Annotated in this window: 44 protein-coding genes; 40 read left to right on the plus strand and 4 right to left on the minus strand. The window is 45.6% G+C overall.

The genetic code is table 11. The features are described 5' to 3' along the window. The coding region (locus tag AB4Z17_RS03915; protein WP_441958246.1) for a response regulator transcription factor at positions 1–469 on the plus strand (469 nt) is incomplete at its 5' end. A gap of 186 nt (positions 470–655) precedes the next feature. Here AB4Z17_RS03915 and AB4Z17_RS03920 read toward each other — a convergent pair. Continuing rightward, positions 656–1,222: a TetR/AcrR family transcriptional regulator gene (locus tag AB4Z17_RS03920; RefSeq protein WP_441912782.1), complete on the minus strand. Its 567-nt coding sequence runs from the start codon at positions 1,220–1,222 to the stop codon at positions 656–658. Positions 1,223–1,417: 195 nt separating this feature from the next. Between AB4Z17_RS03920 and lpdA the strand changes: the two genes are divergently transcribed. Genes lpdA through AB4Z17_RS03935 form a run of 3 tightly spaced genes read left to right on the plus strand, consistent with a single transcriptional unit; the run spans position 1,418 to position 4,649 of the window. After that, on the plus strand, positions 1,418–2,818 hold the full coding sequence (gene lpdA, locus AB4Z17_RS03925; protein ID WP_441958248.1) for a dihydrolipoyl dehydrogenase: 1,401 nt from the start codon (positions 1,418–1,420) through the stop codon (positions 2,816–2,818). 30 nt (positions 2,819–2,848) lie between these two features. Beyond that, entirely contained in the window at positions 2,849–3,481 is a 633-nt protein-coding gene (locus AB4Z17_RS03930) for an HlyD family efflux transporter periplasmic adaptor subunit (protein ID WP_441958250.1), read from the plus strand. Next, complete coding sequence (locus tag AB4Z17_RS03935; RefSeq protein WP_441958252.1) at positions 3,465–4,649, plus strand: ABC transporter permease; 1,185 nt, start codon at positions 3,465–3,467, stop codon at positions 4,647–4,649. Before AB4Z17_RS03930 ends, AB4Z17_RS03935 begins: the two co-directional genes overlap by 17 nt. 109 nt (positions 4,650–4,758) lie before the next feature. On the opposite strand, the gene AB4Z17_RS03940 is transcribed toward AB4Z17_RS03935, so the two are convergent. Then, positions 4,759–5,466, minus strand: a complete 708-nt coding sequence (locus AB4Z17_RS03940; RefSeq protein WP_441912777.1) for a GntR family transcriptional regulator — start codon at positions 5,464–5,466, stop codon at positions 4,759–4,761. Positions 5,467–5,813: 347 nt separating this feature from the next. On the opposite strand from AB4Z17_RS03940, the gene AB4Z17_RS03945 reads away from it, so the two are divergent. The 29 genes from AB4Z17_RS03945 to AB4Z17_RS04085 all read left to right on the plus strand — a co-directional run bounded on the left by AB4Z17_RS03945 (position 5,814) and on the right by AB4Z17_RS04085 (position 45,898). Next, positions 5,814–7,148, plus strand: coding sequence for a hypothetical protein (locus AB4Z17_RS03945; protein ID WP_441958253.1), 1,335 nt, complete (start codon positions 5,814–5,816; stop codon positions 7,146–7,148). A gap of 49 nt (positions 7,149–7,197) precedes the next feature. Then, a complete protein-coding gene (locus AB4Z17_RS03950) occupies positions 7,198–8,313 on the plus strand; it encodes an ABC transporter substrate-binding protein (protein ID WP_441958255.1) in 1,116 nt (371 codons plus the stop codon). A gap of 86 nt (positions 8,314–8,399) precedes the next feature. Next, positions 8,400–10,046: an ABC transporter permease gene (locus AB4Z17_RS03955; protein ID WP_441958257.1), complete on the plus strand. Its 1,647-nt coding sequence runs from the start codon at positions 8,400–8,402 to the stop codon at positions 10,044–10,046. Between the two features lie 12 nt (positions 10,047–10,058). Next, positions 10,059–11,141, plus strand: coding sequence for an ABC transporter ATP-binding protein (locus AB4Z17_RS03960; protein WP_441958259.1), 1,083 nt, complete (start codon positions 10,059–10,061; stop codon positions 11,139–11,141). Between the two features lie 32 nt (positions 11,142–11,173). Then, on the plus strand, positions 11,174–12,121 hold the full coding sequence (locus tag AB4Z17_RS03965) for a ComEC/Rec2 family competence protein (protein WP_441958261.1): 948 nt from the start codon (positions 11,174–11,176) through the stop codon (positions 12,119–12,121). 53 nt (positions 12,122–12,174) lie between these two features. Continuing rightward, positions 12,175–12,993, plus strand: coding sequence for an inositol monophosphatase family protein (locus AB4Z17_RS03970; protein WP_441958263.1), 819 nt, complete (start codon positions 12,175–12,177; stop codon positions 12,991–12,993). A gap of 288 nt (positions 12,994–13,281) precedes the next feature. Further along, entirely contained in the window at positions 13,282–14,043 is a 762-nt protein-coding gene (locus tag AB4Z17_RS03975; protein WP_441958265.1) for an IclR family transcriptional regulator, read from the plus strand. 120 nt (positions 14,044–14,163) lie between these two features. Further along, positions 14,164–15,039 (plus strand): fumarylacetoacetate hydrolase family protein, encoded by an 876-nt coding sequence (locus AB4Z17_RS03980; protein WP_441912769.1) that lies wholly within the window; start codon positions 14,164–14,166, stop codon positions 15,037–15,039. A gap of 31 nt (positions 15,040–15,070) precedes the next feature. Continuing rightward, a complete protein-coding gene (gene gucD, locus AB4Z17_RS03985) occupies positions 15,071–16,534 on the plus strand; it encodes an alpha-ketoglutaric semialdehyde dehydrogenase GucD (RefSeq protein ID WP_441958267.1) in 1,464 nt (487 codons plus the stop codon). 28 nt (positions 16,535–16,562) lie between these two features. Beyond that, entirely contained in the window at positions 16,563–18,554 is a 1,992-nt protein-coding gene (locus AB4Z17_RS03990) for a YjhG/YagF family D-xylonate dehydratase (RefSeq protein WP_441958269.1), read from the plus strand. Between the two features lie 27 nt (positions 18,555–18,581). Further along, positions 18,582–20,168: a glycoside hydrolase family 43 protein gene (locus AB4Z17_RS03995; RefSeq protein ID WP_441958270.1), complete on the plus strand. Its 1,587-nt coding sequence runs from the start codon at positions 18,582–18,584 to the stop codon at positions 20,166–20,168. Positions 20,169–20,417: 249 nt separating this feature from the next. Next, positions 20,418–22,226: a sensor histidine kinase gene (locus tag AB4Z17_RS04000; RefSeq protein ID WP_441958272.1), complete on the plus strand. Its 1,809-nt coding sequence runs from the start codon at positions 20,418–20,420 to the stop codon at positions 22,224–22,226. A gap of 22 nt (positions 22,227–22,248) precedes the next feature. Then, on the plus strand, positions 22,249–23,394 hold the full coding sequence (locus tag AB4Z17_RS04005; RefSeq protein ID WP_441958274.1) for a response regulator transcription factor: 1,146 nt from the start codon (positions 22,249–22,251) through the stop codon (positions 23,392–23,394). A 145-nt stretch (positions 23,395–23,539) separates the two neighbouring features. Continuing rightward, a complete protein-coding gene (locus tag AB4Z17_RS04010; RefSeq protein WP_441958275.1) occupies positions 23,540–24,850 on the plus strand; it encodes an ABC transporter substrate-binding protein in 1,311 nt (436 codons plus the stop codon). A 146-nt stretch (positions 24,851–24,996) separates the two neighbouring features. Next, entirely contained in the window at positions 24,997–25,881 is an 885-nt protein-coding gene (locus tag AB4Z17_RS04015; protein ID WP_430063207.1) for a carbohydrate ABC transporter permease, read from the plus strand. After that, the gene (locus AB4Z17_RS04020) at positions 25,878–26,705 is read left to right on the plus strand and encodes a carbohydrate ABC transporter permease (protein ID WP_441958277.1); all 828 of its coding nucleotides are present in this window, start codon (positions 25,878–25,880) and stop codon (positions 26,703–26,705) included. Before AB4Z17_RS04015 ends, AB4Z17_RS04020 begins: the two co-directional genes overlap by 4 nt. 217 nt (positions 26,706–26,922) lie before the next feature. Then, positions 26,923–27,867, plus strand: coding sequence for an EamA family transporter (locus tag AB4Z17_RS04025; RefSeq protein ID WP_441880621.1), 945 nt, complete (start codon positions 26,923–26,925; stop codon positions 27,865–27,867). Between the two features lie 494 nt (positions 27,868–28,361). Next, on the plus strand, positions 28,362–29,348 hold the full coding sequence (locus AB4Z17_RS04030; RefSeq protein ID WP_441958279.1) for an N-acetylglucosamine kinase: 987 nt from the start codon (positions 28,362–28,364) through the stop codon (positions 29,346–29,348). Then, positions 29,341–30,648 (plus strand): 6-phospho-beta-glucosidase, encoded by a 1,308-nt coding sequence (locus tag AB4Z17_RS04035; protein WP_441958281.1) that lies wholly within the window; start codon positions 29,341–29,343, stop codon positions 30,646–30,648. Before AB4Z17_RS04030 ends, AB4Z17_RS04035 begins: the two co-directional genes overlap by 8 nt. Positions 30,649–30,668: 20 nt before the next feature. Further along, complete coding sequence (locus tag AB4Z17_RS04040) at positions 30,669–31,580, plus strand: ABC transporter permease (protein WP_441912759.1); 912 nt, start codon at positions 30,669–30,671, stop codon at positions 31,578–31,580. A 46-nt stretch (positions 31,581–31,626) separates the two neighbouring features. Beyond that, positions 31,627–32,523, plus strand: a complete 897-nt coding sequence (locus tag AB4Z17_RS04045; RefSeq protein WP_441958283.1) for a carbohydrate ABC transporter permease — start codon at positions 31,627–31,629, stop codon at positions 32,521–32,523. A 73-nt stretch (positions 32,524–32,596) separates the two neighbouring features. Beyond that, positions 32,597–34,240, plus strand: coding sequence for an extracellular solute-binding protein (locus tag AB4Z17_RS04050; protein WP_441912757.1), 1,644 nt, complete (start codon positions 32,597–32,599; stop codon positions 34,238–34,240). A 184-nt stretch (positions 34,241–34,424) separates the two neighbouring features. Then, positions 34,425–35,399, plus strand: a complete 975-nt coding sequence (locus AB4Z17_RS04055; RefSeq protein WP_441958285.1) for a peptidylprolyl isomerase — start codon at positions 34,425–34,427, stop codon at positions 35,397–35,399. Between the two features lie 81 nt (positions 35,400–35,480). After that, positions 35,481–39,905, plus strand: a complete 4,425-nt coding sequence (locus AB4Z17_RS04060) for a carbohydrate binding domain-containing protein (protein ID WP_441958287.1) — start codon at positions 35,481–35,483, stop codon at positions 39,903–39,905. A 13-nt stretch (positions 39,906–39,918) separates the two neighbouring features. After that, positions 39,919–41,478, plus strand: coding sequence for an S-layer homology domain-containing protein (locus tag AB4Z17_RS04065; protein WP_441958288.1), 1,560 nt, complete (start codon positions 39,919–39,921; stop codon positions 41,476–41,478). Between the two features lie 266 nt (positions 41,479–41,744). Then, on the plus strand, positions 41,745–42,743 hold the full coding sequence (locus tag AB4Z17_RS04070; RefSeq protein ID WP_441958290.1) for a LacI family DNA-binding transcriptional regulator: 999 nt from the start codon (positions 41,745–41,747) through the stop codon (positions 42,741–42,743). 360 nt (positions 42,744–43,103) lie between these two features. After that, complete coding sequence (locus AB4Z17_RS04075; protein ID WP_441958292.1) at positions 43,104–44,126, plus strand: ArsR/SmtB family transcription factor; 1,023 nt, start codon at positions 43,104–43,106, stop codon at positions 44,124–44,126. Positions 44,127–44,141: 15 nt separating this feature from the next. Further along, entirely contained in the window at positions 44,142–45,107 is a 966-nt protein-coding gene (locus AB4Z17_RS04080; RefSeq protein ID WP_441958294.1) for an ABC transporter ATP-binding protein, read from the plus strand. Next, the gene (locus AB4Z17_RS04085; RefSeq protein ID WP_441912751.1) at positions 45,104–45,898 is read left to right on the plus strand and encodes an ABC transporter permease; all 795 of its coding nucleotides are present in this window, start codon (positions 45,104–45,106) and stop codon (positions 45,896–45,898) included. The genes AB4Z17_RS04080 and AB4Z17_RS04085 overlap by 4 nt, the downstream gene beginning before the upstream one ends. A gap of 68 nt (positions 45,899–45,966) precedes the next feature. Here the strand turns inward: AB4Z17_RS04085 and AB4Z17_RS04090 are convergent, their stop codons facing one another. Beyond that, a complete protein-coding gene (locus AB4Z17_RS04090) occupies positions 45,967–46,827 on the minus strand; it encodes a helix-turn-helix domain-containing protein (RefSeq protein WP_441958295.1) in 861 nt (286 codons plus the stop codon). Continuing rightward, on the minus strand, positions 46,824–47,078 hold the full coding sequence (locus AB4Z17_RS04095) for a hypothetical protein (RefSeq protein WP_441958297.1): 255 nt from the start codon (positions 47,076–47,078) through the stop codon (positions 46,824–46,826). Before AB4Z17_RS04095 ends, AB4Z17_RS04090 begins: the two co-directional genes overlap by 4 nt. A 177-nt stretch (positions 47,079–47,255) precedes the next feature. Here AB4Z17_RS04095 and AB4Z17_RS04100 point away from each other — a divergent pair, with 177 nt between their 5' ends. The 7 genes from AB4Z17_RS04100 (at position 47,256) to AB4Z17_RS04130 (ending at position 56,894) form a co-directional block, all read left to right on the plus strand. Continuing rightward, positions 47,256–48,086 carry an amidohydrolase family protein gene (locus AB4Z17_RS04100; protein ID WP_441958299.1) on the plus strand — a complete coding sequence of 277 codons (831 nt, stop codon included), beginning with the start codon at positions 47,256–47,258 and terminating at the stop codon, positions 48,084–48,086. After that, positions 48,083–49,579, plus strand: a complete 1,497-nt coding sequence (locus AB4Z17_RS04105; RefSeq protein ID WP_441958301.1) for a tagaturonate reductase — start codon at positions 48,083–48,085, stop codon at positions 49,577–49,579. Before AB4Z17_RS04100 ends, AB4Z17_RS04105 begins: the two co-directional genes overlap by 4 nt. After that, positions 49,572–51,074 (plus strand): UxaA family hydrolase, encoded by a 1,503-nt coding sequence (locus AB4Z17_RS04110; RefSeq protein WP_441912746.1) that lies wholly within the window; start codon positions 49,572–49,574, stop codon positions 51,072–51,074. Before AB4Z17_RS04105 ends, AB4Z17_RS04110 begins: the two co-directional genes overlap by 8 nt. A gap of 64 nt (positions 51,075–51,138) precedes the next feature. Next, the gene (locus AB4Z17_RS04115) at positions 51,139–52,083 is read left to right on the plus strand and encodes an aldo/keto reductase (protein WP_441958303.1); all 945 of its coding nucleotides are present in this window, start codon (positions 51,139–51,141) and stop codon (positions 52,081–52,083) included. A gap of 14 nt (positions 52,084–52,097) precedes the next feature. Then, positions 52,098–53,111: a zinc-binding alcohol dehydrogenase family protein gene (locus tag AB4Z17_RS04120; protein ID WP_441958305.1), complete on the plus strand. Its 1,014-nt coding sequence runs from the start codon at positions 52,098–52,100 to the stop codon at positions 53,109–53,111. Between the two features lie 224 nt (positions 53,112–53,335). After that, positions 53,336–55,198: an ABC transporter ATP-binding protein gene (locus tag AB4Z17_RS04125; protein ID WP_441958307.1), complete on the plus strand. Its 1,863-nt coding sequence runs from the start codon at positions 53,336–53,338 to the stop codon at positions 55,196–55,198. Further along, entirely contained in the window at positions 55,185–56,894 is a 1,710-nt protein-coding gene (locus tag AB4Z17_RS04130) for an ABC transporter ATP-binding protein (protein ID WP_441958309.1), read from the plus strand. Before AB4Z17_RS04125 ends, AB4Z17_RS04130 begins: the two co-directional genes overlap by 14 nt. The last annotated feature ends 777 nt before the right edge of the window (positions 56,895–57,671 follow it).

A 57,671-nucleotide genomic window follows, 5' to 3' on the forward strand; every position in this document is an offset into this window, starting at 1 on the left:
TCCCTATATCACTCGCAGTAAGTCTCAGTCTGTTCTTTGTATGCCGGTTTCCTTTCCGGGAACATCATCGCAATCTGTTCTTTATTTGGAGAATAATCTGATCTCCGATGTATTTACGAAGGAGAGGCTGGAAGTGCTGGATCTTATGATTGCACGGATGGTTTATTTGAAATCGTCAGAGGAATTTCTAATGCAAAGCAGTGCGTCTAGTAGCGATTCGGAGTATAGTCCACTAGATATCGCTGCCAATGCTGCACAGCCGCAGCCGCTAGTTGAACTGCTGACAAACCGTGAAGCAGAGATTTTGTATGCTTTAACCGATGGATTGTCAAATAAGGAAATCGCCTATCGTTTTGGATTAAAGGAAAGCACAGTGAAAAGTTATGTATTCCATCTATACGGAAAATTAGGCGTGAAACGGCGCAGTCAGGCCATTGCGCGTGCAAAAGAATTAGAGCTGGTTAATTAGTTGTATAGGATAGGCATTTATATGTGTCGGGAATACAGAAGAGAATATCTCAAAGATAACTCAATCTGCTTAAAAAATCATGTAAATATTGAATAAAAAGGCGTTACAGAGATTTATTTCTGTGACGCCTTTTTTATATTTTAGCCTGATTATTATGGATCAAAATTGGACATTCAACGGATAATACTAGGCTCTAACCAGCTCTTTGGCATACTGCTTGCCTGCCGAAAGAAGAGTGCCGCTCAGTTCTGGATCGTGAACAGACCGTGCAAGAACAAGAGTGCCGACCATTGTACTGATCAGTGCGCTGCCCTTGGTTGTGTCAATTTCCGCTAGATTGGAGATAAAAGCAATCATCCGCTCTAGTTCGTGGGTGAATACTTGCCTAACCTCTTCGGAAGAACGGGAAATTTCGCCAGAAAGAGCAGGAAGAATGCAGCCCATCTCAGTTTTGTCGCGGTGATACGGACTTAAATAATAATCGATGACACTATTGATTTTGGGATTCTGCTTCTCCTGATCAGCAGCATTCTGCAAAATCGCAATGGTATCGCTGATAGCATACCGGCAGGCTTCGGCGACCAGCTGTTCTTTGTTGTCAAAGTGTGAATAAAACCCTCCATGCGTAAGTCCTGCCCCCTTCATAATGAACGGAACACTTACATCGAGTATACCCTTCGTGCGAAAAGCTTGGGCAGCACTTTCAACGATCTTATTCCGCACTTTCAACTTATGACCTTTGGGATACGGTATTGTAATCACTCCACAGCTTCATAATTGTATCTTCAAAATATTATAGTCGTCATAATATAGGGTGTCAATTGAGTGAATTCAGCAACGGGTAGCTTGGGAAGGGCTTAATACAGCTGTTGACGATTTTAAAATATGATGGTTATAATATATTATGGTCATCATATTTTAAATGGTTTCAACAGGAGGGATCAGGATATGAGTACGCTTGAATCTGTAGAAACATTGGTCATTGGATCAGGTCCGGGAGGTTATGTGGCGGCGCTTCGTTCTTCACAGCTTGGAATGAAGACGGCGATTGTGGAACGCAGTCAGCTCGGCGGGGTCTGCACGCATGTTGGCTGTATTCCATCCAAAGCATTAATTGCAGAATCGCATCGCTATGATTTGCTTAGGCAGTTCAATCATACGGATTCGGCAGCAGCATTTAATATTGCGCAGCATTTCAAGCAGGGAATTGTGAAAAAGCAGGCAGGAGGAGTTAGCTATTTATTAAAGACTGCTGGTGTGAGCATTTTGGAGGGAGAGGCCAGTTTGGTTGATGAACATACAGCAATTATTCAGCAAAGCGGCCGGGAGCAAACGATTTCTTTTAGAAACGCCATATTGGCAACGGGATCTCGTCCGATCGAGCTGCAAGCATTTCCGGTTGGAGGACGTATACTATCTTCCACAGAAGCGCTATCGCTCCCTGAAGTTCCGACCAGTTTGGTCGTTATTGGCGGCGGTTATATCGGAATCGAACTCGGCCAAATGTATGCCAAATTTGGAACAAAGGTATCGATTCTAGAAGGAGGAGAACAAGTACTGCCGGGCTTCGAGGCAGACCTCGCGATCCCTGTGGTTCGGCAGTTGAAAGCCGATGGTATTCAAATGATTACTGGGGCGACAGCACAGAAAGTGGTGCAGCATGCTGATTCAGTTACACTGCAGTATTTAAAAAACAAGGAGCAACATGAGGTTACAGCGGAGTATGTGTTAGTCACTATCGGCAGAAAACCTAATACAGATGGTCATTTAGGGCTTGCGAACATAGGCTTGCCCGTGACGGGCAGGGGACTGATTGAGACAGACGAACAGTGCAGAACGGTTATTCCAAATATTTTTGCCATTGGAGATATTACGGCTGGTCCGGCACTCGCCCACAAGGCTTCTTACGAAGCGAAAATTGCGGCAGAAGCCATTGCTGGTCATGCCTCTGAGGTTAATTATAAAGCCATTCCGCTCGTCGTTTTTTCTCATCCAGAGCTGGCCAGCGTTGGTTTAAATGAAACGGAAGCAAAAGCTAAATTCATCCCGATTGTTATTGGCAAAGCTTCTTTTGCAATCAACGGAAGAGCTTTGGCATTGAGGGAGACTGAAGGGTTTGTGAAAATTTTGGCGGATCCATCCTCAGGAATCGTGATCGGTGCGCAAATCGTTGGCGTGGAGGCTTCAACACTCGTATCAGAGCTTGGCCTTGCTATTGAGATGGGAGCAACCGTGGAGGATTTGGCTTTGACCATTCATCCCCATCCGACATTGGGTGAAGTAATTATGGAAGCTGCAGAAAACGCGGTTAGAAAAATGATGAAGATAAAAAAAGAGCAGCAGATTTAACTGCAAATAGAGAATGGGAGAGATTGAGGAATGAAAATAAAAGCAGGTTTTTATATTGGGATTGCGGTTGCGCTGATCGTTGGAGGTTCACTTCTTGTTGTTAAAGGAAAGGATGCAGTCAGTCAGGCTGAGATGAGGAAACAAGGCGTGCTTGAGGCGGAGCAAACGACCCTGTTTTATCAGAAAAGTCCAGGTTCGATTGTAGAGGTGGATGTGGCTGCGGGTGACTGGGTAAAACGGGGTGATGTGTTGTTCAAGGTTAAATCAGCTGAAGAAGGAGAAGCAGATATGCTTGCACTAGATGACGGGTTGATCAGCAGAATTGCGGTTAAGCCGGGGGATCAAGTAAAGCAAGGAGCGCCGATGGCGGTTTTGCAAAAAAACAACTATTATACAGACCTCTACATACAGGAAAGTGAGATCCAAAAGCTTCAGGTTGATCAAAGCATTGGTATTCATTTTCCATACTTGGATGATCCCGCACAGGTGAATGGTGTTGTGACTTCGATTTCAGCGGCCCCTCAATTTGCGAACTTGCGCATGTCACGTGAAAAGGGGCAAGCAGATTTAAGTATGTTTCTTGTCCGAATAGCTGTGGATTCAAATGCTGATTTGCTTCCGGGAATGACGGCGGAGGTGAGACTTGATGAAATCGCTGATTGACGAATGGAGGTACGTATCGGGCAGTAAGTATTTGCGTTTAATCTTTATTGGTCCGCTTGTTGCGGCCCTATTTTTTGGATTAATGTTCTCGCATAACCAAATTAGCGAATCGCCTGTCGTAGTCATTGATGAGGATCACAGCTCGTATTCGCGGCAGCTGATCTCGAAAATAAATGCTTCCCCCTACATGAAAGTTACAAATGTGTACGCGAGCCGCCTGAGCCCGGAAACATTGCTTGCAAATGAGCAGGCTGTAGCGGTCATCATGCTGCCTAAGCAGCTTCAGCAGCTTCAGCAGCAGGGCATATCAACGAATATCGGCATTTTAATGGATAACACGATGCCCTCTGGGTTAACCGGCATTCGGACAGCGATTCAGGAAGTCATCGTAACGGAAAATATGACCCTCTCTATGTCCCGCCTGGTTCAAAAAGGGATGGACGCCGAAACCGCTAGAGGCGTTGTTTCTCCGTTGTCTCTTCAGCAGCGGATGCTGTTTAATCCAACCACAAGTTATGTCGGCTTTATGGTGCTTGGTTTTGTAAATATTGTGGTTCTCATGATTACAACAAGCGCAGCGGGCTCTATTGCGCCTCGTTTGCGTCAGGAAGGGAAGCTCTTTGCAAACGGAAAGTCGCCCTTGCAGCTTTGGATTCGCAGTGTACCTTACGCGGTCATGACCGCCCTTTCGCTGCTCTTATGTTATGGATTACTGAAGCAGGTGGGGGGAATGCGGTTTGAAGCGGAGCCTTATCTTTTTATTATCCCATTGCTTGTTTATGCCTTTGCGTTGTCACTTATGGGGCTGTTGATCGGATACTCTGCCAAAGATTTGTCTAAAGTCAATTTGCGAACCAGCTTCGTATTGTATCCGTCATTTCTTGCAACTGGAATTCAACTGACTCCGCTTGCTTTTCCAGAGCCATTTCAAATTTTTGCATGGGTATTGCCGATGAACTGGCTTAACCGCCTCATACGCGGGATGGCGTTTCGGGATGGAGCGCTAACAGCCTACAGTCAGGAGCTCGGAGCACTGCTGATCATTATAGGCGGGGTATCCTTATTCATTGGATTACTGGTACTGCGGGAAGCAGGGAAAACATATTCCAGCCGGGAACGAGTCGTGAGTGCGGACATTCTGCCGAGCAGCGGTTCGTTAAATAGTTAAGTTCCTTACCCGTTCGAATAACGCCCTTGACTAAGATAGATACCCTATTTCAGTCAAGGGAACACGGGGGAATACGAGAGTTCATATTCTCGACTGTTCGAAGGTTTGTTTATTCGCGTTTAATAAATAGTTTAAAGACACTATTTTTCAAATAATCAAGGGAGTAAAAAACAGGTTTATCGTTATCGTCATAGTGGAGCTGCTTTAATAAAATAATTTCATTGCCGAGTACATCGATAGCATTCTGGTCGAGCAGCTTGGAGCTGTTTAACGCGCAGATTTCAGTAATGGCATAAGCAATATGAATCCCCATCTTGTTTTTCAAAAAATCAAAGATAGCCCCCGTAAATTCCCCATCGATATGCCCTGTGACCAAGCTTTGCGGGAAAATATTATAATAAAAAGCTACCTTGTTCCCATTCGCAGTTCTAGACCGCTCCAATACGACAACGGGTTCATCAATTTGCAGTTGTTTTTTCCAATCATCCTCCGGCTCACGCGAATAAATCTTGATGTCTAACTCGCTTTCGGTATAGCCCCCGTTTTTAATCATTTGCCCCACGCTTTGAAGCTTGCTGAGTGGATTGATTATAAAATCAGAGCGGTTGTTAACGTAAGTGCCGACCCCGTTCTTGCTTATAAGAATCCTTTCCCGCTGAAGCATCTTGAGCGCTTCCCGAAGAGTAGGACGACTCACTTCATATTTTTTTGCTAGTTCAGGCTCGGAAGGAAGTTTATCCCCAGGCTGCAGTTCGCCTTCGTTAATGCTTCTTTCAATTTCCTCTTTGACTTTGAGGTAAAGCAGTTTCTTCTCCAAATTGCGCTTTTCCTCTCCGTAAGTTGATTATATCGTTCTTCAGATCTATGCTGTCTGACAACATGATTGTAGCATATTTTTGTTTTTTTGATCAACTATACAGCTTATATGGCACTAATCATCTATACAATTATTTAACATTGGATGGATTGACACTGCGAAGATATTTTCCCTATAATTTGAGATGTCAGACAGCATGAGCTTGCATAAAACGAAGAATGGAGGGGTTCTCGAATGAGGCTGCAATGATTCTGTGCTGCTGCTCTGGGCTGCAGAATTTTTAGCTCGTAAGCTTATACCGATCTTCAATTGAAATTCATTTCATTTACCGGAGGGGAAGTTCGTATATGAAGAAAACCATTTTAAGTCTTGTGACTGCATGTGCATTGGTCATTCCTTTCTTCAGCGGAGCTGCTGTAACGCATGCAGCAAGTCATTCGGAATTAGCCGCTCACTGGGCGCCTCAGATTTATCAAGATGTGAATGCTGATCTAGACGTTAGAGCCGATTTTATAACCAATTTCAATTATGATGGCGACTTTATTGCACGTAATAATTGGGATAATCTTAACAACTTCAATCAAAATGCTTATGTCTACTATAAGGTATCAGAAACGCTCACTCATTATTTCATCGAGTACGATCTCTTCCACGCTAGGGACGATGCTTATACGAGACCTCTTGATGCGCATGAGAATGACCTCGAAGGTTTGTTCTTAGTCATCAGAAAAGATGGATCTACATATGGATCTTTTCAGCTAATGGAGACCATGGGCCATAATCAGTGGTATGACTATACGAATGATCCTAACATTACTTCAGGCTCAGACGATGTCGATGGCGGGGTTCTATTCAATGGTAGCCATCCTAAAGTATTCAGCCAGGCGAATGGCCAAAGCCCTAGCGGAGGACATGGCGTCAAAGCCTATGACGGTTCAAGCGCTCCAGGCGGAGATGGGATTGTTTACAATTATACGGGTACAGCCGAGTTCCCAACGAATACTTCCGGAAGCTACACTAACCAATACGGCTACGATTTAATTGAATGGGGCGATCTTTGGAGCAAAAGAACCGATCCTAACATTTTCTCCTCATTCGGTACATTTGCAGGCGATAATCATACGGCCAACTCAGCAAAAGCGCCTTGGGGCTGGGATGATAGTGACGATGGCCCTGCCCTTCAGGGGATGAACTGGTCAGATCCGGCTCATCAAGTAGACGTACATCTGAATGGTCTTGGTCAATTCTCGCATACGTATGTCTCTAATCCGTATTATTCTCATAAGATTACCTTGCTTAATATGCAGAGTCTAGAGGATCGTGATCCGTTTGGCGGAAAAAGCGATATCTACATTAAAGCTTTTGTAAATGGTCAAGGCCAGACGGACGCTAGGTTCTGGAAAAAAAATGATGCTCCGAAATTCCAAAATTTCAACATCGCTTTCGGCGCAAATGATGCGGAATTTGGACCTAACTTCTCTGAGAGCTACAACACCGTTTATGTTGCCAAACCATCCAATACGAATGTGGAAATCCATGCTTATGATTCAGATGGAACCTCGGGTGACGATGACATGGGATATGTATCGGCAGTTGTTGCTCCTGGAAATACGGTGACATGGAACAATGCTGTAACAAGTAATGGACAAGCCATCATATCAGCGATTGTGTCAGCGAAGTAATTGAAGGATAGAGAATGGGCATAGCCCTATAAAAAATAGGAGGATGGAAATGTTTAAGAAACCAACAGCAAAATTATGGGGTACGGCCGTACTGGCAGCTTTTATGGCAACAAGCCTTTTATCGGGATGCGGTGCAAACAAAAATAATCAAGAATCTGCAAATAAAGCAACCAATGCACCAACGAATGCACCGGTAGTGGAAACGGAAAAACCAGCACCAGCATCGAAGAAATTGGTTGTATATGCAGCGCTGAATGAGGATGACATTGTCCAAATTCAGAAGAAATTTAAAGAGGATACAGGGATTGAGCTGGACTATCTGCGTGTAGGAAATGCTGGAGAGACCAGCACGCGAATTCAAGCGGAGAAGGATGCGCCGCAAGCAGATATTTTTGTGGGAGGCTCGGTTGAATTTCATCAGACACTTGCTGATCAAGGGCTGCTTGAGGCCTACACATCTCCAAATGCCAAAGAGATTGAAGAGCGCTTCAACGATCCGAAAGGCTTCTGGCAGGGTTGGTATATGGGTGTTCTAGGTATTGTTCTAAATACGGAAAGATTCAAAAAAGAGCTGGAGCCTAAAGGGATTAAAGAACCGGCTACGTGGGACGACTTGCTTGATCCTGCTTATAAAGGTCAATTTGTAACATCGAACCCTGCGACAGCGGGCGGCGGCTACATCTTTGTTGCGGATCAATTATTCCGCTTGGGTGAAGAGCAAGGCTGGGATTATCTCTCTAAGCTAAATAAAAACGTCCATCACTATACAAAAGCTGCTGGAGACGGAATCAACCTTACAGCAACAGGCGAATTCATTGCCGGTATGTCTTGGGCGCATGATATCGTCAAATCCGCCAAGTCCGGTTACCCGATCAAAGTTATCGTTCCAGAGCAAACCGCATTTGAAATTGGCGGTGTAAGTATCGTAAAAGGCGGAGCGGATCTAGAAAATGCGAAGATATTTGTAGATTGGCTGTTAACGAAGCCAGTTGGAGAAATGAATACTCAGCTCTCCAACCGCTACTCTGTAAGAAAAGATGTAGCTGCTCCAGAAGGCATGATCAAGATTGAAGATGTGAAGCTTGTTGATTATGACAGAACCAAGGCTTCCGAAATGAAAGCAGACGTTGTAGCAAAATTTACGGAAATGATCGACAAGAAATAATTAACAGATAAACGAATGCACTCCGCCTGCGGCCATGCGTTAGCAAGCGGAGTGTATACACGTTTAACCGAAAGGTGTGAAAGGTTTTGTTTTCAACTACTGTCAAAGACACCTGGGCGGAATTGAAAAGGTTAAAAAATGATCCTGTATTAGCGGCAGCTATTATTGTGATCATGCTTATTACAAGTTATTTTGTTGTGTGGCCAATTCTTAAAGTGATCAGCTTCTCTCAATTAGGGGATTATCTGAAGCTATTTACATATCCCAGATGGTATCATGCGGCATTGAACAGCTTGTTCATGATGGTGATTTCCAGCATCTCGTGTATGGTCGTCGCATTCATATTTGCCTATACGATGACAAGATTGAACGTTCCATTTAAGGGACTGTTCCGATTTATAACGATCCTGCCTATCGTTTCACCGCCGTTTATTGTGGCGTTATCGTATATCCTCCTCTTTGGCAGACAAGGGATGATTACGAAATATGTGCTGCATGTAAATTTTGATATCTATGGCTGGCACGGCTTATGGCTGGTTCAGACCATTACTTTTTTTCCATACGCTTATGCCGTCATATATGGCGTTATGAAGTCAACCTCAACGAATTTGGAGTATGCGGCTTACAATCTTGGAGCAACGCATTGGCAAGTATTTAAGAACGTACTGCTGCCTCTTTGCAGACCGGGTATAGCGGGTGGGGTACTAATTGCAGCGATGAGTGTTTTAGCGGATTTTGGCAATCCCATCGTTATAGGCGGAAACTTTAATGTACTGCCGACAGAGGCTTATATGCAGATGTCAGGTATGTTTGATTTGAAATCGGCTTCTGTGCTGTCAACAGCTATTCTGCTTCCTGCACTTGGTTTATTTGTATGGAATAGAGTCTGGGTTGGCAAAAAATCATATGTTACTGTCACAGGCAAAGAAACATCGCTTGAATATTTCCCTCTGCCTCCTGCTGTGAAATGGACATTGTTTGGATTCTGCATGTTCGTTACAGTCTTTATCCTTGCGGTATATGGCGTTTTGGTATACGGCGCTTTTACTAAAACTTGGGGGTACGATTGGTCGTTCACTCTCGAAAATTTGACGTATGTTGCCGCAAAGGGCCGTGAGATGGTTAACAGTATCAAGTTTGCGGCGATTGCTTCGCTGGCTTCAGGCGTTCTGGCTTTGCCGCTCGCTTTTATCGTGCAAAGAAAACGAGTAGGCATTAATCGGCTGCTTGATTTCTTGGCCATATTGCCAGGGGCTGTTCCGGGCGTGTTCCTAGGGCTGGGCTTTGCAATGGCTTTTAATGGTCAGCCGCTTCATCTTGCAGGGACTTCTCTTATCATGGTTCTAGCGCTCATGGTTTGGAATTTGCCAACCTGCTATAGTGCGTGCCTTGCTGGACTGCAGCAGATCAGCGGAGCGCTTGAGGAGGCATCGCTTAATCTGGGGGCAAGTAACATAACGACCTTCAGGAAGGTGCTTCTGCCGTTATTGAGAGGAGCGTTTATCTCAGGCATTGTCGTATCTTTCCTGCGGTCCGTCACTTGCCTCAGCGTCATCATTTTTATTTACTCAGCAAAAACTTCCGTAGGTACGGTGTCGATTCTCGGGCTTGTACAAAATGGGGAATGGGGAAGTGCATCAGCCTTTACGATCGTACTCATCTCTATTGCTTTTATTGTACTGGCAGCCGCTCAGCTGTTTCTAAAGAAACAAGGCAGATCGATAGAACTTTAAGTGGAGGATAACATGAAGACAGAGGAACAGATGATTCAAATTACGAATATGTCGAAAAGATTTGGAGATTTCGAGGCGATCAGTCACGTTTCCCTCGATATTCCGGCGGGCAGCTTTACGACGCTGCTCGGGCCAAGCGGCTGCGGCAAAACGACGCTGATGCGGCTGATTGCAGGATTTTATGAACCGGATGCCGGTGAAATATATATTCAAGGCAAAAAAGCGAACGGGCTTCCGGCATTCAAGCGCAATACGCCGCTAGTCTTTCAGGAATATGCGCTTTTCCCGCATATGACCGTGTATGAAAATATTGCATACGGCTTAAAGCTTATGAAGCTTCCTCGGCAAGAAGCGAGGGAGAAAGTGGATGCGATGCTGAATATGTTTGGACTTCAAGGGATGCAGGATCGTCTTCCTAGAGCGCTTAGCGGCGGACAGCAGCAGCGAGTTGCCTTTGCAAGAGCACTTATTATGGGACAGAAGATATTATTGATGGATGAACCGCTAAGCAACCTGGATGCCAAAATGAGAGTTGAAGTAAGAAATGAGCTTAGAGAGCTGCAGCAGCGCCTCGGAATTACAGCTATCTTCGTGACACATGATCAGGATGAGGCTTTGGCAATCTCTGATCGGATTGCTGTGTTCAACAAAGGGCGTATCGAGCAAGTCGGGACGCCTTGGGACATTTATTTTAAACCAAATAATAAGTTTGTAGCTGATTTTGTAGGGACAGCTAATTTCATAGAGGGTGAAGTTGCAGCGATAGAAGAAGACGATTTGATCATAAAATGCGGTGTCTCTGTGCTGAAGGTGCATCGTGGCGAATATCCGTTTCGGTCCGGCGACAGAGTAACCTTGGTCATTCGACCGGAATGCATCTCAATAGGCGAAGCGAAAAATGGAGAGGAGAATGTTTGGAGCGGGATCATTCAAAGAAGCAGCTTTCAAGGACGGATGATTCGTTATTGGATTGATGGCTCGCCGCTGCAGTGGATTGTGGATGATTCGAGCCCAAGTGTGCGCGGGTATCTGCAGGGCACCGTGCATTTGTCTGTAGATAAGCAAAAAATTCATCTGCTGCCTATGGAAAGGTGAAACAGCGAAACTAACCATAAAGGTGTTGAGATATGATGAGCGCTAAAGTTCAGTTTCTGAATGTAGGCTGGGGAGATGCTCACCTCATTGTACTCCCTTCAGGAAAAGTGTGTTTAATTGATGGGGGAGACGGTGAAACCTCGCCTTTTCAAGACCATCCCTTATCTTGGATGAACCGTAACAGCGTTGAACAATTGGACTGGATGATTCTAACGCATATCCACGAGGATCATGTGAATGGCCTATTGGACATCGCCCGAGTGAAATCAGTAACCAAAGCGATTCTCCCCTATGAACCGTTCATCCTTCCGCCAGAGCAGCTGGTTCAAGAACGAGGGGATGATTTTACAAAAAGAGTATTCGCTATGCTGGCCTCTTATTTGGAACTGGTTCACGTCTTAAGCGAGCAAGGGACTGAAATTTTATGGCGGAGCGCCTATGGATCTAGCGAGGACAGTATCGTTTGGTCAGAGGAAGGTGTTGTCTTCACTCATTTGTACCCATGGCATGGCGATCCTCTGCCGGCTTTTGATGTTTTATTTGAAGCAGGCACGAACTCAGCATGCTACGAGGATGATTATATTCTTGAGAATACCGCCAAATTTTTTGAGCTATCCAATCATGATAGTTCTGTTTATCGGCTTAGCTGCATGGAGGAGCCGGATTCGAATGTTCTTTTTGGCGGTGATTTATTGGAGCCGGGATGGGAACGTTTAGCACAGCGAATAGACATTAGAAGCTCAATTTTAAAGGTCTCTCATCATGGGCTGCAGGATGGTTTTAATGCTCGCATATTATCTTGGATACAACCGAAGCATTGCATTATACCCATTAGCATCATACGATCTTCGGCTTTTCTGAATGAATGGGAGGAGCTTCGTTCCAATACAGACGCAACTTTCTATTTGACGGGCAGTCTAGCACCCAGTGAGAAGCTCGAAATCGAAAATGGGAGTTTAAAGGTTGAGATCGGATTTTAACTATGGATTCATAAACTTATTATTAATCTAGTTGTGATAGGAGTAGTGCAGTAATGAACGAACAGCTAGAAATGGAAGATACGATAATGCGGGATGCGGTTCGTTATGTGAAAGAAGCAGGGGCATTGATTTTGGAGCTCATGAAGCAGCCTCTTCAAATTCATGAAAAGAAAAATCAATCCGACCTTGTAACGATAGTAGATATGCAAAGCGAAGAGCTGCTTCGCAATCGAATCTTGAATGATTATCCGAGCCACTGGATTTTATCGGAAGAAACAGATGGCTGCAGGGAAGACTCTCATCATTTAATGCTGCAGCCGCCTTCAGGATACGGGTGGATTATTGATCCCGTCGACGGGACAACAAACTTTATTCATAAAATGGCCCATTTTGCGATTTCGGTTGGCATCATAAAGGATGGAATTCCGATATGTGGAGTCGTTTATAATCCGGTAACGGATGAGCTTTATTTCGGCCGGAAACATGGCGGTGCGTTTCTGAACGGCATTCCGATTCAAGTCGGTCAGGAGCAAGAGTTAGGTCAAGCTCTGCTCGGCACGGGATTCCCGGCCAAGGAATGGAAAGCCAATTCAATCGTAGTGGAGCAAATAGCAAAAATAACGGGTGCAGCTAGAGATGTGCGTATTATTGGCTCTGCTAGCCTTGATTTATGTTTAGTGGCATCGGGGAGATTGACTGGATTTTGGCATGATGGGCTTTATCCTTGGGACGTCGCCGCTGGCTTGATTATTATTCAAGAAGCGGGCGGGAAGATATCAAACCGTGCCGGAAATGAATTTAAATTGAGCGATGAAACGCTAGTTGCCTCCAATTCGTACATTCACCATTCTTTGTTAGCTGTTTTGAAGTGAGAGCCTTGAAGGAAGCAGGAATATCAGTAAGAAAAACAAGAGATCACCTTAAAAGAACATAAAGATGACGCCAAGAGATATTTCTTGAGCGTCATTTTTGTTTTTGTTATCGAAACAAAAATAGATTCGTTGAGCTGTGCCGCGTTTTTATCTTTTAAAAGGTGGTCCGCTGTATGATAACAGAGGGTAGACATTGCAATTAGAGTTTGCTATTATTTACCCAACAATATTTTAGAACACGGTTTTATAATATAAAACCACTTCTAGGAGGGGAGCGAGCAAAAGAATATGCCCATCATTCAAGCATTGGATAGAGCATTGAAAATTATCGACTTATTCGATGAGCATCATATGGAGTACAAACTGTCTGAAATTAGCTCAGAAATGGATTTGCACAAAAGTACAGTTCATTCATTGTTGAAAACGCTTCAAATTCATGATTACATTACACAGGATGAGCAGACTGGGAAATACCGCCTCGGGATGAGGTTTGTAGAGAAGGGACAATTGCTTCTCAATCATTTTGATATTCGGGAAATCGCTAGACCGCATCTTAGGGCTTTGTCTGCCGCCACTGGCCAAACGACACATTTGGTCATTATGGATGATGGAAAAGAAGGGATATACATTGATAAAGTAGAGGGGCATAAGGCTGCAATTCGTTATTCACGTATCGGTCGCAGAATACCTTTGCATAGCAGCGCCGTGGGTAAGGTATTGGCGGCTTTCCGGTCTATCAAAGAACAGGGGCAGATTGCGGAAGGACATACGTTTGTTAAGCTTACGGATAAGACGATCGACAGCCCCGAAGCTTTTTTGAAAGAGTTGGAGCAAGTCAGTAAGCAAGGTTATGCTATTGATAATGAGGAGAATGAGCCGGGGGTCCGGTGTGCCGCTGCTCCGATATACAATCATAACGGACATGTGATAGCGGCGATGAGCATATCCACCATGGTAGCACACGTTGATGATCAAGAACTGGCACAATTAATTGGCCTGATTCGGCAGGAAACGAGTGAAATTTCTCGCCAGCTAGGTTATCAGTTCTAAGATGAGCTTCCTGAGCAATAACTATTGAGTTAATGCTAGATCGACATGCGGTGAAAGCAAGTCGATCTATATTATAATTTGAGAACGTCGTTTTATATTATAAAACAAGGAGAGGTTAACATGAGAATTATTCGATATCGTGATGGCGTAGAGCAATGTTTGGCGGCAGTAACTGACGAGGATAAGGTATTCAAATTGGCGGATTCGGACTTTATATCATTCCTTGAACGAATCGAGAAGGCAGGAAAAACACCACTTGAAGACGTGAATGATCTGATCCGTTCAAATCAGCCGCTGGACAGGGAGTTTGCTAGTCTTGAATTGCTTATGCCAGTAGCTGCCCCTGAAGTATGGGCAGCCGGTGTAACCTATGCGCGCAGCAAGGAAGCTAGAAATTATGAGGCGACTGGCGGCAAGCTGAATGCATCCACCTACTATGACAAGGTGTATGATGCAGAAAGGCCAGAATTGTTCATGAAATCCACAGCAGCTCGGACGGTTGGCCATTTTGATAATGTTTGCTTGAGAAGCGACTCGAATTGGCAGGTTCCGGAACCGGAGCTTGGTTTGGTTTTAAATAAGCGAGGCCATATTGTAGGATACATTATTGGCAACGATATGAGCTGCCGCGATATTGAAGGAGAGAATCCGTTATATCTTCCGCAAGCCAAGGTTTGGAAACAATCATGCTCAATTGGACCGGTCATAAGATTAGCCGAAACGATTCAAGATCCCTACCAGCTGCAGATCACKTTGCGGATATATAGAGATGGAAAAAAAGTAGTCGATGAATCAGCAAGCACGGGACAGCTTAAACGCAAGCTGGAGGAACTCGTTTCCTTTCTGCACAGGGATAATATTGTGTACGATGGTACGATCCTCCTCACGGGTACATGTATCGTTCCTCCGAATCAGTTCACACTTGCACCTGAAGATGTCATTGAAATCGAAATCACCAGCCTTGGAACACTAGTAAATACTGCTGTTTTGGCCTAAATAGCAATTTAAATAAGAGAGGAAGATTAAAATGGTAAATATAAATTACGCTATATATTACAACTACATTAATGGCGAATGGAAAAGCTCCGAGAGCGGCAGAACGCAGAAAAGCATAAGTCCAGCAAATAAAAACGAAGTCGTAGGTATGATCCCGGATTCTACTAAACGGGATCTAGAGGATGCTGTTGCAGCTGCAAAGGCGGCCAAGCTTGCTTGGCGTAAGCTAACGGGATCGCAGCGGGGGAATTTGCTGTTCAAAGCAGCTGATATCATGGAAAGTAGAATGAATGAAATCGGTGAAGCGATGACGAGGGAAATGGGTAAAACATTACCCGAGGCAAAGGGCGAGACGGCACGTGGAGTGGCCATTCTGCGTTATTATGCAGGAGAAGGCATGCGTAAAATAGGTGATGTTATACCTTCTTCCGATCCAGATGCTTTCTTGTATACTACAAGGTCACCGCTCGGAACGGTAGGGGTGATCTCCCCTTGGAATTTCCCAGTTGCTATTCCTATTTGGAAAATCGCACCTGCATTAATATATGGGAACTCGGTCGTATGGAAGCCAGCAACGGAAACAGCGGTTACCGCAGCGAAAGTTATGCAATGCTTCCATGATGCAGGCTTACCAGCCGGTGTTCTGAATATGATCGTAGGCAGTGGCAGCGTCATAGGTCAAGGAATTGCAGAACATGCTGATATTAACGGAATCACCTTCACGGGCTCCAATGCGGTAGGGCAAGCGGTAGGGCAGGCAGCGTTGGCACGCGGGGCTAAGTATCAGCTGGAGATGGGCGGAAAAAATCCGATCCTAATTGCGGCAGATGCAGACATTGATTTTGCGGTTGAAGCGACAATTAGCGGGGGGCTTCGTTCTACTGGCCAGAAGTGCACTGCGACAAGCCGAGTTATCGTAGTGAAGGATGTTTATGAGGAGTTCAAGTCGAAGCTGCTCCAGAAGGTGACTGAATTGAAGGTTGGAGATGGAATGGATGGACAGACATGGTTAGGCCCATGTGCGAATGAAAAACAAATGGAAACCGTTCTATCTTACATTAGCAAGGGTGTAGAAGAAGGGGCAGTATTGCTGTATGGCGGCACAAGACCAACTGAGGGCGCATTATCAGATGGCTTCTATGTCACGCCAGCTATTTTTGATAAAGTGACTTCAAAAATGTCAATTGCTCAAGAAGAAATATTCGGGCCTGTGCTTGCACTAATCGAAGTGAATGATATTCATGAAGCGATAGAGGTTGCAAACGATACGGACTATGGTCTTAGCGCATCCATTTATACCCGTAATATCGGAAACGCTTTGCAGTTCGTTCAAGATATGGAAGCAGGCCTTGTCCGTATTAATGCAGAGACAGCCGGTGTTGAGCTTCAAGCACCGTTCGGGGGGATGAAACAGTCCAGTTCGCATTCAAGGGAGCAAGGCCAAGCCGCTATTGAATTCTATACTTCAATCAAAACCGTATTCATTAAGCCATAACGACAACACAAGGAATGGATGGTGTGAAATGAATGAAGGCTTCGAAACGATAATGGGCAAGGATATCGATTCTTATTTTGACATCTATACGCATGCTCCAGGACCAAGCGGCTCCTTGCCGCTTACCCCGGATATGCTTCGTCATTCACCAAGCGGTGATTTATTCGGATTAACACAGAACGTTGGCATGGGATGGGATCCGAAGAAGCTTTTGGGAAAGCAAATACTCATTCTTGGAACCCAAGGCGGCATTCGAGAGGAGGACGGCCGCCCGATCGCTCTTGGCTATCATACGGGGCATTGGGAAGTTGGAATCATGATGAAAGCCGCTGCGGAGGAAATCGCAGGTCTTGGTGGCATACCCTTCGCGGGTTTCGTGAGCGATCCTTGTGATGGCCGTTCACAAGGGACGACGGGGATGTTCGATTCACTGCCGTTTCGCAATGATGCAGCCATGGTATTAAGACGTCTTATCCGTTCCTTGCCGCAACGCTCTGCCGTATTGGGGGTAGGCACTTGTGACAAAGGATTGCCATCCATGATGTTGGCACTGGCAGGGATGGGTAAGCTTCCTGGCGTAATTGTTCCAGGCGGCGTTACGCTTCCACCGACCCAAGGCGAGGATGCAGGCAAGATCCAAACGATTGGCGCGAGATATACAAATGGTGAACTCTCGCTTGAGGAAGCGGCTGATCTTGGTTGCCGCGCGTGCGCGACACCTGGTGGAGGCTGTCAGTTCTTAGGAACAGCGGGAACGGCACAGGTGATAGCGGAGGCTCTTGGTATGACCGTTCCTCATGCTGCACTGGCACCGTCAGGACAGCCGGTGTGGGAGGAAATGGCACGGCAATCTGCGAGAGCTGCTCTCAAAATGGCGGAGAGCGGACTGACGACAGGCCAGATTATAACGGATCATGCCATTCGAAATGCGATGGCCGTTCATGCAGCCTTCGGCGGATCTACAAATTTGCTGCTCCATATTCCTGCAATCGCACATGCGGCGGGGCTCAACCTGCCAACTGTCGCTGATTGGGCAGAAGTCAACCGCAGCGTCCCGCGATTAGTCAGCGTTCTTCCTAATGGACCAGAACATCACCCGACAGTGAGAGCTTTCCTTGCTGGCGGTGTACCTGAGGTTATGCTGCATATGCGCAAACTTGGCGTTTTGGATGAGAAATCGCTTACGGTAACAGGCAATACGATTGGGGAGACGCTGGATTGGTGGGAATCGTCAGAACGCCGCCACCGCATGCGCCGGCATTTGCTGGAGAACGAGGGAATTGATCCAGACCGCGTCATCTTCAGCCCGGAACGCGCCAAACAAGCGGGGCTGACCTCGACTGTGACTTTCCCGACAGGAAATATTTGTCCCGAGGGCTCTGTTATTAAATCGACTGCAATTGATCCTTCGATGGTTGACAGTGATGGGGTCTATCGCCACGTCGGCAGGGCGAAAGTGTTCACGACGGAACGTGCGGCAATCCATGCGATAAAAAACAAAGGCATCGTTGCCGGGGATATTATGGTACTCATTGGGCGCGGCCCATCGGGTACGGGGATGGAAGAGACTTATCAGCTGACTTCAGCGCTTAAGCATCTGCCCTTCGGCAAAGAAGTATCACTGCTTACAGACGCACGCTTCTCGGGCGTCTCAACTGGCGCTTGTATAGGTCATATTGGACCCGAGGCCCTTGCTGGCGGACCCGTTGGCCAGCTTCGCAATGGCGATTGGATTGACATCCGTATCGACCTCCGTCAATTAGAGGGACATGTCGAAATGGTAGGCAGCGGTGAGGTGCCGGAGGATTCTGAAGTGGGAACGAATGTATTGGCTTCTAGAAAACCTCATCCCGATCTCGCGAAAGACCCTGATCTTCCTGACGACACTCGGCTATGGGCTGCACTGCAAGCAGCGAGCGGCGGCACATGGCGGGGATGCGTCTATGACGTAGACAGAATCGTCAAACTGCTGGAAGCGGGTATGAACACGGCAGAAGGCCAGGAAATAATGAACAGTTAAACAAGATTTAAAGGAGAGTTGGGGAACATGATTAACAATCCCATACTGCGAGGATTTCATCCTGATCCATCTATCTTGCGTGTAGGAGAAGACTATTATATTGCAACTTCGACATTTGAATGGTTCCCGGGAGTACGTGTTCACCATTCCAAGGATTTGGTGAATTGGCGTCCGCTCACTTCGATATTGACACGTTCTTCACAATTGAATATGGAAGGCAACATCAATTCCGGTGGCGCGTGGGCACCATGCTTAAGCTATCATGAAGGCGTTTTCTATCTTATTTATACAGATGTAAAAAGTCGCACGGGAGCCTTCAAGGATACTCATAATTATATGGTGACGGCGGACGATATAATGGGGCCTTGGTCTGAGCCCATTTATTTGAACAGCAGCGGTTTCGATCCTTCCTTATTTCATGATGAGGATGGTCGCCAATGGCTAGTGAATATGATCTGGGATCATAGGAGAGGGACAAACTCTTTCGCTGGCACTATTCTTCAGGAATACTCGAAGGAAAAGAAGAAACTTATTGGTCCTAAGAAAAATATTTTTCTAGGCACACAGCTGAGATTAACCGAAGGGCCTCATTTATATAAACGAAATGGATACTATTACTTGCTGACAGCTGAAGGTGGAACGCAATATGAACACGCTGTCACGATGGCGCGTTCTCGGCATATCGATGGTCCTTATGAAGTTGATCCCGCGAATCCAATCTTGACATCTGCTGGCAAGCCGGAATTGAAATTACAAAAGGCGGGGCATGCTTCACTAGTGGAAACGCAGAACGGCGAGTGGTATATGGTTCACCTCGTCGGTCGTCCTGTGATTGATAAGCGATGTATGCTCGGCAGAGAAACGGCCATTCAGCGCTGTCATTGGACGGATGATGATTGGATAGCTGTTGACGGAGTAGACAATTCGCCGCAATATGTGGTGCAAGCACCTCAATTGCCATCACATCCATTCCCAGCTGAACCGAGCCTCGACCACTTTGATAAAGCACAGCTTGGGCTGCAATGGAACACCCTTCGCATCCCTGCAAGTCCCGATTGGCTATCCTTAACGGAAAGGCCAGGATTTTTACGGCTCCGCGGCCAGGAGTCCATGAGTTCAACGCATCGCCAAAGTCTTGTCGCACGTAGACAGCAATCGATGTATTGTGAAGCGGAAACATCCATTGAATACCGTCCAGAGCATTATCAGCAAATGGCGGGATTGATTCTGTTCTACGATACCCGTGATTATGTCTATTTGCGCCTGACGCATCATGAGAAATTAGGTACATGTATTGGGATTGTACAATCACAAAATGGAATTTATAACGAAATACTGAATCAGGATATTCCAATTGCGGATGGAACATACCGATTGAAGGTCAGTATTCAGCGTGAAATGGCCAGGTTCATGTATGCGGGCCAGACAGGGGAATGGATTGTGATTGGCCCACAGCTTGATGTTAGCCATTTATCTGATGAATATGCTGATTATATTCGTTTTACAGGCAATTTTATTGGTGTTTGCGTCCAAGACTTAAGCGGGGAACGCAAGCATGCTGATTTCGATTATTTTCGATATGATGAGTATGATGTTGTGCAGACGGATCATTAAATAAAGATTACAGCAGTCATTGCGTCTTAAACGACCCATAAATTTGTTGTGGATTTAGTGTAAATAGAGCTGCAGGTGGACTCAGGTGGTATTACCAACAAATCCAGCTGGGAAAAACAGATTTTTTAGTTGAATACTATTTATCTGAAGGCCTTCCCATTTCTTTCGGTGTTAGTGGATTACTTAACACTTGAAGATTTGGGGAGGTACTCCTTTTTATGGGCTCAGAAAATATGAAAGAGGGACAGAATGATGAACAATGCTGTCAGATTCTTGATTAGTTCCTTAACTGGAAAAACCATCATTCGAACGATCATGTTCTCCTATCTGATTGTAAACATTCTACTTTTATTGTTGCTTGGACTATTATCCGTTCAGGATTCAACTAAAAGCCTTACCAAGGAAGTCACACAATCCAGCTACAAAATAATGGAGCAGGCAGCACGCGGGCTCAGCTTCAATCTTGAAGAAGCGACTCGCCCGCTCGTTCTTCTAACAGGCCATTATTCGGTTGGAAGCTTGATGAACCCAGGCAGGGAAATGGATATCGCAGGACGCATCCAGCATGAGAGGAACATCGCAGACCTAGCATTTGGCGTATCTTCCTTGCAATCAATGGTAAGTGATGTTTTGATCTTGGGCAAAAATGGCTATGTAAACAACCTGGATGGCAGAAAATCACTTCGTTGGGATTATCCTTTCACCGAACAAACTTGGTTTAGGCAGGCGATCTCGGATACTCCAAACAAAGGATTCATTACGCTTGGACTCCATACGCAGGACTATTACTTAGAAAATAATATTTCAAAATATAACATGCCGACGTTATCGATCGCTCTTCCAGTTAAAGATTATACCCTTAGAACGATTGGGGCTGTCATTGCTAATTTGGATTTAGCCAAAATCAACGGGATGTTTGAATTTAGCTCCTATCAGAACAATGAAAGCATCTTTATGATCGATAATCAGCAGACCATCATCGCCCATAAGGATAGTACGGCAATCGGGACAAAACTTGACTTCTCAGGTATCGAGCTTATTTATGCCAGCGATTCAGGAAGTTTCGTTACCGAGCTTGGCGGAAATGAGACACTTGTTATCTTCCACCCTACTGCCGTTCAGGGTTGGAGAATGATCTCTACGATTCCGATGTCTGTCATTAGAGGACAATCAGACTCACTGAAGTCAAACTTGATCGGTTTTATTTATCTTTGTTTGCTGCTCAACCTCCTCATATCCATCTTGAACACCGCTCGGATATCCCGCCCATTTGGGCAACTGCTCTCAACATTGGACAAGATTGGCGAAGACAGTATTTATATCATTAAGAATAAATACAGGTATCGCGAACTGGATTTGATAGGCGACAAATTTAGGGAACTGGTCATCCGGATCGAAACGTTGGTCAAACAAAATTATCAATCAGATATTGCACTAAAAGAGGTAGAGCTCAAAACGCTGCAGTCCCAGATCAATCCGCACTTTCTATTCAATACGCTGCAATTGCTGCAAACCGAAATTGTATGTGGTAGCACGGAGGATTCCAACCATTTGGTGTTGTCATTGAGCAGTTTGCTAAGGTATTCCATGAAGCAATCGGAAGAGATGGTGGAGCTGGAGCAAGAAATTCAGAACGTCAGGGATTATCTCTATATTGTGAACAAAAAATATGACGATCGAATTGACATCGAGTTTCTTATTCCGGACGAGTCGATTCTAAAAAACAGAACGATCAAGTTGATCCTGCAGCCTCTTGTAGAAAACGTAGTTTTTCATGGATTTGGCGAAAATCCACAGTCAGCAAAAATGACGATTAGGGTTATGACAGTCAAAAAAGGAATTATGATCGTTATCCAAGACAATGGAAAAGGGATATCAAGGAGCAGAAGCCGTCAATTGGCAAGGCAATTGAAGCAACAAGACTTTAAGCCCGATGGGATAGGCCTGTTCAACGTCAATCAGCGTATCCGCTTGAAATTCGGACCTGATTACGGACTGAAGATTAGAAGCAGGCAAGGAAAATTTACAACGGTTTATATCGTGTTGCCCAGAACGTGATATCTTCGGGGAGGTAGCGAACGTGAAGCTGCTTATTGTGGACGATCAATTATCTTTGCATAGATATTTAGATAAAGTGATGAATTGGAAGGAGCTAGGGATTACGGAGGTGCAGCATGCATATGACGGAGAAGAAGCGGCCAACATGGTAGAAACCTTCCGTCCGGATCTGATGATCATGGATATTCATATGCCGTTGCTCGACGGGATCGAGTCGCTGAAGCGGATTCAACATTTGGATAAAATACCTCGTACCATTATTTTAAGTGCGTATGATCAATTCGAATATGCAAGGGATGCGCTTCGACTTCATGTTTCCCAGTACCTGTTAAAGCCGGTCGATGCCGAGTTGCTTCGGGATGCTTTGCGTGAGCTGATTCAACAGTCCGTATTGGATGCTCAGAAATCGATTCGCAGTGAACTCGATCGGACGATATACGCTGGACAGATTGAAGCAAATTCGTTGATAAACTTCCGAGACTGCCTGGAATTTCTCGCCATCGAACGTTTTGCTATTTTGACATTCGAGAACAGTCTGCCATCGGACCAAGATTATTCCTGCTTGCTGAAAGAACAAGCGGTCATCCAAATCCACTGTGTTATGTGTTGTAAAAACCGCAAGGAGCAAGTAGTGCTAGTCGGCGGGGGAGACGATCTGTCTAGCGGTCTATTGAGGGAATTAAGTGAATCTTTGATGGAAAAAGTAGCGGAGTCATCACCGTCTCACACATTGTCTGTCGGAATCAGCTCAATTTCCCAAGATGCGGCATTTCTGCCACAGCTAATTTCCGAGAGCATGCTAGCGGTAAGAACACCTGCTTCGGAAAGCGGATCCAAGCTTCAGGAGGCAGTGCGGCGGATTAAACCGTATGTAGAAACCCGGTATCAAGAGGATTTATCTTTGCAATCAGTGGCAGATCGCTTCGATATAGACAAGTATCAATTAAGTCGTGCGTTTAAACAGGAATTCGGTGTGAATTATTGGGCTTATGTGATCCAAGTGCGTATGATTAAAGCCGCAGAACTGCTCGTTGGAACGAATTGGAGGAACAATCACATCGCGGAGCATATTGGTTTTTTAGACGAGAGTCACTTTAGCCGCGCTTTCAAAAAGTATTTCGGCGTTACGCCTAAAGAGTACCGTGCATCGTCTATTCGACCCCATTAATCGGATTTGCTGCTAGTGCAACATTTGACAACAAATGATGCAACAATATGAATTCAGATTCAAGCGAGTCCATATTACACTCTACATGTAAGTGCTTACAACAAGCGCTTATTACAAAAAACGATTACATGGGGGTTAATCAAACATGAAGAAAACGTCTCTACTGCTTCTTATCACTCTCCTTTGTTTGTCAGTCGTGCTCGCTGCATGCGGTAAAAACAGCAATACAGGGAATAAAGGCAATACCGGTAATGAAGGTACGACCAACAATGCTGAAAAGGGTAATGATGCACCTAAACCAGTTAAGCTAAGCATTCTTGCATGGAACAACGAAAAAGAAATGAAGCCTGTTATAGACGGCTTCAAAGAAAAATATCCACATATTTCATTCGATTTTCAATTTGCTCCACCGGTAAAGGATTATATTGCTAAGCTTCAGACGATGCTGTTGTCCAATACGGCACCTGATATTTTCATCATTGCCGCAGAAAACCGCAATGAGATTATTGATGGCGGTTACGCGCTCGATTTGACTGACGAACCATTCATGTCCGTTATGTTGGACAGTAACAAACCGATGCTAAGTAAAGATGGAAGAACATATGCCTTCACTCAAAGCGGATGGGCAGGCGGCTTGTTTTATAACAAACAATTGTTTCAAAAAGCTGGCATCACTAAATTGCCAGAAACATGGGATGAGTTCATCCAGGACTGCTTGAAGCTTAAAGAAGCGGGCATCATTCCGCTCTATGACAGAATGCATGATATTACGATTATTCATTCCGCCATGTTCGGCAGCAATGTACTATCGAAAGACCCAACGTTTGACGAGAAGCTGTTTAAGGGCGAGGCGACATTTGCTGAAGGATGGACTGAAGTGCTAACGATGTGGAAGGAAGGGCTTATCGATAATAAAATTTTGACGCCAGACATGATTGGACTGACAGGTGACCAAGTGATGAACGAGTTCTCTCTTGGCAACGTGGCTATGTTCCCTGGCGGTCCTTGGAACATCGCTACAATTGAGAAAACGAATCCCGATATTGAGTTCGAAATTATGCCGATTCCAGGAAAAGAACCCGGCAACAAATATTACAACGGTGCTCCTGGTGTAGGTTTCGCTGTTAACAGTAAAACGAAAAACAAGGAAGAAGCTTTGCTGTTCCTCGAATATATGACAACGCAAGAAGGGTTGAAGCAATTCGAGGAAGGCACAGGCGGTATCATTACAGCTCACGGCTATGAAACCAAAGTTCACCCGGYGTATGCACCAGCATATAACGACGGGCTGATGGCAGGAAAGATTTATTTGCCAATGGTATCGTGGGACAGACATCAAGAAGCGCTGCGCAACCAATTCCTTGTATCGATCCAAGATATAGCCGTAAACAAAATAACACCGGAGCAAGCAACGGCTTACTTAGATAAGAAACTGAAAGAAATGGAAAATAAATAATCGGAATTAGTTAAAGTAGAGGGTATGTTGAAACCTACTACCCTCTCTTCAACTATTTACACCTTGATCCTCTATTAATTGAATGCTTCCAATGCAGTATTATCGACTGCCGACATCATCAATCAAAGTCTCAAAGGAGGCAAATTATGGTCAAATATGTTCGTCAACTACAGTTTTTATTGTTTTTGCTTCCGATTCTAGCGATATACTCATTGTTTACGATCTATCCGCTGATCAAATCGTTTTTCTTGAGCTTTACTAATTTTGATGGATATACGGAGGCATATGATTTTATTGGCTTGAAAAACTATGTGCGGATATTTAGTGATGATGCGATTACATCCGCCATTTCCTATACGTTATTTTTTACTTTTGGCAAGGCTTTGCTTGTTACGTTGTTAGCTATCCCGCTCGCTATGATATTGGATCAAAAATTTTTAACGAGAAACATTCATCGCGCCATCTTTTTCTTCCCGTCGATTCCAAGCGGCCTGCTGCTTGCCTATATTTGGGGATTTATCCTTGCACCTATTGGGTCAGGGGTGCTGAACACCGTCCTTAGTGAGCTGTTTAACATCGGGCCTCAGCCATGGCTATCCGCCCCGTTGCTAGCGAAACTGTCAACAATCGTCGTGGCAACATGGGCGATAACAGGATGGCACGCAGTGTTGTATTTGGCATTTCTGCAATCCATTCCGAAGGATTATTATGAAGCTGCCTCAATAGATGGGGCGAACCGTTTACAACAAATTCGGTTTATAACTTTTCCGCTGCTCGCACCTGCGATGACGGTCAGCGTCATGCTGCTGCTTACCGGCGGTCTCAAAGTATTCGAAATTCCATTCGCATTGACAAAGGGCGGGCCTGGCTATGAAACTTACTCGATAACCCAGGTAATCGTATTAAGGGGAATATCTGAAACCCAATACGGCCTAGCATCGGCAATGTCGATCGTCTTTTTCCTAATTGTGTTAGCGATTGCTATCTTCCAAGTTACAGTAATGCAACGAAGGGAGCAGGGCATACAATGAAAAAAAACTTTGAAAAACGGTTATGGATTCTAGACATCATCATGCTCCCTGCCGGATTAATAGCGTTTTTCCCGTTTTATTTAATCATTGTCAACACGTTCAAAACGATGCAAGATGCCGCAAGAAGCCCGACGGCTCTTCCTTCGAAATGGATCTTTAAAAACTATGTCCAGGTTTTCGAGGAAACATCGATCTTGCAAAGCTTTTGGAACAGTTTTATAATCACCGTCTGTTCTGTCGTATTGATCGTTTTGATTGGTGCGATGGCGGCATATCCGGTTGTGTTCAATGCGAATCGATTAACACGGTTTGCTATGCTCTATTTGCTTGCCGGATTTATGATTCCTTTCCAAGCGACTCTCATTCCCTTGTTCCAGCTGATGAGTGATTTGCACCTGATCGACAAAATATCCGGTTTGATCATTCTCTACACGAGCGGCTCTGTTTTCGTCTTTTTCCTAATGACGGGCTATATGAAGTCGATACCCAAGGAGCTGCCCGAAGCGGCCGTCATCGATGGCTGCAGTGTATGGGGCATCTTCTGGCGGATCATCTTTCCGCTGCTAAAGCCCATTACGATAACGAGCATCATCTTTCAGACGATGTGGATATGGAACGACTTTTTGGCACCTATGCTGTTTTTGAACTCATCCTCCAAATCGACACTCGTTCTGCAAATCTATAAAGCCAAAGGCGAATTTACCGTTGATTGGCCGATGTTCATGACACTTACGGTCATCACATTGGTGCCGATATTCATCTTCTTTATTATTATGCAAAAGCATATCGTCAAGGGTATCGCTGCTGGCGCTGTCAAAGGCTGACATGTATTAAATCAATAGATTTGTTAGAAGCGCCTGATTCTATAATCGGGCGTTTTTCACTAATTGTAAGTTTAATTCCAAAGGGAATGTTTATATCGAGGGAGAACAAGATGGGACTTGCAGCGTTTGATTAAAAAGGGAAGCGGTGTAGACAACCGCTTCCTTTTTGTATATCTTTCATATAGGTTTGATTTAAGAAAGGGGTTCTATTGCACTCATGTGGCTTACTTATTCAGTGTTTGCAGCCTTATGTTTTGGCTTGCGAGGCATTCTGTACCATTGGACGAGTCAGAAGCCGCTTAACCGTAACTTGTTGCTATGCGGCGCGTTCACTATGGGAGCGCTCGTAAATGGAATTTGCGCGTTAGTGTTCTCATCGAACTGGACGCTCGCGGCGTTGATAGGCATTCAAATGGGCTTGTTTTCATTCGGTGCGAATGCCAGCATGTTCAAGGGTTTTGCAGTCGGCAAGGCTTCACTTGTAGCGATACTAACGGCATTGCCTTCAGTCGTTGTTGTGATCGTTGCGTTTGGACTTTGGGGAGAAAAACTCCATGCGATGCAATTCATTGCATTTGTCGTGATTGTTGGCGGAGTGCTTCTCGTTCGGCTATCAAATGACATCTCGCTGCGCAATTTGCAAGGAGCACAGTGGGGGCTGCTGGCCATGCTGTTGTTTGCAGCAAATGATTTGTCAGGCAAATGGTCAACAATTATGGAAGCAGATTTGTTTCCTACCATGTTTTTTATGTTTGTGACGGGCGCATCGTGTTTTGGTATATGGTGGCTGCGAGATTTGCAAGCGGAAAGGGCTAGAAGAGCGTTGTCGCTGCAGGGTGCGGTCACTGCCCGGGGGGAAGTGCGTGTGTCACAGCATTCGACCAGTGCTAGTTTAACCGATAAGCCACCGGCTTGGAGCGGCAAAAAAACGTTTCTTATTGGTTTGGCCGTCGGCACAACTAACGCTGTCGGCATGATGCTTATTGTAACCGCATTTGATCTAGGCAAAGCGGGGCTAGTTTCTGCTGTCACGGCTCTAAACGTTCTGATTGTGCTGCTCTATACACGATTCGTTGTGAAAGAGAAGTTTACGAAGATAGAGATCACCGGCATTTCACTTGCCTTCGCGGGTATCTTGCTGATGCGATTATTCGGATCGTAAGAAATAATGAATAGAAGAAGCTTTGCATGGGCTAAGAAGTTAAGCCTGTGCAGAGCTTTTTTTTGTGGATGATAAGTTAAGCATCAGAGAAAATTTCGCTTGTTTGAGCAGAGGCTTTCTTACCAGGCATCCTCCGCAAAGTTGTTATACTGTGAATATTTTACGCATTTAAGGCCTTTTTTCAGTAAAATGCGTTGTTTGCTGGAAGGACTATTATGAATATCTTCCTGTTCTTTCAACAGTTAAGCAGAGCGCCAGCTATTGCATCCTAAATATTTTTTTGTATATTGACAGTGTGGGCTATATGAATTAATATCTTCCTATAAATATAAACGTTTATAATTATTAAGCTTGAGTATTTCTATATAAGCTTTAATCTTGGTAAGTGTACATAGATGCTTAATCACTTTGTATGGGTTAAGGGAGGCTTTTTTTTAACCCTAAATTATAAGCGTTTATAATTAAAAGAAATTATTTAGCGAGGAGCAATAACTGTGACTTTTTACTTGGGCGTGGACGGCGGAGGCAGCGTTACGCGGGCAATCATCGCCGACCATCAGGGCCGGGTATTCGGCACTGGGACAGCCGGACCTGGCAATCATCAGATTAATGAAGAGCTGGCACGGGGGAATATACGGGATGCCATTCAGCATGCGCATGATCAAGCTGGCTTACAAAAACAAGACATCGCCTATGCATTCTTCGGGCTGGCAGGTGCAGATCGCGAGGCGGATTATCGCATATTGAGGCCAATGATTAAGGAACTCGGTTATCCGAATTATGATATTGCTTGCGACACGATTATTGCTCTGCGAGCAGGAACGTCCCAATCCTACGGTGTTGTCCTCATTTGTGGCTTCGGCATGAATTGCGCTGGCATCGGCAAGTTCGGAGAAATGCAGCAATTTGGAGGCTTCGGCTATGAGTATGGTGATTTCGGAGGCGGAAGGGAACTTGCTATCGAAGCATTCAGGGCTGCGATCCGTTCAGGGGAAGGTCGCACGGACATGACATTGCTTACTGCCATGGTGCCTGAGAAACTTGGATATTCATCGGTATTGTCCATGTTTGACGGCTTTCTCGATCTTCGCCAGCAGATCCCACCGAGCCTCGCTGAGGTTTTATTCCAAGCCGCTGCGCTTGGTGATGAAACAGCAATTCAAATTTTGAAAACGCAAGGTAAAGAATTAGGGATGTCGGCGAAAGCCGTCATTCAGAAACTGGGTTTGCAGGATGAGCAATTTGATCTCGTCCTCGCGGGAAGCATTTTGACGAAAGGGGATAGTCGATACACCCATCCGTATATCATGGAAGAGGTGCAAAAGGTCGCTCCGGGTTGCCGGTTGAAGCCACTGACTTTTGAGCCTGTGACAGGCGCCCTATTGCTTGCGATGGAGAAGGACGGGATGAAAATCTTAGATGAAGTGTACGAACAATTTGGCAAAATAACCGATCTCAAAGGAGCTGTTAACGTTGAATAAGCGACTCAAAGTAGCTGTCATAGGCGGTGGTTCGTCCTACACGCCGGAGTTAATTGAAGGCTTTATTTTGAACCATAACGAATTGCCAGTGACGGAAATTTGGCTGGTGGATATTCCGGAAGGCAGACATAAGCTGCAGATCGTTGGTTTTCTGGCTCAGCGTATGGTAGCGAAATCGGGCTTGCCAATTACTGTACATCTAACGCTCAATCGTAGAGATGCGCTGGAGGACGCCAATTTCGTGACAACACAGATGCGCGTTGGTTTGCTGCAGGCACGAATTTGGGATGAAACCATTCCACTGAAATACGGCGTTATTGGGCAGGAAACGACCGGCCCTGGCGGAATGATGAAAGCGCTTCGCACGATTCCAGCTTTGCTCGATATTGCAAGAGATATGGAAGCGCTTTGCCCAGATGCTTGGATGCTAAATTTCACCAATCCAGCCGGCATGGTCACAGAGGCAATCAATAAGCACTCTCGGATCAAGGCAATCGGCCTTTGCAATGCACCGCTTGGTATATACAAGTGGCTGATGGAGATGTTTGATGTCCCTTCCGACCGAATCTATGCTGAATTCGTGGGACTTAACCATCTGCACTGGGTATCGCAAGTCAGCGTTGACGGAGAATCCAGGCTGGAGGAAATGATGAATGGAGACGGCTATTCTGCCATCAATGTACCGCAATCGTCGTGGAATGCCAGTCTCATACGTGCACTAGGCGCAATTCCATCCTACTATCTCAAATACTTCTACCTTCAGAAAGAGATGCTTCAGGATCAGATTGAAACCTCCGCTAAAGAGGGCACAAGGGCAGAAGTGGTAAAGAAGCTTGAGGATGAGCTGTTCGAGCTGTATAAGGATCCGAACCTTTCCGAGAAGCCTGGTCAACTGGAGCTGCGCGGAGGCGCCTATTATTCAGAGGCAGCGGTGCGTTTAATGAAATCGCTTTATAATGATACCCGCGATATTCAAACATTAAATGTACCTAACGGGGGAATTCTCGATTTTCTTCCGAAAGACGCCTGCATTGAAGTGAATTGCATTGTGACTAAGCAAGGCCCCATTCCAATGGCTGTTACACGTGTACCACAAGCAGTTCAAGGATTGATTCATGCGGTTAAGACTTATGAGCAGTTGACCATCGAGGCTGCCGTTTCAGGAAAACGGGAGCTTGCGCTGCTCGCTTTGGCCCATCATCCGCTGGTCCCATCTGCGAATGTTGCTGAACCGATGCTGGACGAAATGCTGGAAATAAACCGCGCCTATTTGCCTCAATTTTATCCGGAAAAAGAATAGCGCAGGAAGGAGAACATGTCATGAAGACTGCCATAGTCAGGTTTATCCGTCAGTGGGATCTACAGATCATGGTCATTCCGTGGATTCTGTTTATTTTTATCTTTAGTTACATCCCGATGTACGGTGTATTGATGGCTTTTCAGGATTATAACCTCTTCAAGGGGTTTAGTGAGAGTCCTTGGGTCGGCTTCCAACACTTCCAGATGTTCTTGAACGCGCCGGAACTTGGCAATGTTATGCGGAATACGCTGGTCATCGCAGCTCTGAAGCTGTGTATTGGGTTTCCTGCACCGATTGTGCTTGCACTTATGCTGAATGAGGTCAAAAAAATGATGTTCAAGCGGATAGTCCAAACCGTCAGCTACTTGCCTCATTTCCTCTCATGGGTCATCGTGTCTGGTTATGCCATTTCGATCTTGTCTGTAGATAACGGGAGTCTTAATATCCTTTTGGAAAAGCTGAATTTCATTGATGATCCGATCAATTTCTTGACCATTCCTGAATATTTCTGGTCGATTCTAATCACGACGAATGTCTGGAAGGAAATCGGCTTTGGTTCCATTGTTTATTTGGCAGCAATCGCGGGCATCGATCCGAGTCTGTACGAAGCGGCATCGATAGACGGCGCCAGCCGATTCAAGCAAATTTTCCGGATAACATTGCCTTCTATGATACCGGTCATCGTAATCTTCGGCATACTGGCTATCGGCAATTTTTTGAGCGCCGGATTTGAAGACATACTGCTGCTTGGCGCAAATCCAGTACTCCGTGATGTAGCGGATGTTCTTGACACCTATGTTTATCGAATCGGCATCATGAACAATCGTTATTCGTACGCGACAGCCGCGGGATTATTTAAAGCGGTTATCAGCGTCGGTTTGCTGGTAATGGCCAATTATTGGGCCCGCAAATCGGATAACAGCCTATGGTAATTGACTGCGCTAGTAACAGAATTTTCTTGAAAAGGTTGATGCTACCATGATTAGAGCAAGCTTCAATGACAAGTTGCTTTCATTTTTCGTGTACTTTTGTCTAACGGTCCTAGGCTTTGTCACCTTGTATCCGTTTTGGAATGCAGCTGTCATTTCGTTCAATGAGGGGACGGACACGACTCTGGGAGGAATCACATTTTGGCCGCGGGAGTTTACACTCGCCAACTATCAGGTCGTGCTGAAAGATGATCGTTTAGTCAGCGCTTTTATCATTTCCATATTGAGGACGGCAATTGGTACGGTTCTGTCGATACTGGCTACGGCGATCTTTGCGTACGGTATGGCCAGTAAAGAATTGGTCGGGCGCAAATTTTATATGGTCTTTTGTATCATCACAATGTATTTTAGCGGCGGGTTAATTCCTTATTACTTGCTGATCCGCGATTTAGGCTTAATGGATACATTCTGGGTAATGGTAATCCCCGGGCTGATCAGCGTGTGGAACATGATTATCTTCCGAACGTTTTTCTTGGGGCTTCCGATCGGATTGACAGAATCAGCCAAGATTGACGGGTGCAGCCACTGGGGCATATTTCTGCGCATCGTATTGCCCTTATCGGGCCCGGTTGTCGCTACGCTATCCTTGTTCACTGCTATCGGCCATTGGAACGACTGGTTCGGGCCAGGGCTGTACATCTCAAATGCAGATCTTCTTCCCATTCAAACGAAACTTCAGCAAATCTTGAATTCGAATCTTATGTCTCAACAAATGTCGAATATGGATTCCGCTGCGGCAGGACACATGCAGAACATGAAAACGATTACGACGAAGTCGCTGACAATGGCGACGATGATGGTAGCAACAGTACCGATTATTATCGTATACCCGTTTGTTCAGAAATACTTTGTTAAAGGCGTTCTAATCGGCTCTATGAAGGAATAGTTCACGTGCGCGTTTAAAGCCTAGGCTTTGACGATAGATGCAATAACAATCGTATGAGAGGGGTTTGAAGGAAATGAAAAAGAGAAACAAGATGGCTATGCTGTTACTGGCTGGCACGCTGGCGATTATACCGGTGCTCGCAGGATGCAGCAAGGAGGAAGCTCCTGCGAAAAACGCAAGTACAAGCGCTCCAGATGAATCAGGGAACAGCGCATTCGTACTCGGAAGCGAGCCGCTGGACTTCAGCTTCTACGGGAATTACGACTGGTATACGATGCCGGAGTGGGGCGGAGACAAGGCTTCAGCATGGATTAAGGAAAACAAGAAAGTAAACGTCACTGCGGTTAATTCAGGCGGTGCAGCTAAGACGAAGCTTAGTACGATGATTGCCTCGAACAAATTGCCTGATGTAATCTGGACCGAACGTGACGCTGAAGTCGAGAATCTGCGTGCAAATGGTATGCTAGTTCCTTTGGATGACTATCTGGATAAGTATCCGAACTTGAAAAAATGGGCTGGTGAGGAGACGCTGGATATGCTTCGTTCCTCAGACGGAAAGCTTTATCAATTCCCGAACTGGTATACGAGCACACCGCAAGGAAACTCCGGCTACGTCGTTAACAAGAAGATTTACACAGAGCTCGGCTCTCCAAAGCTGGAAACAACAGATGACCTATACTCCTATCTAAAATTGGTCAAGGAGAAATATCCGGATGTAATCCCGTTTGAAACGGGCGATGGCGCTGCGGGAGTTGACACTATGTACTCCGCATTTGGCGAGAACCGTACAGCCTATTTCACAGGTATAATGGGCGTGCCGGAAGGCAACGAGTTTAAGAGTCTGCTGTTGGATCAGCCATACCGCGAATCGCTGCAATTTGCTAATAAATTGTATCGCGAGAAGCTCATGACGCAGGATGCTTTTACACAGAATGGCGATCAGGTTTCCGAGAAGATCAATACAGGCCGCGTGGCTGTATATGCATCACCTTCTCCAACGCAGAATGGAGTCCGAGGCGACACGATTCTGAGGGAGAAAGATCCAGAAGCCGGCTACTTCATGATATGGCCGATTCATAAAGCAGGCTTGGACAAGAACAAAATCTACCCCGGCAATTACAACCAGCTGGGTTGGAACGTAAGTGTAATTACTACCGCTGCTAAAAATCCAGAAGGAATCTTCGCCTACCTTGACTGGTTTACGGGTCCTGAAGGACAACGCACAATCATTTGGGGACCAGAAGGCTTGTACTGGGAAGGTGTAGACGCGGACGAATCACCGATTTTCACAGACAAATTTACTAGCGATCCGGTTGGTCGCAACGAGTTGATGGATTCAACGGCTGATCTGCAATGGAATAGCAATACTTCTTACATCGATACTTCAAAGATAAAATTCGAAAAAACGCTCTCTCCGGAAGAGCAGAACTGGGAAACACGCTGGCAATCAGAGATTACCTGGAAAACCCAAATGAACAGCACAGAGTTCTCCAATCTGGATCCGGCATCGAATTCTCCAGAAGGCATTATTGCTAAAAGTGTAGTGGATATCTACACTAAAGCCCGGGCACAGGCCGTGTTGAGCGCTAAGAGTGAAGAGGATGTTTTGGCGATCCTGGATCAGGCGGAGAAGGACGCGCAGAAGGTTGGCTTAGACAAACTGCTGAAGTACAAGACCGAGAAATGGCAGGAAAATTTAAAGAGAATCGGCAAATAAGGCGACATTAGGCTATCACCGCTGGTTTAGACCGATGAGATGATTGATCCGGCCTATATTCATGCTAGCCGGATCAATCTTTATTTTGGGAGTAACTGAGAAAGGTGAGGGGATTGAATTGTTCAGAAGCAGAAAAATGAATCGAAAAGGTTTCATTTTAGCTTTGTTGTCCGGGGTTATAGTCATGGCATCAATTGTTATGATTGCTGCTTCATATAAACGACCTCATGAAGTAGTTGGCTATATAAATGGCGATGCAGTTTCTGTGGATTTTTTCAAGGTTCAACTGATGAATGAAGCTGCAAATTCGTTTCAATACTTTCATGATAAATATGGCGCCATGGACAGTGAGAATTTCTGGACAAACAGTTTAGGCAAAGAAGTTCCGATTGAATATGCCAAGCAAAAAACGATGGGCAACATTGCAGCCATTATGGTGCAGCTTCAACTAGCTAAGGAAAATGGACTTCTAACGGATACCAGCTATGAAGCATTCATAGGAAGTCTTAAGGAAGAAAATAAAAGACGTAAAGAGTCGATAGAAACAGGCAAAGTGATATATGGACCGATTCAGTACTCCGAGAATGAATATTTTAACTATTTGTTAAGCAATCTCATCATTAAATTGAAGGAAAAGCTGCAGGAAACGGAATTTCTTCTCCCCGAAGAGAAGCTAAAGCAAATGTACAAAAAGGATAAAGGCAATTTCAAATTTAGGAATAAAAACGTGGAGAAAATCTCGATCCCGATGGATGAAACGGATAGTAAGATGATGATCGAGGAAATTCAAAAACGGGTTAATGAAGGAGAAGATTTCTCCGAAGTCGTTGCAAGCTACGGATCTTCCTTTAAAATGGAAGCGTTATTATTTGATAATCAAGCAACCCGATTCGATTATGAGGCAACCGGTATATCTAGAGCTATTGCAATGAATCTTGATAAGGGGCAAATAAGCGAAGTTTATGAGGAAAAAGAGGCCTATTGCCTAATTAAGATTATCGACAGCACCAAAGCTGAGTTTCCGAGCTATGAGGACAGAGTCGATGAGATGAAAAAAAGGCATACAGAGCAGTTGTATGAACAATTAGTCAACCAAAGGATTCAAGAGGCGCGAGTGGAGCTTAAGCAAGAAGTTTATGACAGCATCAAGATCAGGTAAGTCTAGCTGTGGCAGCTTCTACATCCATAACGGCACATGCAAAAAGGTTTTATCAAGAACCAAAAGAGGAGATGAATCACGATGCATTCAACCATAAAAAAAGCGATATCCGTGTTGGCAATTATAGCCTTAATGATAAGTTCTATGTTTGCGGTACCTTCCGAAGTAAAGGCTGATGAAACCGGAACTAATTATTATGTGGATTCGATCAAGGGCAGTGACAGCAACGCAGGGACAAGCCAGTCGGCTCCATGGAAGACGCTGGATAAAGTTAACAGTAAAACTGCGTTCGAACCGGGTGACAAAATTCTTCTCAAAGCAGGCAGTATATGGACCGGTATGCTGAATCCGAAAGGCTCAGGCGTCGAGGGCAGCCCGATTACCATCGATAGGTATGGATCGGGCAATAAACCTGTCATCAACGGCGGTGGAATGGAATTTCCTAAAGCTCCATTAAGACTCGGTAACCAGTCGTACTGGGAGATCAGTAATCTTGAAATAACGAACAATGATTTTGAAGAGGGCTACAGAGCGGCAGTCTTGGTTAGATCTAATAATAAGCAAGTTAATCGTCATTTGTATTTTTCCAATATGAACATCCATGACGTGAAAGGGGATAATCATTTTGGCGCGGGGAAATCTACTGGCGGAATCATCATCGATGCAATGGAATCAATTGGCACCCGCTATGATGATATTTTAATAGAAGAAAATACATTCACAACGGTTGATCGGACGGGTATTAATTTCGGTTGGATCGCTGAAGAGTATAGCGGAGCGACAGGTTCGGATGGTTACCATACCAATATAGTGATCAGGAATAATACGCTGAGCGATATCGGCGGTGATGGCATTATGGTCATGTTCTCGAAGTCACCGCTCGTAGAATATAACGTAAGTCAAAGCGGCAATATGAGAGCTTCCCTGAAGAGTCCTGCTGACGGCTACTCTGTTGCAATGTGGCCATGGTCCACGGATGATGCGGTGTTCCAGTTCAATGAAGTTTATGGTGAGAAATGGAATGAGGCTCAGTATCAAGTGTATGGCGGGTTTGGCGAGGATGGCAGCGCCTTCGATGTAGACGGCTTCAACTTTAGGAGTATTCATCAATATAATTACAGCCATGATAATCAAGGCGGATTCATTATGGTTTGTGGAAATGCGGATGTTTACTCTGATAACTCTATTATTCGATATAACATTAGTCAAAATGACGGCGATGATCTATTTGATATTAATGGACCCAATAAAAATACGTATATTTACAACAATGTGTTTTATACCAAAGAGGGAATGAACGTAAAGCCGTACAATTTCAGAGGAAACGGCGGTTATTCGGACAATACCCAAAGCTATAATAATATCTTTTATAACATGGGGACGGGCGATAATGTGTGGGGCGGAGCTACCAATATCGTTTTTGATTACAATGTGTTTTATGGCAATCACTCCTCTACGGAGCCAATGGATCCGCACAAAATAACGGCTGATCCGATGCTGGTTAACCCAGGAAGCGGAACATTTGGTCTAGACTCTTTGGCTGGGTACAAGCTGCTGGAAGGATCGCCGCTCATCGATGCAGGAATGCCAATTGGCATATTGGGTGAGAAGGATAACGGCGGCAAAGACTTCTGGGGCAATGGGCTTTATAATGGCGCACCTGACATTGGCGTTCATGAATTTATATCTAATAATCTGATAGTAAATCCGGGATTTGAGTCAGGCAATACAACGGGCTGGAGCGAATCAGAGGGAACGACTGCCGTTGTAGGCGGGGAATTTGCTCATAGCGGAAACCATGCAATTGAAGTAGGAGCAAACAGCAGCATTACGCAAAGCGTTGTAAACAGCGTGTATGGCGACCATGAATTTACGTTGTCTGCTTGGGCTAAGGCAGAACAAGGAGCTTCCGGGTATATCGGTGTGAAAGCCTTGGATAGCTCAAATATACAAATTGAAACTGACTTAATAGTGATTCCTGTAACGAACCCGAATTATGAAAGAGTCGAAGAGTTTTTCACTACACCGGCGGGCACAGAAAAGCTGGAAATCTATTTCTCATCTGTCTTTGGTAGTGTTTATGCGGACGATTTCTCTCTGGAAARAGGGGACGCAACAAAAAGTGTGCCTGCAGCTCCTTCCGGATTGACCGCGATAGCTGACGGTAAATCACAAATTAATATAAACTGGCCTGCGGTATCAGGTGCAATTGGTTATGACCTGATGGTGGATGGCGTAGTGATAAGCGGTGTGTCCAGTCCATATGCACATACAGGATTGTCTGTTGGATCTTCCCATAGCTACAAAGTTAGGTCGAAAAATAATGCAGGCGAGAGTGCTTGGAGTCCTGTCGTCAACACAGCAACAATTGCAGCAGCATCCAATGTGGTGCAAAATCCGGGTTTTGAATCCAGTACGCTTGATGGCTGGGGAATCTGGGAAGGCTCGCCAACAATAGTATCCGATACGCAGGTTACAAAGGTTTCGCATAATGGTACCAATGCTCTCTATCTTGAGAATGGGGCAAGCGTATATCAGAATGTCCAAGCGAACGTTGCTGCTGAAAAGAATTATACCTTCTCTTTCTGGGCAAAAAATTCGGTTGATGAAGCCTATATCGGCGTAAGTTATCTGGATAGCAATGGGACTGGAATAACTGCACCAAGTGTAGATTTTACGGTGGATAAGAGCGATGACTACAAACAATATACAGGGACATTCAGAACGCCGGAAGGCGTAGAGACTCTACAAATTTACGTAGTTGCAGGCACAGAAATGTATGTGGACGAGTTCTCTCTTGAGAGGTCTCCGGCAGTACCATCAGGTTTAACCACAACGATAGTAGGCACATCTCAGATCGATCTCGTATGGGCAGCGGTAGAGGATGCAACGGGATACGATTTGCTAGTTGATGATAGATTGGTAGTTGATGTGAAGAGTCCATATTCACATACAGGTTTAGAAGATGGAGCAACACATGCTTATCAGATCAGATCTAAGCATAGCGGAGATACGAGCGCATGGACTCCGGCAGTAAATGCAAGCCTAATTGAACAGGCCAATATACTCATTAACCCAGGGTTTGAAGCAGGAACAGCTGGTTGGGCAGTGGGTTGGGGTGCAGAAATCGTAGCAGGTATTGGAAATAATGGCACGTACGGAATCAGAGGAGACGGATGGGATGGCCGCTCTCAAGTGGTGACCAAAGGTGTTGAAGGGGATAAGATTTATCTTGTGTCCGCTTGGGGCAAAGTGTCGGCTATTGAAGAAGGAAAACCGGATGCGGGGCAGCCTGGATTAGGAACTATCGATGTTTCTTTCTATGACAGCAATAACGTATTGTTGAAGGGTACTGCGAGTCCGATTAAGGTAACTAGCAGTGAGATGCAGCATTATACAGGATCGTTTATAACGCCTCCAACAGCGGTTAAGATGGAATTGGCCTTCCAGGCCAATGATATGGGCGTGTTTATTGTAGATGATATCGTATTGGAGTCCAGCATACCTTCCGGCTTACGGAAATCTGAAGCCAGCGAAAATCAGATTAGTGTGTCGTGGAATGCAGTGACAGGGGCCAGTCAGTATGATCTGTTCGTAGACGGAGCACTCGTTAGTAACGTAACGAGTCCATATGTTCATAAAGAGTTGATCGAGGGTTCTACGCATACCTATAGTGTGCGAGCTCGCAGAAGCGATACGGGAACGAGTCCATGGAGTGCTCCTATCACCGTGAGTGCCCAAAAGTTGCAGATCAATCTTCTTTCAAATCCCGGGTTTGAGAAGGGGGATTTGAGCGGCTGGGATCAGACCAAGCCAGGCAGTGAGATTTATGGAATTGTTAATGTTGTGAAGGAGGAAGTACATAGCGGTACTTTCGCTCTTAAAGCAGATACAGCTTCTGGCTTCAATCGCAGCGGGATCACCGGTTTTAAGGAGAATGAAACCTATAGCTTACTTGTATGGGCGAAATCAACAGGAAGCGCTGACGGTTATATTGGAATTAACTTCATTAACAGTGCAGGAGAAAAGCTTGAAGATGCTGCTGTAGAGCTTTCTGTGACTAACACTGACTATGAGCAGCTTGGAGGCCGATTTGTCATCCCGGCTGGCACGGCAAGCTTGGAGTTATACTTGTCAGTGACCGGCAGTGGAAGCATTTACGTAGATGATTTCATGTTAACCAAAACACAGCCTTCATTTACAATTAATGCTGCAGCTTTGGACAGAACATCAAGCATTAAGGCAGTGGTCAATATTAAACCAACACTAGGAGGACTTGATCACAGCGGCAATGAAGTTATCATCTTCGAGCTTTTGGATGGAGATGTTCCTGTAGGCATCATTGCTTTACATGATGATATTAAGTCAGCGAAAGAGCTGACGGCAGAATTTCATGTTCCGGATCCGAGCAAAGCTTCCTACAAAGTGAAAGTACTCGTATTTGATAAGTTTGGGAACAGCTCCAGCGCAGCAGAAAACTTGGCAGCGCCAAAAATAATGGTATAACGGGGAGACCGCTATGTATAAGAGGTTAGTATCCGGATTTATAGTAGGCTTATTTTTCTTTATTCATGCTTCACTCACGGCTTATGCAGATGCACAGCTCACATTGAATCCTATTACGGATAAAATTCCGGGCGATGCGGTAACGATTTCCGGCAGCACCTCGTTGAAGGAGTTGACGGTGACTGTACTCCGGCCGAATGGGACTGTATTGCACGCTGATGTTTTTAACGGCGGAAATTTCAGCGGACAATTTACTCTGCCAGTTGATCTCGCATTTGGTGATTACAAAGTCGTTGCTGGGAACGCATCAACTACCGCAATACAAACGTTTAGAGTAGTAAAAAAGGAAACAGATTCAGGCCCTGGTCCCGTTGATCCGGGACAACCGCCTGCAACATCGAATAATTCCGGCATAATAAAAGTGGTTTCGCCGGAATTTGACGCTGTAACTGGAAATGCCAAAGCGGTTATTTCGGAAAAAAAAATTGCTGATGCGCTTGCAAGCCTAAAGAATGACGAAGGTTTGAAAATGGTCGTTATCGAGTTTCAGAAGGTAGAACGTGCCGTTTCTTATTCTACTAGCATACCTGTAAAGTTTCTTAATACAGCTGCCTTGCTGCACGGAATAGAGATTAGAACTGAAATAGGAACGATCGTTATTTCAAGTCATATGTTAAACTCCTTAAACTTAACAACGACGGGAGTAGCGAAGCTAACGATTAGTAATTTTGATAAATCCAAGCTCGATACAAAGACGCAGGCTGAGATTGGCAACAGGCCTGTCGTTGATATCGGGCTGGAAGTTGATGACAAGACGATAGAATGGAATAATCCCGATGCACCAGTAACCGTGATGCTGCCTTATACACCAACGGCTGCCGAGCTTGCTTCACATGAACACCTTGTGGTTTGGTTTATCGAGGACGCGGGCACAATCGTATCTGTTCCGTCAGGCAGGTATGATGCTGCTTCCGGAAAGGTCATCTTTAAGACCGCTCATTTCAGCAAGTACGCAATAGCTTTTGTAAATAAAACGTTCATGGACATTAATCATTATTCGTGGGCGAAGAAGTCAATTGAGGTTTTGGCGTCCAAGGGCGTTATTAACGGAATTTCGGATGCGAACTTTGCTCCAGCCTCGTCCATTAAGAGAGCGGACTTTATACTCTTGCTTGTTAAAGCTCTGGGCTTGACTGCATCAGCGAATGATAACTTCATTGATGTTAAGCCGAATGCTTACTATGCTGATGCAATTTCTATTTCCAAAAAACTGGACATTGTATTGGGATTAGGAAATAATGAATTTAATCCTGAAGCACCGATTTCAAGGCAGGATATGATAACGATGATTAATCGGGCATTGAAGGTGACGAATCAGAATCTTGCGGCAGGCACATCCGCAGATCTAAGCCGCTTTGCTGACCACTCCAAGATTGCATCTTATGCAGAACAAAGCGTTTCCACGCTGGTCAAAAATGGAATAGTAGACGGTGACGGAGCAAACATAAATCCGTATGGCAATGCTACAAGAGCTGAAACAGCAGTATTGATTTATAGAATATATAACCTGTGATTTGTTATGGTTAAGCCATCAAATTCACGATGATGCGGAATTGCCGATATTAACGTATCGGCAGTTCTAATACGTTATGCTGCAATTTGCAAATAGCGTATGATAAAGAGCGATTAGAACTCGTCGGTTGGACAATAAAAGTGATGGATGTTAAGCTGACGATAGGGCCTCGGATGATCAGAATCACACTTGTAAAAGGCGACTGGAGTCTAATTTGGCTTAAGTTGAAAAAGATTGTAATTGTTGTTTGAGGGAGTTCTGTGGCAATGAAAAAATTAAGTATTTTGGACGTCGTTGCGAAGTCGGGCGTGTCGCTCGCTACGGTCTCGAAGGTGCTGAACAACGCGCCGACGGTTAGAGAGAGCAATCGACAGAAAGTATTGCAAGCGATAAAAGAATTGGACTACAGACCTAACTCTGCTGCTCGAAGCTTAGCGCGAGGTTCAACGGGTGTGATCGGGCTTATGCTCGTCACGCTGCAGGATACTGTGTTCGATGGTATCGTCCAGTCTGTGAACGAATATCTTGAGGATCAAGGGTACTTCTTGGCCTTATCCGTATATAACCCAGAAAAATACGATTCGGAGCACATCCTGTTCCAAGAGGATCGTGTTGATGGTATTATCGTGCTTTCACCTCTGAATGAAAAGCATTATGTCTCAGAGCTGAGGAAAAAGGGTATCCCGTTTGTTATCATTGACAACCACATCGAGCAGACAAAAGCGCTGACCGTGAATGTCGATAATTTCAAAGGTGGGTACGAAGCAACGAAGCATCTGTTGGAACTTGGCCATACCCTTATTGGACATTTGACTGGTCCAGAGCATTTTCTAAGCGTACGCCAAAGAAAACAAGGGTTCGAGCGGGCATTGAAAGAGGCTGGTGTGCAGCCGTTAATTCTAACACACACGCGGTTCGGCATTCGGAACGGTTTTGAGGTTGCAAGGCAGTGGATAAGCTCAGGCCAGATTCCGACGGCAGTATTCGCTGGAGATGATGGACTTGCGTTCGGTTTAATGGAGGCACTGAAGAGTGAAGGCTATCGTATCCCCGAGGATATATCAATTATCGGCTATGATGATCAAGGTTTTGCGAATGAGATCCATCCTAGACTCACGACGATTCGCCAGCCAATGGAAGAGATGGGCAAGCAAGCCGCCCGTCAATTATTGAACTTAATTCGGGGATCGAAGCATAATTCGTCGATCTTGTTGCAGCCTGATTTGATTGTACGTGAATCTACTCGCCCAAATGTACCCCGATGAATGCAGCAGAAGCTTAAAAGGAATAAGCAAGTGGCTAAAGCAAGGAGCAGATCGAATTCGGGATCTGCTCTTGTTTAATTTGTGAAAATGTTGGAGTTAAATTAAAATTAACTAAAAGAAGCTTTGCATAGGCTAAGAAGTTAAGCCTGCGCAGAGCTTTTTTTTGTGGATGATATTGACAATTCAAGTCGGTTCATTTAAATTAATGTTTAACGAATGTTAAATGATTTTTATATATTATTTAAATAACATTAAACGAATACTTAACGAAGTGTGGAGGCGTTCATTATTTTAGACTGGGAAATAGCAGCCAAAAGATTGCATTTTTCTTATCATGAGCCTATTGAATTTTTAGTCACGATGAAATTTGTTGCGCAATTCGAGCATATGAAGGCTTTCGCGCGCGAGATCCATTTTACACTGGATGACGAAATGATTCGTATGGCGGAGACCGCGAATGCGAGCATGAGCAATTATGTGAAAGCAGAGATAGCTGCCCTATTTGGTGACAACATGTTTAAAGAGCGGCTTGACTATGTCATGGTTATGCTGTTTTTAGAGGAACGAGACAAGCTGAATAGTTCTGAGGATTTTCTGGCGTTTTACCGTGGCAAGCCTGCAAGCGAGCTCGTCTTCCACCTGGCAGCTGCGAAATATAATGACGAGAACATGGAATGGACGAAGGGGAGAGACTGGGGAGCCATCTCGAAGGATGCGGGGCTGCTTTACGAGCTCGCCTCGGGATGTGAGCTGCCTGATCAAGCGGAGCATGCGGCACTGCTGGAACATATTCGATTTTCTGAGGAATACAAACAGCGGACTCTGTTTATAATGGAGCAGTTTCATCGTTATGCCTATATGCCTATGCGAGGTCGCTTGAAGGAGCTTGGCGAAGCTGGAGCTGTGAAATATCGTGCCTTATTTGATGAACAGCCAGAGCGCGCGATCCGCGATATTACGAAGATGGATGTTGATCTGGTTGATAAAGAGACAGCCGTGCATGTGAGTTATTTTTCGCAGGTGCGTGTTGGCATTCATCGTGATGACCGTGAAGGACATTCCCATTTGGTGGTGATTGGAATCAACAATGACGCTTTTGCATGGCGTAACGAGGATCAAGAGACGATTGAGCGTTTCTTGAAGGTTATTGCCGATAGGCGAAGGCTGGAATTGATTGAGCTGCTTCGCCATAAAAATTACTATGGCAATGAGCTTGCTCAGGAAATGGGCTTAACGCCTGCTGCTATAAGCTATCATACGAATATGTTGTTTGATCTTAATCTCATTCAGCTGATTCGAGTAGATAATCGCATCTATTATGAGCTCGACAAAGAAAAAATCGCTTATTACTGGGAGCAAACAAGGCGCAAGCTGCTGCCGTAATCCATAAGGGAGTGAATGAGATTGGGTGAGTATGTATACGAGCTAAAGGGAGTTAGTCAGGTATATAAGAAAGGCAAAACGATGGTCACAGCCAATAATGATATCTCGCTTACGATTCGTGAAGGAGAGATACTTGGCGTGCTCGGCCCGAATGGGGCGGGCAAGTCGACGCTCATTAAACAAATGGTCGGTCAATTGAAGCCTACCAAAGGGCAGGTTTTGTTTTGCGGCGAGGATGTGATTAAGAATACGCGTCACGTATCCGGCATGGTGGCCTATTACGCGCAGGAGCCGCATGTGCTGTCAGCGCTGAAAGTGCACGAAGCGCTTTCTTTTACGGGCAGGCTAAGAGGGATGCCAGCATCAGAAGCAGAAAAGCAGGCGAAGGAATTATTGGAGCAATTTGATATGGCGGATGTAAGAAACAAGCTGCTGAAGCAGCTGTCCGGGGGACAGAAACGATTGATCGGTATTGGCACAGCACTAATTGGCCGTTCACCTGTGCTTATTTTTGATGAACCTACCAATGAGCTTGATCCGAAAAAAAGGCGGCTCGTTTGGAATTTAATCCAGGAGCGCAACCGCGAAGGCGCGACGATTATTTTGGTCACGCATAATGTGCTGGAGGCTGAGCAGGTTGTAGACAGAGCGGCTGTCATCAATCATGGCAGGCTGCTGGCGATTGATCATATAGCAACGTTAAAGCAGAAGGTTGACCAGCGCTTGAAGTTTGAGCTTACGACAGAGAATGGGCGCCGTGCCGAAGCGGCTGCCGCCCTTCATCATTACGGGATCGTGCAGGAGAGCGGGGAGAATCGTTTGCTGCTGCTAGTTGAGAAGAATGCTGCGGGCAGAGTACTAGAGTATATTATCGACCATACAGAGCTGCCGATTTTGGAATATGCCGTTGTGCCTCCTAGCTTAGAGGATGTTTATTTCCATATTGATGACTTGGCGATGAAGGAGGTATCCGCATCATGAATGGAACACCACTTGGCTTGCGGCACATGCAGGCAATACAACTATCTGGGCCGAAGCGATTATGGACGGAGCTGGAAATTTTATTCCGCATTCAATTCGCGCTAATACGTGACAGCTGGGTAATCGTCGTGCTGCTGGCAACGATGTTTCCGCTGACGACGATTTTATTTATGCGTTTCTTTATCGCTGACCCCGCCCCAGAGATGATGGTTCAGATTATTGCGGGCAATATGATATTTAGCGTCATTATTATGGGCTTAAACAGTATGGGGCAAGAAATATCGATGCAAAAGCATCAAGGACATTTTACATTTTATGCGTCGCTTCCAATCCGGAAAATAAACTTCGTAGCCGCTAATTTGCTGCGCGGGCTTATGAGCACGATTCCATCCTTCGTATTGCTGGGTGTCATTGGTTATTTTGTTTATGGCGTAGACCTTCATCTATCATGGGGTTTGCCAGTCGTTATGCTGCTGTCGCTGACGAGTGTGGTAGGGCTCGGTGTATGCATCGGCTTCTGGTCGCCGAATCAGCAGTTGACCAGTATGCTTGCTCAGCTGCTTATGATGGTTGTAACCTTCCTATCTCCAGTCATGGTAGAGCTCAATCAGCTGCCTAAAGCGCTGCAGGTCGTCTCGTATATTTTCCCTACAACTTATGCAGCGGACGCCATGCGCGTTGTTTTGCTTCATGGCTGGACACAAGGGGTCATGCTGGATTGCCTCATGATGCTTCTCTACACAGCTATGACAATGGTCATCGTTAATCGACTGGTCAGCTGGCGAGTTTAATATGTAAAAAAAGGCTGCCCTGCACAGGTTGTGAAAACCTTGCGGAGGCAGCCTTTTGAATCTAACCATTATTCATTCCTTTTGTAATGCGAGGGTGTCATGCCTGTTAGTTTCTTGAACATACGGTGAAAATGCGGAAGGCTTTCAAAGCCGCATTGCTCGGCTATTTCGGCAATATTGGCATCGCTCTCCATTAATAGCTCTTTAGCGCGAATAATTCGTTTGGTCGTGACATATTCCGTAACGTTCATGCTGGTTAGTTTTTTGAAAACACGTGAAAAATGAGCGGGCGTAACCGATGCGCGTTTGGCAAGCTGCGACAAGCCAAGAGGACTGCCCGGATGCTCATCGATGTAGGTTAATACAGCGGTCATCCAGCTTGGAGCGGATGAGGATACCGTTTGGCCTTCTTCAGAGGGAGCGAGGATTCGCCCGAGGAACAGCAATATTTGCTGGAGATGAAGAAGGATAGCTAGACGATTGCCTGGCAGCTTGTCCATTTCCTCCAAATGTATCCGATCGATTAAATCGATTATTTGTTGTTTCTCTTCAGCAGATGCCTTCGACAGCTTGTACGCCTTATGGCGCTTGGCTTGCTCGAAGCAGCGCAAATAGGAGAAAGAATCGCCAAGCGGCGGACTGTGCACGAGTGAAGCATTAAAGAAAAGCGCAGTTGATGTTTTCGGGTCATTCGAATCTGGAAAGGAGCGATGGATCGTGTTTCCGGGAATGAGGAAGATGTCGCCGGGAACAGCATCATAAAACGTCTGATCGATAAAGAACGTACCTTTGCCGCTATAAATATAAACGAGTTCATACCAATCGTGTATATGATCAGGCAATTCGTTTTGCGCGCTCTTGGTGTCACGATATACGCATTCAAACGGAAACGGTGTATGGGCATCGAACCTTTTACGATAGGGATTCATAGTTTTCCCTCAAACAAACCGAGCTGAGCGGTATCCTCATTCACTTTATGAATACTAATCGAACCACGCTGCTTTCCTTCGCTTTCCAAAATCCAAATGTTCTCATTAGGATCTGACCTCTCGATAAAACCATGTACACGATCAGCAATAAACGCTCGGAAAGAAAGATCGTATTGGAACTCCTTATTGTAAAGATTGTAGTGGGAGTTAATGATGTAATCTACATCTTCTAATTGAAACGGACGGATCATCCGATCACCTTTTCCATTCTATTTTAAGTTTCAAAAAGCGCTAGTCCTCCTAGCATCAGCCTGATTGTAACAAATATCAAAAAAGAGTACAAATATGCATGAATTGATTATTTCAGCTATCAATATTGTTTTTTATAATGAAGAGGAAGCTACTTTGTTAGAAAAGAGGCTGATGAGATGAGAATAGATTCGCATCAACATTATTGGAAGATTGAACGAGGGGATTACGGCTGGATCACACCAGACATTCCGGTGCTTTACCGCGATTTTTTGCCTCAGCATTTGGAGCCTCATCTAAATAAACATAAGCTGGACGGTACGATTGTTGTGCAGGCGGCAGCGACGCTTGCAGAAACGGATTATTTGCTGACATTAAGCGAGTCATCCGATACGATATTAGGCGTTGTCGCATGGCTGGATCTTGCCGATCCGGATTATCGCAATCATTACGAGCGTTTTGCGCAGCATCCGAAATGTGTAGGCTTCCGTGTCATGATTCAGGAGATGCCTGATGCGAATGCGATTTTAGCACCAAGCTATTTGGAAGCGTTCACATATTTTGCAGACAAAGGAATACCGATAGATTTGTTAGTTGTGTCGCATCAGCTTACTCCTCTAGTTGAACTGCTGGATAAAGTGCCAGGCCTTCATGCGGTCATTGACCATATCGCGAAGCCTAGAATAAAAGCTGGGGAGCTTGAGCCTTGGAAAAGCCAGATTAGCCAATTGGCCGCTCATCCTAATCTATTTTGCAAGCTCTCGGGAATGGTCACAGAGGCGGATCATGATAACTGGCAACCAGCTGATTTCTTGCCCTATATCGAGCATGCGCTCGAAGCATTTGGTTACAAGCGGGTCATGTTTGGCAGCGATTGGCCGGTCAGCTTGCTTGCGGCAAGCTACGACGAGGTTGTGTCCGTGCTGGAGCAGGCGCTGCCGCAGACATGGACGGAATTAGAGCGAGAGCGGTTGTTTGGACGAAACGCAAAGGAGTTTTATCGAATATGAATACTTTAAACGAGCAGCATTTAAATGAAGAACAGATACAGCAATATAGGGCAATAAAGCAAGCTAAGATTACGGTACTGCAAATTGGCGAAGGCAATTTTTTGCGCGGCTTTTTTGACTGGATGATTCAAGCTTGCAAGAATCAAGGCTTATACGAGGGTAGCATTGCGGTGACGCAGCCGCGTCCTGGAGGAAAACCAAAGATTGATGCGCTGGCAGAACAGGACGGTCTATATACGCTTGTTGTTCGCGGTTTGGAGAATGGTGCCAGCGTGGAGCGTACAGAGATTGTTTCTGTGTTTAGCAAAGTATTTGATCCGTATTCCAATTGGGATGAATATCTCGTTTTGGCCGAAAGCCCAGACTTGCAGGTTGTCGTATCCAACACGACGGAAGCGGGTCTTGTTTATCRACCRGAGGAGCTGATCGAGGGACAACCGATTCAGTCGTTTCCCGGCAAGCTGACACAGCTGCTGTACCGCAGGTTTAATTATTTTAAAGGCGATCCGAAGCGCGGCTTAGTATGCTTGCCTTGCGAGCTGCTGGAACGTAATGGCGATGAACTTCGCAGCTGTATTTTGCGCTATAGCGATGATTGGGGATATTCCAAAGAATTCAAAGATTGGGTTACTCAGCATAACCGTTTTCTGAACTCATTAGTCGATCGCATTGTTACGGGTTATCCCGATGCAGCGCAGGCCGAAGCTTGGTTTGGTGAATGGGGCTACTCCGATTCCATGCTGAGCACGGCAGAGCCGTATCATTTATGGGCGATTGAGACAGGACCGGAGCTGGATGAGCTGCTTCCGCTGCGCAAGGCGGGTCTGAACGTACATTATGTCGAGGATTTGAAGCCTTTCCAGCTAAGAAAGGTACKAATTTTGAATGGTGCGCACACGTTAATGACGCCGCTTGGCTTGCTGCATGATATGGAGCAGGTGCGGGAAGCGATGGAGGATACAGTGCTTGGTTCTCTGGTGAGAGCAACAGTAGAGACGGAAATTATCCCTTCACTTGCCATTTCTGAAGAGGAGCTGCACGCCTATGCACAGGATGTTTATGAACGTTTTCTTAATCCGTTCATTCGTCATCGACTTGCGGATATTGCGATGAACAGCTTAAGTAAATTTAAAGTGCGTCTGCTTCCATCCCTGCTTCATTATGCGGAAGATGGTAATATGCTGCCAACTGGGCTTATACAAGGTTTTGCTGGTTTGCTGCGGTATTACAAAGTAATACTTGGTGAGACGGGTTACGAAGGGAAAACGTTAAGCGGATTGCCGTACGCGGTGAGGGATGATGCTGGCTTGCTAGCTATCATTGCGTCTGTATGGGCGGAAGCGAAAGGGCAGAAATGGCCGCTGGAGCAGACCGTATCTAGACTGCTGCACTTGGAAAACGTGTGGGGATGTGATTTGGCGTCACTATGGCCAGAACTGGCAGCTGCGGTAAGCGCGAGCATAGAGGAAATGGAGCGAGTAGCGAATGAATAGCTGGATTCGATTGCATGAGGACGATCATGTCGTTATTGCGCTGCAGTCATTTGCAAAAGGGGATAAGCTGACGCTTGAGTCGGGGCTAGTTCTTGAGCTGCAAGATGAGGTGCCGAAGGGTCATAAGGTGCTGACGCGAGCTGCTCGCAAAGGGGAGCATGTGCTCAAGTTTGGTTACTCGATTGGAGTTGCGAAGGTAGATATTGAGCCAGGCAGCTGGATTCATACCCATAACATGGGGACGGGCTTAAAAGGAGTTCTCGATTATTCGTATGAGCAGACTACGTCGCCAGCAGAAGTGAAAGCAGCATCGCGTGATGCTGATCGTACCTTTCAAGGCTTTATTCGCGAGAATGGCGATGTCGGTATACGGAATGAAATTTGGATTATTAACACGGTCGGCTGCATTAATAAAACCTGTGAGATTGTAGCAAGAAAAGCACATGCGCTTTATGAAGGACATGTGGATGGGGTGTACCATTTTGCACATCCGTTCGGCTGCTCGCAGCTTGGCGATGATCTTGTGCACACACAGAAGCTGCTTGCCTCACTCGTAAACCATCCGAACGCAGCTGGCGTACTCGTTATCGGCTTAGGCTGTGAGAACAATCAGATTGATGCGTTCAAGCGGGCAATTGGCGAACATAGCGCGGAACGAGTAAAGTTTCTCAAGTCGCAAGAGGCGGAGGATGAGATCGAGGACGCGCTGGGACTGGTAGAAGAGCTCGTAAGTTATGCAAAACGATTCAAGCGCGAGCCGGTTTCCGTATCGAAGCTGAAGCTTGGCCTGAAATGCGGCGGCTCGGATGGCTTGTCCGGCATAACGGCGAATCCACTCGTAGGGGCGGTATCGGATCGTTTGATCGAAGCGGGCGGTACAGCTATATTGACCGAGGTGCCGGAGATGTTCGGCGCGGAGACGATATTAATGAGTCGTGCAGCAAATGAGCAGGTTTTTCACAAAATTGTTCATTTAATAAACGATTTCAAGCAATATTTTATAAAGCATGATCAAGAGATTTATGAGAATCCATCGCCCGGCAATAAGGCAGGGGGCATTAGTACATTAGAGGAAAAATCACTCGGCTGTACTCAAAAGGGCGGACACGCTATTGTAAGGGATGTTGTGCCTTATGGGGAGCGCGTTACGAGCAACGGTCTCAATTTATTAGAAGCACCTGGCAATGATCTGGTATCGGTTACGGCGTTATCAGCCGGAGGAGCGCATATCGTGCTGTTCACGACAGGACGGGGAACGCCGTTTGGCGGGCCGGTTCCAACGGTGAAGATTGCGACGAATAGCGAGCTTGCTGCCCGCAAGAAAAACTGGATCGACTTTAACGCAGGTGAGCTGCTTGAGAGCAAAAGCATGGAGACGCTGACCGATGAGCTGTGGGAGCAACTAATCAGCTTGGCTTCAGGCGAAGTGCAAACACACAATGAGCGGAACGGGTTTAAGGAAATCGCGATTTTTAAAGACGGCGTTATTTTGTAAAAGCGGCGGCGAACGGTGATAGACGGCAATAACAGATTGATTCTCAAAATCGGAGTGGATATAAATGAAATATCGTAAACTTGGCAAGACGGGACTCGAGGTGTCAGCTCTCAGCTTTGGCGCATCCTCGCTAGGTTCTGTATTTCGAGAGACGGACGAAGCAGAAAGCATTCGTACCGTGCATACTGCGGTGGATATGGGCATTAATCTGATCGACGTTTCGCCGTATTATGGCTTAACGAAAGCGGAGACGGTTCTGGGCAAGGCGATAACTGAGATTGCGAGAGATCGGTTTATTCTGACAACGAAGGCTGGAAGGTATGGCGCGGACGAGTTCGACTTCTCGGAGCAGCGTATCATCCGCAGTGTGGATGAAAGCCTGGCTAGGCTGCAGACGGATTATATCGATATATTGTTTTTGCATGATATTGAATTTGTTCCCTTCGAGCAAGTTGCAGAGGGTGCGTTCTTAGCACTCGATAAGCTGAAACAGCAGGGTAAAATCCGATACTCGGGCGTTTCTGGACTCCCGCTTGCTGTATTTGAGAAATCGCTGGCGTATACCGAGCTCGATGCTGTACTTTCTTATTGCCATTATTCTTTAAATGATACCTCTTTGCTGGAGCTATTGCCGCTTCTGGAGCAAAAGCAGGTTGGGCTTGTTAGTGCATCGCCGCTTTCGATGGGCTTGCTTGGCAATCGCGCAGTTGCGAGCTGGCATCCTGCTGGTGAACAGATACGTGCTTTATGTGCGAAAGCCGCCGAGTATTGTGCTGCTAAGGGCGAGGATATCGCCAAGCTGGCTGTACAATTCGCTACGGCGAATGAACGAATCCCAACAACGCTGGTGAGTACAGCTAATCCGGCTAATATCCGTAAAAACATAGAATGGACGGACGAGCCGATTAATGAACAGCTGCTGCGAGAGGTTCTTGCTATATTGGAGCCGATTCATAACCTTAGCTGGAAAAGTGGAAGAGAAGAATACAATACGAGAATCGACGTATAAGGGAGAGCTGCAGGGTGAGAGCAATCGTATGTGAACAAGTCGATCAGCTAAGGCTGGTTGAGCAAGAGGAGCCTGTCCTGCAGCCGGGGACTGCAGTCGTTCGAATTCGGAGAATAGGCATTTGCGGAACTGACCTGCATGCATATAAAGGAAATCAACCTTTCTTCTCTTATCCACGCGTGCTGGGTCATGAGCTGGCTGGCATCGTTGAGCAGGTGGATGATCAGCATGGCAATATCAAAGTGGGCGATCAGGTTAGCATCATTCCATATATGCACTGCGGGACATGTATTGCATGCCGCAATGGGAAAACGAATTGCTGCACGGACATGAAGGTGCTAGGCGTGCATATTGATGGCGGCATGCGCGAGCTGGTTGTCGTACCGACTACGCATTTGCTCGTGACGAACGGCCTGACGCTTGATCAATCGGCCGTGCTGGAGCCGCTGAGCATTGGCGCGCATGCCGTTCGCCGCGCGGAGCTTCGAGCTGGCGAAACGGTGCTCGTTATTGGCTCTGGGCCAATTGGTCTTGGTGTTATGGCTTTTGCCAAGCATCGTGGTGCGCGGGTGATCGCAATGGATATTCAGGAGGAACGCCTAGCCTTTTGCAAGCAATGGGCGAAGGTGGATGAGACGGTTAATGCTCGGGAAGGCGCTGCGGCGAAAATTTCAGAATTAACAAATGGAGAGTTTCCAACTGTTGTATTCGATGCTACCGGCAGCGCAAGATCGATGAGCGATGCATTTAGTTTTGTTGCACACGGAGGCAAGCTTGTATATGTTGGCCTCGTCAAAGCAGAGCTTTCCTTCAACGATCCTGAGTTTCACAAGCGGGAGATGACGTTAATGGGAAGCCGAAATGCGACTATTGAGGACTTCTCAGCAGTTCAAGAAGCTGTGCGAAGCGGCAGCATTGATGTGGCTAGTTTCATTACGCATCGTGTGCCGTTTGCGGAAATGATCAACCACTTCGACAGCTGGCTGAAGCCAGAATCAAAGGTTATTAAAGCGATTGTGGAATTATAGCCAAGATATCGCAACTATTATAGAAAGTCCGGTCAACAGGCGCTGGTGCCTTGAGCCGGGCTTTTTACGTGTTGGTGTGCAGTGGCGATGCTGCTTGGTAATGAATGACTATAATCATTTTGTGCGTTGACAAAATGTGTACCCAGAATTATGATAGGTAGCCAACTGCCAAAAAATAGGTTGTTTAAAGGGGTTTAACAAACAGAAACGAGGAGGGAACAACGATGCTAAAAACAGAAAAAGCTGCGGAAGCCGATAGGCCATTGCAGCAGATGAGCGAACAGGCTCGCAAGCAGGCGGACAAAGGAAAACAGAAGGCTGAGCTGAATGAATCAAAAAGCTCCTACATTTGGGCGCTAAAGTTTTTGACGCCTTATAAGAAGCAAATCGCAGCACTTGCGGCCTGCGGTACGATGGCGGTGCTTGGGGAAACATTAACGCCAAAGATGATCCAATATGTTATTGATCATGTCGTAGTCAACAAGGATACCTCTCTTTTTATGATGATTTTGGGAGCGCTTGTAGCTATCAATTTGCTCATGCTTATCGCCAAAAATTATCGCAATCTACTGCAGCGGACAATTGGTGAATTAGCATCCCGTGATATGCAAACAGCGATTTTCAAGCATTTGCGCAAGCTCGGTTTTGCTCATTACGAGCGGCACCCTGCGGGCGAGACGCTGTCAATGTTCAACTCCGAGGTAGCTTCGGTTCAGAAAATATACCGCAATGTCCTTCCGAGCGTCATCGAAAACTTGCTTTTTATAGCGGTAGCTATTTGTTTGCTGCTCAGCATTAGCGGCTGGTTATGCCTCATCATGCTGCCAACATTCGGGCTTTATTATTTGTTTGGGCCTTATTTTGAACGGAAAGCTTCCCTTTACGGGAGAGAGTCCGGTCAATCACGAATTGCTTATAATCAATCGGTTTACGAAAGCATATCCGGCTTGCGCGAATTTCGAGCTTTCGGCTCGCAGCCCTGGTACCATGGACGGACGCTCGAAAAACATAAAGAGTGGTCGCATGTTTACTTGCTCGCTGCTACGTATAGCTTCGGGCGAGGCAGCTTTCGGCGGTTCACATTTTATTTGGGCGCCATTGCATTATTTATTGCGGGCTACTACTCTCTCCAAAATAATTGGATTACGTTAGGCGGTTTTATCGCCTTTACCCTCTTATACATGACGACGATGTTCCGCCTCACGCTGCTCGTCACCCAGCTTACGGAACAGAAGCTCATCATCCACCAAACGATTCCGCTATATAGATTCATGCACAAAAAAATTGAGATTGATGATCCGGCCGATCCGATCGCTCTTGAAGAGGTTCGCGGCGGACTTACGTTCGAGGATGTTTACTTTCAGTATCCGGAGCAGCCTCCTGTTATTAACGGATTCTCGCTCACCATCAAGCCTGGAGAGAAGGTCGCCTTTGTAGGGGCAAGCGGCAACGGCAAGACTACGATGTTTAAAATGATTGGGCGTTTTTACGATCCGACTGCCGGCATGATTAAGCTGGATGGTGTTCCAATTCAGGAAATGACGCTAGAGTGTTTGAGAGAGTCGATCGGCTATGTATTTCAAGAAACCTATCTGTTCGGGTCTTCTGTCAAAGAGAATATTCGATTCGGGAAACCAGAAGCAAGCGACGAAGAAGTGGTTGCAGCCGCCAAAGCTGCATATGCGCATGATTTCATTATGCAGCTGCCCGAAGGCTACGATACGCTCGTTGGCGAGCGAGGCATGAAGCTCTCTGGCGGACAGAAGCAGCGAGTATCGATTGCGCGGATGTTTGTGAAGCAGCCAGCTATTATTTTGCTCGATGAGGCGACCTCGTCTCTAGATAATGTAAGTGAATATGAAGTGCAGCGAGCGCTTGATGAAGTACTGGTTAACCGTACGACGATTGCGATTGCACACAGGCTGTCGACAGTGAAGCATTTTGACAAAATCGTTGTCATTCACGAGGGCCGCGTTGCGGAGGCAGGAAGCTATGAAGAGCTGATTGCACGCAAAGGGCTGCTGTATGAACTGGAAATCGGGCAATCCGAAGCAGCGGAAGAGAGGGTGGCACATGAAGTATCTTAAAATCTTTTGGTCGAACTCCGTCATGCTGAGAGGCACTTATCTCATTGTGCTGCTCTATCTCGCGCTGGAGTCTGTATCCAATTATACGATTGTATATGTTCAAAAAATATTAATTGATGACGTGTTTACGGAAGGCAAGTATGGGCTGATGCCGATTGTCATCTCTATTTTCGCGCTTGCAGGTCTCGTCTACTCGCTAATGTTTACGATGACGAGCCGAAGTCTCGTTCGCAATGAATTTGCAGTCAGCCGCTCTTTGCTCTCCCGAATGCTGAAGCGACTTGAAGGTGTTCCAGTCGAACGGTTCCAAAATGAGCGAACCGGCAAATACGTATATTCGTTCACGCAGGATCTGTTCGTTTCGGCTAGCGTGATGGGCTGGCAGATTCCGCGCGGTATACAGGAGACGTTAAACCTTTGCATATTGATGACGATCATTGGCATTTCCAGCCCTGTTTTGCTGCTTATGATTGTGGGGCTTTGTACCATTTACGTTCTTATTGGCTTTTACTTCACCCCCAAGCTGAAGGAGCAAGCCAAAAAAGTGGCGGAGAAACGTACGGCGCTGCTCATACAAATTGAAGAGGGAGTAGCCTCTACACGAGAAGTGGTTGCTTATCACCGATTGAAGTGGGAAATGAAGCTTTACGATAAAATGTTTGCGGAATATTTTGAGCAGGTAATGGCTGAAGGAAAACTCGTGAATCGGCAAATTCGCTACAGCGACCCGATGAAATGGGGCATTGGCATTCTTGTGCTTGGATACTGCGGTATGCAGCTTATTCATGAACAAATGTCGATCGGAACGTTCGTCATCTTGTTTCAGTTTTCTACGCAAATGTCGGATTCCTTCTATAATCTATTTCAATTTATTATGGTCATGTCTTCACAGCTTGCTAACGTGGACAGGGTTCAGCGTATTTTGGAGATGGAACAGCAAGATAAGGGTCAAAAGAGTATAGCGGGACCGATTGAGCAGTTGTCCTTTAAAGATACGAGCTTTCGCTATTCACCAGAGCTGCCGGAGGTCATTCGCAGATTTTCGGCTGATCTGCCGATCGGAAGCAAAATTGCTTTTGTAGGGACGAGCGGGGGAGGAAAATCAACCATTGCTCAGCTATTGGTTCGTTTCTTTGATGCGCCGAAGGGGACGTTTAAGCTGAACGATATGGACGCCCAAATCTTCAACCGCGAGCAGTGGGCAAGTAAGGTGTCTGTTGTGTTCCAAGACCCGTATATGTTCTCTGATACCATTCGTGAAAACCTGATGTTAGGCAGAGACGAGGTAACCGAAGCGGATGTGGAGGAAGCTTGCCGTATCGCTCAGATTCATGATTTTATTCTGGGGCTGCCTGACGGTTATGACACGAATATTGGAGAGAGGGGCATCAAGCTATCCGGTGGACAGCGTCAACGTATTGCCATTGCACGGGCAATTGTCAGTGATCCGGAAGTTTTGGTGCTGGACGAAGCGACGTCAGCGCTCGATCTAGAGACAGAGCGTCAGCTGCTGGCTGGCCTAGAAGCAAGACGGAAGGGGCTGACAACAATTATGATCGCACATAGGTTGTCCACTATCGAGAATGCAGACGTGATCTTCGTTATGGATCAAGGATCGTTAGCCGAGACCGGCACCCATAAAGAGCTTCTCGCCACAGGCAAGGTGTATCAACAGCTGCTCATGGCGCAGCATTAGATGCAATATATGAAGCAGTATGTAAGTTAGGCTGTTATGGAGATAGAGCTGGAATCTAGATTTAGATTTCAGCTCTATTTTTAATATGTTTTACTTATGAGGTTCATTGACGAGATGAGCTGCTTGAATAAGACTAGTTTTTAGTTCTATTTCTGATCAGTTCACGCTTTAGAGGTGTTTTGACAAGTCGAGCTGCTTGGATAAGACTAGTTTTTAGCTCTATTTGCGCTGAAATAGTGATTTTTGTGAGAATAGAGCTAGTTTCTTGCCCTATTTCTAATCAGTTCGCACTTTAGAGGTGTTTTGTCGAGCCGAGCAGCATGGATAAGACTAGTTTTTATTTCTATATGCGCTGGATTGGTGATTTTGGTGAGAATAGAGCTAGTTTCTAGCTCTATTTCTGATCARTTCACGCTTTAGAGGTGTTTTGACAAGTCGAGCTGCTTGAATAAGACTAGTTTTTAGTTCTAATGGCGCTGAAATGGTAATTTTGGTAAGAATAGAGCTAGTTTCTAGCTCTATTTCTGATCGGTTCACACTTTAGAGGTACTTTGATGAGATGAGCTGCTTAGTTAAGACTAAATTCTAGCTCTATTTGCGCCGAAATGGTGATTTTGGTGAGAATAGAGCTAGTTTCTAGCTCTATTTCTGATGATTTCACCCTTTGGAGGTACTTTGACGAGCAGAGCAGCAAGTATAAGACTAGTTTTTAGTTCTATTTGCGCTGAAATAGTGGATTTGGTGAGAATAGAGCTAGTTTCTAGCTCTATTTCTGAT

The sequence above is a fragment of the Paenibacillus sp. TAF43_2 genome, assembly GCF_052113545.1.
In the GTDB taxonomy this organism is placed as follows: domain Bacteria; phylum Bacillota; class Bacilli; order Paenibacillales; family Paenibacillaceae; genus Pristimantibacillus.

Coding starts and splice junctions, on each gene's coding strand:
- AB4Z17_RS04110 (WP_441912746.1), top strand. CDS start 49,572: ATGAATAGCTGGATTCGATTGCATGAGGACGATCATGTCGTTATTGCG.
- AB4Z17_RS03935 (WP_441958252.1), top strand. CDS start 3,465: ATGAAATCGCTGATTGACGAATGGAGGTACGTATCGGGCAGTAAGTAT.
- AB4Z17_RS04090 (WP_441958295.1), bottom strand. CDS start 46,827: ATGAATCCCTATCGTAAAAGGTTCGATGCCCATACACCGTTTCCGTTT.
- AB4Z17_RS03995 (WP_441958270.1), top strand. CDS start 18,582: ATGATTAACAATCCCATACTGCGAGGATTTCATCCTGATCCATCTATC.
- AB4Z17_RS04045 (WP_441958283.1), top strand. CDS start 31,627: ATGATTAGAGCAAGCTTCAATGACAAGTTGCTTTCATTTTTCGTGTAC.
- AB4Z17_RS04065 (WP_441958288.1), top strand. CDS start 39,919: ATGTATAAGAGGTTAGTATCCGGATTTATAGTAGGCTTATTTTTCTTT.
- AB4Z17_RS03965 (WP_441958261.1), top strand. CDS start 11,174: ATGATGAGCGCTAAAGTTCAGTTTCTGAATGTAGGCTGGGGAGATGCT.
- AB4Z17_RS04025 (WP_441880621.1), top strand. CDS start 26,923: ATGTGGCTTACTTATTCAGTGTTTGCAGCCTTATGTTTTGGCTTGCGA.
- AB4Z17_RS03960 (WP_441958259.1), top strand. CDS start 10,059: ATGAAGACAGAGGAACAGATGATTCAAATTACGAATATGTCGAAAAGA.
- AB4Z17_RS03990 (WP_441958269.1), top strand. CDS start 16,563: ATGAATGAAGGCTTCGAAACGATAATGGGCAAGGATATCGATTCTTAT.
- AB4Z17_RS04055 (WP_441958285.1), top strand. CDS start 34,425: ATGGCATCAATTGTTATGATTGCTGCTTCATATAAACGACCTCATGAA.
- AB4Z17_RS04095 (WP_441958297.1), bottom strand. CDS start 47,078: ATGATCCGTCCGTTTCAATTAGAAGATGTAGATTACATCATTAACTCC.
- AB4Z17_RS03950 (WP_441958255.1), top strand. CDS start 7,198: ATGTTTAAGAAACCAACAGCAAAATTATGGGGTACGGCCGTACTGGCA.
- gucD (WP_441958267.1), top strand. CDS start 15,071: ATGGTAAATATAAATTACGCTATATATTACAACTACATTAATGGCGAA.
- AB4Z17_RS04020 (WP_441958277.1), top strand. CDS start 25,878: ATGAAAAAAAACTTTGAAAAACGGTTATGGATTCTAGACATCATCATG.
- AB4Z17_RS03945 (WP_441958253.1), top strand. CDS start 5,814: ATGAAGAAAACCATTTTAAGTCTTGTGACTGCATGTGCATTGGTCATT.
- AB4Z17_RS03975 (WP_441958265.1), top strand. CDS start 13,282: ATGCCCATCATTCAAGCATTGGATAGAGCATTGAAAATTATCGACTTA.
- AB4Z17_RS04040 (WP_441912759.1), top strand. CDS start 30,669: ATGAAGACTGCCATAGTCAGGTTTATCCGTCAGTGGGATCTACAGATC.
- AB4Z17_RS03970 (WP_441958263.1), top strand. CDS start 12,175: ATGAACGAACAGCTAGAAATGGAAGATACGATAATGCGGGATGCGGTT.
- AB4Z17_RS04070 (WP_441958290.1), top strand. CDS start 41,745: ATGAAAAAATTAAGTATTTTGGACGTCGTTGCGAAGTCGGGCGTGTCG.
- AB4Z17_RS04125 (WP_441958307.1), top strand. CDS start 53,336: ATGCTAAAAACAGAAAAAGCTGCGGAAGCCGATAGGCCATTGCAGCAG.
- AB4Z17_RS03930 (WP_441958250.1), top strand. CDS start 2,849: ATGAAAATAAAAGCAGGTTTTTATATTGGGATTGCGGTTGCGCTGATC.
- AB4Z17_RS04015 (WP_430063207.1), top strand. CDS start 24,997: ATGGTCAAATATGTTCGTCAACTACAGTTTTTATTGTTTTTGCTTCCG.
- AB4Z17_RS04115 (WP_441958303.1), top strand. CDS start 51,139: ATGAAATATCGTAAACTTGGCAAGACGGGACTCGAGGTGTCAGCTCTC.
- AB4Z17_RS04080 (WP_441958294.1), top strand. CDS start 44,142: ATGAGATTGGGTGAGTATGTATACGAGCTAAAGGGAGTTAGTCAGGTA.
- lpdA (WP_441958248.1), top strand. CDS start 1,418: ATGAGTACGCTTGAATCTGTAGAAACATTGGTCATTGGATCAGGTCCG.
- AB4Z17_RS04100 (WP_441958299.1), top strand. CDS start 47,256: ATGAGAATAGATTCGCATCAACATTATTGGAAGATTGAACGAGGGGAT.
- AB4Z17_RS04130 (WP_441958309.1), top strand. CDS start 55,185: ATGAAGTATCTTAAAATCTTTTGGTCGAACTCCGTCATGCTGAGAGGC.
- AB4Z17_RS04085 (WP_441912751.1), top strand. CDS start 45,104: ATGAATGGAACACCACTTGGCTTGCGGCACATGCAGGCAATACAACTA.
- AB4Z17_RS04075 (WP_441958292.1), top strand. CDS start 43,104: ATGAAATTTGTTGCGCAATTCGAGCATATGAAGGCTTTCGCGCGCGAG.
- AB4Z17_RS04000 (WP_441958272.1), top strand. CDS start 20,418: ATGATGAACAATGCTGTCAGATTCTTGATTAGTTCCTTAACTGGAAAA.
- AB4Z17_RS04050 (WP_441912757.1), top strand. CDS start 32,597: ATGAAAAAGAGAAACAAGATGGCTATGCTGTTACTGGCTGGCACGCTG.